Origin of the sequence: Mesorhizobium sp. CC13, assembly GCF_039907765.1 — a bacterium.
Classification (GTDB): domain Bacteria; phylum Pseudomonadota; class Alphaproteobacteria; order Rhizobiales; family Rhizobiaceae; genus Aminobacter.
Map to the genome: position 1 here is coordinate 55,038 of NZ_JARDJI010000019.1, position 46,548 is coordinate 101,585.

Below are 46,548 nucleotides of genomic sequence, written 5' to 3' on the forward strand. Positions count from 1 at the left end.
GCGACCGTCACCTTCGGCGGCGCCTATGCGGTGCTTGCCTATGTCGCCCAGCAGGCGGTCGAGGTGCATGGCTGGCTGAAGCCGGACGAGATGCTGACCGGCCTCGGCCTCGCCGAGACCACGCCGGGGCCGCTGATCCTGGTGCTGGTCTTCGTCGGTTTCCTCGGCGGCGCGCGGCTCTCGGCTCTCGCGCCGCTCGCCGGCGGCGTCGGCGGCGCCGTGGTGACGCTGTGGTTCACCTTCGTGCCCTGCTTCCTGTGGATCTTCGTCGGCGCGCCCTATGTCGAGACGGTGCGCAACGTGCGCTGGCTGGCGAGCGCGCTATCGGCGGTGACCGCTGCGGTCGTCGGCATCATCGCCAACCTCGCCGTCTGGTTCGGGCTGCACGTGCTGTTCGCAACCGTCGGCGAGACGGCGTGGGGGCCGTTCGCGCTGCCGGTGCTCGATTTCGCGGGCTTCGACTGGGCGGCGGCGGTCATCGCGCTGGGCGCCGGCGTGGCCCTGATCCGCTACCACGCCAACATGATCGTCGTGCTGGCGGTGTCCGCGCTCGCCGGCATGGCCTGGCAGTTCTGGTAGCCGCGCTGGTCCGGCAGCAAAAGCCCCATCCCGGCTGTCCGGAATGGGGCTCCAATTCGGATGAGGGCCCGGGGCCGGATCAGTCGAACAGGCTCGACACCGATTCTTCGGTCGCCGTGCGCGAGATCGCCTCGCCGATCAGGTCGCCGATCGAGACGACGCGGATATTGTGCGCGTCCATCACCGCCTGGGTCGGCTGGATCGAGTCGGTGATGACCAGTTCCTGCAGCTGCGAGCCGCTGATGCGGGCGGCGGCACCGCCCGAGAGCACGCCGTGGGTGATGTAGGCCGTGACGCTGGTGGCGCCCTTGGCAAGCAGCGCGTCGGCCGCGTTGCAGAGCGTGCCGCCGGAATCGACGATGTCGTCGATCAGCAGGCAGTCCTTGCCCTTGACGTCGCCGATGACGTTCATGACCTCGGATTCACCGGGGCGCTCGCGGCGCTTGTCGACGATGGCGAGCTGGGCGTCGAGGCGCTTGGCGAGCGCACGGGCGCGTACCACGCCGCCGACGTCGGGCGAAACGACCATGACGTTGTCGAGCTGCTTGTACTTGGCCTTGACGTCGCGGGCCATCACCGGGACCGAGAACAGGTTGTCCGTCGGGATGTCGAAGAAGCCCTGGATCTGGCCGGCATGCAGGTCGAGCGTCAGCACGCGGCTGGCGCCGGCGCGGGTGATCATGTTGGCGACGAGCTTGGCCGAGATCGGCGTGCGGCCCGAGGCGCGGCGATCCTGCCGCGCGTAGCCGAAATAAGGGATGACCGCGGTGATACGCCTTGCCGACGAGCGCATGAAGGCGTCGATCATGATGAGCAGTTCCATCAGGTGATCGTTGGTCGGGAAGGAGGTCGACTGCAGGATGAAGACGTCCTCGCCGCGGACGTTCTCCTGGATTTCCACGAAGATTTCCTGGTCGGCGAAACGCTTCACGCTCGCTTTGCCCAGGGGAATGTTGAGATAGCGTGCGACAGACTCTGCCAGCACCCGGTTGGAATTGCCCGCGAAGAGTTTCATACGCCGATCCTGGAAGTGAATATGAGCGGGCTTTTAGCGGCCCTGAGCCGTATTGCAAGCCGAGTCCGCGCGAAATGTTAAAAAACCGACGTGCCCGAGCGGAAGTGCGGTTCAGCCCGACCGCGTCGCCAGCCAGCTGGCGAGGTCGTCGATGGTGCTGTCGGCGATGGCCTGCATGGTCGAGGCGGCGACCGCCGACCAGCCATCGCCGCCGGCCGCCGAGGGGGCCTTGTGCTGGCCGTTGATGCGGTGGAGGCGGGTGCCGGCCGGGTCGTAGACGTCCCAGACATAGACCACGGTGGTGTCGCTGCCTTCCGTCATTGCCGAGAAGTAGCCGCGCATGATGATGCCCGGAGGCGAGGTGTCGGTGCTGCCGGCGAGCGTGATGCCGCGGGCGCGGGCCTGGACGCCGAGCCGCTCGGTCAGCGGCGTGGCCGCCTCTACCGGGGTCCCGACGATCGGGGCGAACTGCACGCGCGTCCTGGCGACGACCGCCGACACCTGCGCGGCATTCTGGGGCGCTCCGGCTTCCGCGGCCGTCGCGGGTGGGGGCGGCGTGTCGGTGCCTTCCGTCCTGGCGAGCGCGTTCGATTGTTCCGTCGGCGCGATGGCGGATGGCTCGAGCACGTCCTTGGAGCTGTTGCATGCGGAAAGGGCGGCGAGCGCGGACAGGCATGCCGCGGCTCCGAACCATCGTCTCATCTGCCGTGATCTCCCTGGCAAACGCCCCTCAGCGCCCATCGCCAATCACCGCACGATCAAGTCGAGATCATGGCGGGAAAGTGGCCGGGGCGCAGATTCGGTGGTCAGGTAGGTACGACCCAGCGTCATCGCGGTCTCGCTTTCGGAATCGGCGATGATCATGTGCGCGAACAGCGTCATGTTCGGCGCGATCGGCTCGGGATTGCCCTGGTAGAACATCGGCATGTCCATCCAGGACGGGGTGAAGCGCGCGCCGACAGAATAGCCGCAGGCGTTGAGCCGGTGCTTGGTCAGGCCGTGCGCCTCGAGCGTGCGCGCATGCGCGTCGAACACGTCGCCGAAGCTGTTGCCCGGGGTCATCGCCTTCTCCACCGCGACCATCGCCGCAAGCGAGGCGTCGTAGAGCTCCTGATGGCGCTTGGACACCTTGCCGGTCAGGATCGTGCGCATCATCGGCGCGTGGTAGTGGTTGTAGACCCCCGACCATTCCAGCGTCAGCTGGTCGTTCTTGTTGAGCTTGCGGCGCCCGGACTTGTAGCGGCACAGGAGCGCATCGGGGCCGGAGCCGATGATGAATTCGTTGGCCGGGTAGTCGCCGCCGCCGGAAAAGATCGCGGAGTGCATCGCAGCCAGGATCTTGGCCTCGTCGCCGCCCTGCTTGATGAGCGGAAGTGCTGCGTCGAGCGCATCGTCGGAAAGCGCGGCGGCCTTCTCGGCCTTCTCGATCTCCGCCGGACTCTTGAACAGGCGCAGCCGGCCGACGATGCCCGAGGCGTCGACGATCTGGCCGAAGGTCTGGAGCTGCTCGTCGAGGCGGCGGCCGTTGAAGGCGGTCAGCCCGTGCGTGTCGTATTCGACGCCGATGCGCATGCCGAGCAGGTCGAGATCGTTGAGCAGGTTGCGCAGGTCGAGCGTCGGGTTGGCGTTGTCGCGGTCGGTCCACACGACGATGTTGTCGATGATCGAGGTGTGGCGCGCCTGGCGCAGGTCGGCCGAGCGGGTGAGCAGCGTCATCGCACCGTCGGCCTTCACCACCAGCGCCTGGAAGAAGCAGAAGCCGAACGTGTCGTAACCGGTCAGCCAGTACATGCTTTCCTGGGCGAAGAGCACGATGGCGTCGAGCTTCTTCTCGGCCATCTCGATCATCAGCCGGTCGCGGCGGGCGTCGAATTCGGATCGTTCGAAATGCAGCGCCATACGGTCATCCCTCCAATGCGATTGCCGAAACCTGCCGCCCGTAGTCCGCTTCCCTGCGGTGCGTGGTGCGCCGGAAGGAGTAGAAGAGGTCTTCCTCCGCGTAGGTGCAGCGGCCGAGCATGTCGGCCACGACGCCGGCGCGGCGGAGTCGATCCACCGTATACCGGTTGAGGTCGAACATGGCGTGGCCGGCATTGGCGGAGGCGGTGAAGTAGCGCGCGTTGTCGGCGTCCTCGCCGGTGAAGCGGGCGACGAACTCCGGCCCGACCTCGTAGTTGGCGGCGCTGATCGAGGGGCCGAGCACGGCAAGGATGCGCTCGCGCCTGGCGCCAAGGCCTTCCATGGCGGTGATGGTGTTCTCGAGGACGCCGCTGAAGGCTCCCTTCCAGCCGGCATGGGCGGCACCGATGACGCGCGCCTCGGGGTCGGCGAAGAGCACGGGCCCACAGTCGGCGGTCGAGGCGCCCACGGCGATGCCGGGACGATCGGTCACGATGGCGTCGGCCTTGGGGCGTTCGCCGGCGAACGGGCCGGTGGCGACGATCACGTCGGGCGAATGGATCTGGTAGGCGGTGAGCAGGCGGTCGGGCGCGACGCCCATCCAGCTTGCCACGCGGCGGCGGTTCTCGGCCACCAGCGCCTGGTCGTCGGCGGAACCGGTGCCGATGTTGAGGCCCTCGTAGATGCCTTGCGAGACCCCGCCGGCCCGGGTGAAGTAACCGTGGCGGATGCCCTGGGCGTCCGCGCTGGCGAGCAGGTTGGACCGGACCGGATCCGGCTTCGAGTCGTTCAGCATTGCCGCCTTGTCGTCCCCCAGGGCAGTTTCGTCAAGGCGGGGCCGGTTAGTCACGGTCCCGCGTCGTTTGTGAGCGCGGACAGTGGAGCCGCGGCAAGCAAGCTGTCAACCGGCGCCGGGGAAGGGCACCCTGGTCCCCGCCGTTGCGACCGCCAGAACCTTGAACAGTGTGCCCATGGCGCTGGGCCCGGCCAGCCGCTCGACCTCCGCGCGGATCTTGTCGCGCGCATCCTCGTCCCCCCTGGCACCCAGCTTGCCGGCCCGTTCGAGCAGCCCCATGCCGAGAAGGAATTCACCCTGGGTGGCGAGATACGCGTCGAGGCCGTGCGCTCCCGCCGCGCCGGCAAGGGCAGCGAAGTCGACATGCGAGGTCAGGTCGGCCTCGCCGGGGCTCTTGAGCACGTCCTCGTGGCGATGTCGGCGCAGCGCCTGCAGCGTGTCGCCGATGCCTGGGGCAAGGTGGCCATAGTCGAAGAACAGGCCGGCGCCGCTCGAGGCCGCGATATGTTCGGCGATGGCCTCCATCACGGCGGTGCGGGCGGGCGCGAATTCGAAGACCGCGCCCGGCGCGGCAGCGGCGGCCTCGGGCGGCAGCAAGCCGGGCTCCAGCGATGCGACACCGGTGACGAAGGCGAGGTAGCCGCTCTCGTCCAGCCCTATGGCGCGCTCGCGCCAGTCCGCGCCGACCCTGACGAACTGGCGGGTCGGGATCGCGTCGAACAGCTCGTTGCCGACGATCAGCAGCGGCGCTTCCGGCAGGGTGGCTACGCTTTCGTGCCAGGCGATGTCGATGCTGCTTGCGGTGAGCGTGGCCTTCTGTACTTCGCGCAGCCTTGGGCTGGTTTCGATCAAGGCGACCGAGGCATCCGCGACGAAGGCGGGGTCGAGCTTGCCGAGCACCCGAAGCATGTCCCGCATCAGCGTGCCGCGGCCGGGGCCGATCTCGGCCAGGGTGGGGCGCACCGGGCGCCCCAGTGCCTGCCAGGCCGCATAGAGCCAGACGGCGGCGAGTTCGCCGAACATCTGGCTGATCTCCGGGGCGGTGGTGAAGTCGCCGGCGGCGCCGAACGGCTCGCGCGTGGTGTAGTAGCCGTCTTCGGGGTCGAACAGGCACGTCGCCATGTAGTCGGCGACGCTGATCGGACCGGAAGCGGCGATCAGTCTGGCTATGCGCTTCTTGAGCGCCGTCATGCCGGGCTGGCGGCGTGAGCCGCCGGCTTCGCCGACATCATCGCCCAGATGCCGATCAGCACCATCGGGGTCGACAGCACCATGCCCATCGTCAGCCAGCCGCCGAACAGGAAGCCGATCTGCTGGTCGGGCTCGCGGAAGAACTCGACGAAGATGCGCGACAGGCCGTAGCCGCAGATGAAGGCGCCGGCGACGAAGCGCGGCGTCTTCAGCTTGAGGCGGGAATGGGTGAGGATGCGCAGGACCAGGAACAGCACCAGGCCTTCGAGCAGGGCTTCGTAGAGCTGGCTCGGATGGCGCGGGAAGGGGCCGCCCGTGGGGAATTCGAAGGCCCACGGCACATTCGTCACCCGGCCCCAGAGTTCCGAATTGATGAAGTTGGCGATGCGGACGAGGCCGAGCCCGACCGGCACGCCGGCGGCGATGACGTCGATCAGCGACCAGACGTGGATGCGGTGCTTGCGGGCGAACAGCACCATGGCGATCGTCACGCCCAGCAGGCCGCCGTGGAACGACATGCCGCCTTCCCACACGGCGATCATATCCATCGGGTTGGCGAGATAGCGCGCGAGATCGTAGAACAGGATGTAGCCGATGCGGCCGCCCGCCACGATGCCGATCGCCGCCCACAGCACGAAGTCGTCGAGGGCTTCGGGTTTCATCGGCGCCTGGCCGTTGGACCAGAGCCTCGGGCTGGTCAGGAGCCGCTTGCCGTACCACCAGGCGAACAGGATGCCGACGATATAGCCCAGTCCGTACCAGCGTATGGCCAGCGGGCCTATCTGGAAGATGACCGGATCGATGTTCGGGAAGGTCAGGGCAGCCATCTGCAGGGCCAGGTATTCGCTCAATTCAATCTCCGGACATAAGCGGTCGCGCGCGGACCATGGGGCAGGGTTTTGGCACGGTCAAGGCGGGCCGATGTCGCTCACCAAGATGTCATTGGTCGGCTTCGAACAGACGCTCGTAGTCCATGGCGCCATGGAGGATGCGCAGAATCTCGATCCGCTCGGCGTTGACGCGGTAGAAGATCAAGTAGTCGCGATGCACCCGGCGGCGGATGTCGTTGCCGGCAAGCCTGCGCGATGCGCGCGACCGCGTAGCCGAATGGCAGTTCGGCAAGACCGGCACAACGTTCGCGCAGTTCCAGGATGAAGCTCAGCGCCCTCGCCGGATTGTCGGCGGCGATGTGGTCGGCAATGGAGTCGAGGTCGCTTTCCGCCGCGTGGGTGAAAACGACCTGCATGGTGTCATCTGTCTTTCGCGCGGTACTTGGTCTCGAGGCGGGCGAAGACGTCCTCGGCGGGCACCAGACGGCCGGCCTCCGCGTCGCTCAGCCCCCGGGTCAGCTCAGCATCGAGCGCTGCAAGGCGCTTTTCCCGCTCCTCGACGAGGCGAACCCCTTCGCGCAAGACCTCGCTCTTGGAGTTGTAGCGTCCGGTATTGACGAGCTGGTTCACGACCTCTTCGAGATGTGCCCCGAGATCGGCACTGATGGCCATGTCGCATTCCTCTTCGGCTCGACGATTGAAATAATAGTTATTGGTCAAGGCAAGGATCCAGCTTTTTGCTGGCGGCAACGCCCTTGCATTCCCAGCTTTGCCCCACTACGTCGAAACCACAACGCGAGGTTTTGCCATGACGACCGGACCGAACCGTATCCTGGATGAGTTCGCCAAGCTGATGACCGATGCCGCGGGTGCTGCGCAGGGCGTCAAGCGCGAGGTCGAGACCGCCTTCCGCTCGCAGGCCGAGCGCGTGATGAACTCGCTCGAGGTGGTGCAGCGCGAGGAATTCGAGGCCGTGCGCGAGATGGCGATCAAGGCGCGCGCCGAAAACAAGGCGCTCGCGGCTCGCATCGAGGCCCTGGAGGCCAAGCTCGCTTCGCTGGCCGGACAGACCGGCGAGGCGGCTACACCGGCAGCGTCGCCGAAGCCCCGGGCGAAGAAATAATTCATTAACTTTTCCACAAAGCGCAAATCGAAAAAGTGCTTTGTCGTGAATCGCTTACCGGCGCTTGATGAGCTTGCGCCGCAGCCTGTTTCCACACCCGAATGCGGCAGTGCGAAAAATTGGGCTGTTCACGAGACTCCCGATCAATACACTGAATTTACTGCACGATTCGAAACGGAATCGTGCACCGGATGGCGCGGTCCGGCTGGGGGGTATTGAGTCCGGCAGCGCTGGTCGTCCGAGTTCAAGAATAATGTTCGTCGTGTGTGTCCCCCGCGCGGAGCGCGAAGGCGTGCCCGAAACGACAGGAAGAATTGATGGAACTTCTCGAACTCGAGTTCTCCCGCGAAATCCACCCGGTGGACGTCATCGAACAGGTGGCGCACAACAATGATTGGTCGTTCGAGCGGGCGGGCGACGACGAGATTTCCATTTCGGTCGTCGGCAACTGGACCGACTACCAGATCTCCTTCTCGTGGATGGAGGATTTCGAGGCGCTGCATCTCGCCTGCGCCTTCGACATCAAGGTGCCGGAGAACCGGACGCTCGAGGTGCTGCGCCTCTTGTCGATGATCAACGAGCAGATGCTGTTCGGCCACTTCGACCTGTGGGAGAGCGAGGGCGCGATCATGTTCCGCCAGTCGCTGCTGCTCGCCGGCGGCGTCGAGCCCACCAGCCAGCAGGTCGAAGTGCTGCTGTCTTCCGCCCTCGAAGCCTGCGAATGCTATTTCCAGGCGTTCCAGTTCGTCGTCTGGTCGGGCACCTCGGCCAAGGACGCGCTCGCCAGCGTGCTGTTCGAGACGCAAGGCAACGCCTGAGGACTGCCCAGGGAATTCCCATGAGTGCACATGGCGGGCGCAAGCCCGAGATCGCCTTTGCCGACTTCGACAAGGTCGACATCCGCACCGGCACGATCGTCGAGGTCGAGCCGTATCCCGAGGCGCGCAAGCCGGCCTTCAAGCTGAAGATCGACTTCGGCCCGGAGATTGGCGTGAAGCGGTCGTCGGCACAGATCACCAGGCACTACTCGCCCGAGACGCTCGTCGGCCGGCAGGTGTTTGCCGTCGTCAACTTCCCGCCGCGCCAGATCGGCAAGTTCATGTCGGAAGTGCTGACGCTCGGCTTCCCCGATGCCGAAGGCGAGGTCGTGCTCGGCGCCATCGAGCGCAAGGTGCCTGACGGTTCGCGCCTCTTCTAAGGGGCATCACGCCGCGTAGGCCGCCCGCACGTTGTCCAGGAACATCTCGGCGCAGGCCGCCCAGGTGTAGCGCATGGCGCGCTCGCGCGCCTCGGCGCGGTCGATCCTGAGCGCTGCGAGCGCTGCTTCCCGCAGATCCTCCGATACCACGCCGCCGACGCCGTCGCCGACGATGTCGATCGGCCCGGTCACCGGATAGGCGGCGACCGGCGTGCCACTCGCCAGGGCTTCGATGATGACGTTGCCGAAGGTGTCGGTGCGGCTCGGGAAGACGAAGACGTCGGCCGAGGCGTAGATCCGGGCGAGTTCGTCGCTCGGCCGCCGGCCGAGGAAATGGGCTTCGGGGTATTTGGCCTTGAGGCGCTCGATCTCAGGTCCATCGCCGACCAGCACCTTGCTGCCGGGCAGGTCGAGGTCGAGGAAGGCGGGCAGGTTCTTCTCCACCGCGATGCGGCCGACGCAGAGGAAGACCGGCCGCGGAAAGTCCAACTCGACCTTCTTGTCGGGGTGAAAGTGGTTGATGTCGACGCCGCGCGTCCACGGCCTCAGCTTCTCGAAGCCGCGCGCGGCGAGGTCGTCGGCGAGCGACTGCGTGGCCACCATGCAGCCCTGGCCGGAATTGTGGAAATTGCGCAAGAGCCCGTAGGTCCAGCTTTCCGGCAGCGGCAGGCGGGCGCTGACATATTCGGGAAAGCGGGTGTGGTAGCTGGTGGTGAAGGGGCGGTCGTTGGCGCGGCAATAGCGCCGCGCCATCATGCCGAGCGGGCCTTCGGTCACCAGGTGGATGTGGTCGGGCCGGCGCTCCTCGATGATGCGGGCGACGTTGCCGGGCGTGGTCAGCGCCAGCCGGATGTCGGGATAGGTCGGCATCGGCAGGGTGCGGAAGATGTTCGGGGTGAGGAAATCGGCTTCCGCGCCGAACGCCTTCAGCGTTTCGGCGAGCCGTTCCAGCGTGTGCACGACGCCGTTGATCTGCGGACGCCAGGCGTCGGTGACCATCAGGATGCGCACGGCTCGTCTTCCCCTCGGGCCGTGTCCTGCCCGGCTTCGGGCCTTGCGGGAATCAGCGGCGGTCGCGTTCGTTGCGAGTGGCCTTTGAGCAGGCTTCGATGACGTGCGGATGACGGTGCGCCGGGACGGTGCTGATCGTGCTCGTCTGCGGCATCCAGTGGATCGGCGACAGGCTGGTGGCGCGGCTCGACCACCGCGCCTGAGGCCTCAGGCCGGCACGCGGATGATCGCCCTCAGCCCGCCCAGCGGGCTGTCGCTCAGCTTGATGTCGCCGCCATGGCTGCGGGCGATGTCGCGCGCCACCGAAAGCCCGAGCCCGGTGCCGGTGGCATCGAGGTTGCGCGCCTCGTCGAGACGGTAGAAAGGCTTGAACACCTCCTCGCGCTTCTCCTCGGGGATGCCGGGGCCGTTGTCGTCGACCATCACCACCAGCATGCCGCGGTCGTGCACGGCCTTGATCTCGACCTCCCTGGCATAGCGGAAGGCGTTGCCCACGACGTTCTGGAGGAGGCGGGTGAAGGCATTGGGGCGCACATGCACCTCCGGCTCGCCGACGAGCGTCACCTTGAGCTTGCGCTTCCTGAGCTTGGCCTCGTCGCCCAGCCGGTCGAGGCAGGACCCCAGGTCGAAGCGGCCGGGGTCCTCGGCGGCCTCGCCGCGGGCGAAGGCGAGATAGGCCTCGAGCATCGACTGCATGTCGTCGACATCCTGGCTCAGCGCCTCGCGGTCGATCTTGTTGCCCGACAGCGCCAGCTGCAGCTTGAAGCGGGTCAGGATGGTGCGCAGATCGTGGCTGACGCCGGTCAGCATGGCCGTGCGCTGGTCGATCTGGCGCTCGATGCGCTCACGCATCTGGATGAAGGCGAAACCGGCGCGGCGCACTTCCTCGGCCCCCCGCGGCCGGAAGTTGGGCGGCATCGGCCGGCCCTTGCCGAAGCTCTCGGCCGCTTCCGCGAGATGCAGGATCGGCCGGATCTGGTTGCGCAGGAAGGGGATGGCGATGGTCAACAGCACCAGCGACGTGCCCACCATCCAGAGCAGGAAGATGTGGGTGTTGGAGGCGTAGGCCTGGCTGCGCCGGACGAAGACGCGCAGCACCTTGTCGTCGAGCTGGACGCGGACCTCGACGATGTTGGAGTTGCCGACGGTGTCCAGCCAGAACGGCCGGTTGATCTGCTTGCGGATCTCCGAGGACAGCGCCTGATCGAGGATCGAGAAGAACGGCTTCGGCCCCGGCGGGGGCAGGGGGTCGGCCGGCAGCAGGTCGATCTTGAGCGACATGCGCTCCTGGGCGATGCGGATGATCTGGGCGTAGTTCTCCGGCGCCGGAAAAGTGTCGAGAAGGTCGATGATGCCGGAAATGTCGCGCGTCACCGCCTGCGACAGGCGGACCGTGACCGTCTGCCAGTGGCGCTCCATGAACACGAAGGCCACCACCGACTGCAGCAGGATCATCGGGGTGATGACGATCAGCAGCGAGCGGGCGTAGAGCCGCTTCGGCATGTAGAGCGAGACGAGCCGCCAGAAGCGGTTCCAGCTCCGTGGCACTGCCGCCAGCGCGCGCCACACGCGTCCGCCGAGACCGCTTCCGCCCGGACGTTGCATTTCCGTGGTCGCCATCCGCCCTTCCGCCTGGAGTGCTGCGCCTCCATCCGGACGCGCAAAGGCACTCCAACACTTCGCTCTACGCCGCCCGGCCTTGCAAGGCCGGCCCGCGGCACTCCTATTCCACGCTCAGCCGATACCCAATCCCGCGCACGGTCTGCAGCCAGACGGGATTGGCCGGATCGCGCTCGATCTTGCGCCTGAGCCGGTTGATCTGGACGTCGATGGTGCGCTCGCCGACTTCCGCATCGCCGGTCACCAGTTCGTGGCGCGGGATCGTCTCGCCGGCCCTGGCTGCGAAGATGGCGAGGATTTCCTGCTCGCGGTCGGTGAGCTTGAGCGCCTCGCCGCCACGCTTCAGCTCGCGCCGCGCGATCTGGAAGGTGTAGGGACCGAACACCAGCTGTTCCACCTTGGGGGTGGTCACCGGGCCGCCGCGTCTCAGGATGTTGTTGATGCGCAGGATCAGCTCGCGCGGGTCGAAGGGCTTGGGCAGATAATCGTCCGCGCCCGCCTCGAGGCCGGCGATGCGGCTGTCGGTCTCGGACAGCGCCGTCAGCATGAGGATCGGCACGTCCTTCTCGTCGCGCAGCGACTTGGTCAGGTCGACGCCGTTCTCGCCGGGCATCATGACGTCGAGGACGAGCAGGTCGAAGTCGAGGCCGGCCAGCTTGCGCCGTGCCTCGTCGGCGTTGCCGGCGACCGTGACACGGAAGCCGTTTTCCGTCAGATACTGCTTGAGCAGGTTGCGGATGCGCGTGTCGTCGTCGACCACGAGCAGATGCGGTGCGTCGTCGTTCATCGCTGCGGCGGCTCCCGTCCCGTCTCTATTTTCCATCGTCTCTCCCAGGCTTGTTTCCGGGCAGATGATCGATCTGGGCCCGGAGCTCGGGGTTGACCATCGCCTTGAGGAATCGCTCGATCGAGGCGCGTTCGGCCTCACCTGCGCCTTCCAATGCAGCATGGATGCGGCGCGACTGTGGCCGTGCGAGTTCGAGCGTCAGCGTGCGCCCTTTCGCCGTCGGGTACAGTTCCCGCTGCCGCCGGTCGCGCGGCCCCTGGACCTGGATGATGTAGCCCGCGTCGATCAGCTGCTTGAGCACCCTCGCAAGGCTCTGCTTGGTTATCTTGAGCACGTCGAGCAGTTCGGCGACGGTCAGCCCGGGCATGCGGTTGACGAAGTGCAGCACGCGGTGGTGGGCGCGGCCGAAACCGTATTCGGAAAGGATCTGGTCGGGGTCGGACGTGAAGTCGCGATAGGCGAAGTACAAGAGCTCGATGATGGTGAAATCGACGCCGTCGTCGGCCGTCACTGCGGTGCGGATCGGTTGGGCGGCTGCGCCGCTGCGTGGTGCCATAGGATTCCTGCTCGTCAATTTATGTCAGCACTGTTGACATAAATTAGGTGCGATGGTAATTTTTGCCAAGCTTTTCGGCGGATTGCGAACGAAAAGGCAAGGTACGGTGGTTTTTTCCGAAACATCGTGAGTTTGCTTTGGTATTGTTGGCCGTCGACGCTTTACCCTTTCGGCCCTCTGGGCCGGCAAGCCCGATACGAAAACGATTGGCAGGCTCCGGCCTGCGGGAAGGTTTACCATGGCATCCGTTCCTTTCGACCAGCTCGATGGACACATCTGGATGAACGGCGAGTTCATCAAATGGGCAGACGCCAAGATTCACGTCCTAACCCATGGCCTGCACTATGCAAGCGCCGTATTCGAAGGCGAGCGCGCCTATGGCGGCGAGATCTTCAAGCTGACCGAGCACACCGAGCGTCTGCATGAATCGGCTCGGCTCCTCGGCTTCAGCGTTCCCTATTCCGTCGCCCAGATCGACGATGCCTGCCGGGAACTGCTGAAGAAGCAGGGCTTCAAGGATGCCTATGTGCGTCCGATCGCCTGGCGCGGCAGCGAGCAGATGGGCGTTTCGGCCCAGAACAACCGCATCAACGTCGCCATCGCCATCTGGCAGTGGCCGAGCTATTTCGACCCGGCGCAGAAGCTCAAGGGCATCCGTCTCGACCTCGCCGAATGGCGCCGCCCGGATCCGCGCACGGCTCCGTGCAAGTCGAAGGCGGCGGGCCTCTACATGATCTGCACGCTGTCCAAGCATGCGGCCGAGGCCAAGGGCTACGCCGACGCGATGATGCTCGACTGGCGCGGCCAGGTGGCGGAAGCCACCGGCGCCAACATCTTCTTCGTCAAGGACGGCAAGATCCACACGCCGAAGCCGGACTGTTTCCTCGACGGCATCACCCGGCGCACCGTGATCGGGCTTGCCAAGGATCGTGGCCTCGAGGTCATCGAGCGGGCGATCATGCCGGAGGAGTTGGAAGGCTTCGAACAGTGCTTCCTGACCGGCACGGCAGCCGAAGTGACGCCCGTTTCCGAGATCGGGCAGTACCGATTCGAGGTCGGCGAAATCGCCAAGACGCTGATGAACGACTATTCGGCGGCGGTTCAGCCCAAGCACGCGATCGCAGCAGAATAACCAGAAAGATCAATAACTTGATCTGAGGAGAGGGCGGTCCTGCGACCGCCCTTTCTGTTTGAATTGAGGCGAATTTGACTTTCGCGGAATTCGGGGTCTCATGTGGTCGTCGGCCGGCGGAGGTCGGCCAGCAATTTTGGAGGGAATTGTAAATGGAAACTCTTCTTCCGATCATTGTGCAAATCGTGACCGGCGTAATCGGTGGACAGGCAGTTGGGGCGGCCGTCAAACAGGCCGCGATGGGGCAGATGGGCAAGCTGCTCGCCGGTGGTATCGGCGGTCTCGCGGGCGGCCAGATTCTCGGCAGCCTGATGGGCGGCGCGGCAGATCCGGCCACGGCGGGCGCACTGAGCGGCATTCTCGGCGACGTCGTCGGCGGTGCTGGCGGCGGTGCGATCCTCACGGCGATCGTCGGCGCCGTCATGGGCGCGATGAAGAAGGCCTGACAATATCCCCACGTTCTCTCGACTGGGCGGCTTCGGCCGCCCTTTTCATTTGCGCGGACGGCGGCCGGCGCGAATAGGCATGGACGGCGCGCGCCTGCGCCCCTATCTCGGTGCCAGCATCAGCAAAGGGACAGCCATGGGACAGCTCAACGCAGGCATCGTGCCGGTCACGCCATTCCAGCAGAATTGCACGATCCTCTTCGACAACGACGACAAGACCGGCGTTGTCGTCGACCCGGGCGGGGACGTCGAGACCATCCTGGCGATACTCGGCGACAGCGGCATCAAGATCACCGCGATCTGGCTCACCCATGGCCATATCGACCATGCCGGCGGCGCGATGGAGCTGAAGGAGGCGCTCGGCGTCGAGATCGTCGGCCCGCACGAGGCGGACAAGCCCTTGCTCGACAATCTCGCGGTGCAGGCCGAGAAATTCGGCTTGGCCGGCAGCGTGCGCAACTGCACGCCCGACAGGTTCCTGACCGAAGGCGAGACGGTGTCGTTCGGCGGTCACGTCTTCGAGGTGCTGCATTGCCCCGGCCACGCGCCCGGACATGTCGTCTACTACAACCGCGCCGCCAGGTTCGCCCATGTCGGCGACGTGCTGTTCCAGGGCTCGATCGGCCGCACCGACCTCTATGGCGGCGACCACGAAACGCTGATCCGCTCGATCAAGGAAAAGCTCCTGCCGCTGGGCGACGACGTCGGCTTCATCTGCGGTCACGGTCCCGGCGGCCGCTTCGGCGACGAGCGGCGCGGCAATCCCTACCTGGTCTGACACAGCCTGGTCTGACGACAGCCTGACAAATCGGAAAACGAAAGCGGCGCCATCGAAGGATGGCGCCGCTTTTTAGTCGGGGCAGGGAACCCTGATCGCAAGCGTCAGTTGGCGACGCAGAAGTGCTCCTGGCCGTCATAGCCGGTGAACGTGCCGGTGCGCGGCTTGAAGCTGCGGTAGCGGTCCGAGCAATACTCGTACCATTCCGGGGTCCACGGCTCGACCGACGAGTAGCCGCGGCCGTAGTTCTCGGAATAGATCACGCGCTGCTGCGGCGCCGGGCGGTAGTATTCCTGGCGATAGACGCGGCGCGGCTGGTAATCATAGTCGTAATAGTCGTCGTAGACCGGCCGCGAGCGGTTGGCGTTGCCGGCAATGACCGCACCGGCGATCAGCCCGAGCGCACCGGCAGCGACGATCGCGCCAGTGTTGTCGCGGCGGTGCTTGTAGTGCCTCCAGCCGTCGCTGGCCTGGGCCGCGGGCAGGGCGGCAAGGGTGGTGGCGGCAACAGCTGCCGACAGGACAATGGTCTTGATGATGCGGTTCATGTTCGGTCTCCTTCGCCGTCCAGCCCGTATCGAAGGGCCGGAGATCGGCGTCGACTAGCTGTCTAGGGGACCCAGCCTGAACGCAAGCTGAACGGATTTACCGACGTTAACGCCGCTCGCCGAAGGCCAAGCGACACCTGTCCGGCATACCGGTTTCGGACGCTTTACGGACGATCGGCCGTCGCCATGGGCTCCGGCCGCCCCCTGGGTTCAGCCAACCGTCAGATTGACGGCCTTGGGTCCCTTGCCGCGCTTGTCCGGCTCGGTATCGAACGTGACTTTCTGCCCATCCTCAAGACCGGGAAGACCCGACGCCTGCACGGCCGAGATGTGGACGAAGACATCCTTCGCTCCGTCGTCCGGCGTGATGAAGCCGAAGCCTTTGGCATGATTGAAGAACTTGACGGTGCCGGTCTGCGGCATGGGAAACTCCTCTGATCCCATAAATTCCAGTCTCCGGGCCGGCAAATGCCCGAAGGTGAAATTTGTCGTTCATTTTTGAGTGATCGGCAAGCGAAACTTTTGCTGGCCGGCGCCGCCTCAAAGCGGCGCCGTTGCCGGGATTTGCAGGCTTCGCGCCCTTTCAAAACCGGGTCACCGGCTCAGTATTCGCAGTAGCGGATCGGGCCGATCTGGATGCACGTGCCGGGCCGCGGCCGGTACGGATCGTAGCGGTCGTAGACCCTGATCCGGCAACTGGAGCCGACGTGGCGATGGGTGACGCGCGCACCATATTGCGGCAGGTAGTGCCGCTCGACGCTGCGATGGCAGTCCCTCACCACCGGCTGGCGCACGATGACCGGCCGGCAGTCGGGGCGGCGGTGGCGGTGCCATGCGGTCCGCCCAATTTCGGGGACGTAGTGGCGCACGACCTCCGGGTGACAGCCGCGCACCTGCACGACCAGGCCGCTGTCCGACTGCGGCTCGCCTGCCGGCATGGCGGACGCCGGCCCGCCATAGCCAAGTGCGGCGGCCAGCAGTGCGGCGCCGAGGGAATTCAGGAATTTCATAGTCGGCCTCCTCCTGTGCGGGGCGCGGTCTGTGCCCCTGGCAAACTATGCCATCAAATGGAAGGTTCAGCCAGCGTCGTCAGCCTATGGTTGTGGCGGCCGCAGGAGAGGCGATGCAAAGACAAAGGGCGCGGCGGTTTCCCGCCGCGCCCTTCGTTCAAGCGAACAGGCGAAACTCAGGCCGCGCGGAGGTTGACCGCCTTGGGGCCCTTGCCCATGCGATCAGGCTCGACGTCGAAGGTGACCTTCTGGCCATCGACGAGCGTGCGCAGGCCCGAAGCCTCGATGGCGGAGATGTGCACGAACACGTCCTTCGCGCCGCCATCCGGCGTGATGAAGCCGAAGCCTTTGGTTGCGTTGAAGAACTTTACGGTACCGGTCTGGGCCATTGGGAGAACTCCTTCACCCTATCAGTGGTCTGGACCTGCCGACCGCCTGGCGTCGGCGGCAGATCGGTGGTTTTGCTAGGCGGTCATGCATTCGCGCACGGTAAAACCCCCCGCCGAGTAACGGGGTCGTCAGAGATTCACAGTATCGGGGAAAGGGTCGTGCCAAACGTTCCAGTCTCCGGGACAGCAAATGCCCGAGTAATGCTTGTATTGCATGGAAACGTGTAGGTTGCAAGATGTCGCAGCAGCCGGCGCCGCCGCGCCGCAAGTCGCGATTTCCGGCCTTCCGGCAAACCGCGGTCGGCCAGAGGGCGCCAACGATGGGGACAAGCTGCGCGTGGGGGTTACAATCGCTGGAAGTCTTGTAAGGATCGTGCCGGCGGCGATCTTTCGCCGGGGACGGGGGAGCGAGGAGAGCGACATGAGATTTTCGGCAAGCAGAATTGCCCGCAGGGCCGGGTTCCTGCCGTTGCTGGCGGTCGTGGCGGTGGCCTGTACGGTGGTCGTCGACGAAGGCCCGGGACCGCGGCCGCCGCGTCCCGGCCCGGGACCGCAGTTCTGTACCCGCGAGTACGATCCGGTCTGCGCGCGGCGCGGGGGCGAGCGCCAGACCTTTGCCAATGCCTGCATGGCCGAAGCCGCCGGCTACCGCATCATCCGCGGCGGCGCCTGCCGGGCGGAAGGCGGCTGGGACGACGAGGGCGGGCAGCAGTTCTGCACCAGGGAGTACCGGCCGGTCTGCGGCCAGCGCGGCGGCCAGCTGCGCACCTTCCCCAATGCCTGCGAGGCGGATTCCGCCGGCTTCCGCGTCGTCGACCGGGGCCCCTGCTAGGCAAAAGTGATCCGGTCGCCTCCCGGCCCGAAGCTCCGGGAGGCGACCGGCCGAAACGTCAGTTGGCCGGGAACTCGGTGGCGCGCCTGACCTCGCGCACCCGGCAGTCGTCGCCGACGTGGCGGTGGCGCAGCATCAGGCCCTGGATGCGGTGGATGCGGACGTCGCGGTGGCAATCCACCAGCTGGCGGCGCGGCAGGCGGTCGACCTCGACGAGCACCGGCCGGCAGGTCTCCGGACGATGGTAGTGCGCGGCGCGGCGCCCGATCTCCTCGACATAGCCGTCGCGCACGTCGCGATGGCAGCCGCCGACCTTCATGACGAGGCCCGGTGCTGCGTGCGACGGCGGCATCGGCGCGGCCGTCGCGGGAAGGGCGCCCGCGACGAGGGCGACCATCAACGGCAAGGACGAGAACGTCATCTGGGCCTCCTGGCTGCGGCCCCGAGCTATGCACCGGGATCGACGCGCCGCAAGGGCGGCCCGCGCCAGCGGGGCAATTCTGCGGAGTCAGGGTTAGCGCACGGTTGCCGGGGCAAGGGCCGTGCCGCACGCCTTCGTGAGAAGGCCGCGCCTGCATTTCGACGCGCCTGCGGCTAAGGTGCGGCCTCGGAACCGGGGACGACTCATGGGCGACAACCTCCACTCGATATGGCTGAAGGACGCGCTGGTCTTCCTGTTCGCGGCCGGCGTGCTGGTGCCGCTGCTGCGCATGGCGCGGGTTCCCTCGGTGCTGGGCTTCCTCCTGGCCGGGCTGGCGCTCGGCCCGTTCGGGATGGGCGCGCTGGCCGAGAGCTGGCCATGGCTCGGCCACCTGGCGTTTTCCGACCCCGAAGCCGCCAAGCCTTTTGCCGAGCTCGGCGTGCTGTTCCTGCTGTTCCTGCTCGGGCTGGAGCTGTCGTTCGAGAAGCTGTGGATGCTGCGGCGCCTGGTGTTCGGCGCCGGCACCTTCCAGGCGGTGGCGAGCGTCGCGGCGATCGCGATCGTGCTGGTGTTCGCCGGGCTCGACGGCCATGCCGCCGTGGCGGTGGGCCTGGCGCTTGCGCTGTCGTCGACGGCGATCGTCATGCAGACGCTGACCGAGGAGAAGCGCGCCACCGGGCCGGTCGGGCGTTCGGCGCTCGCGGTGCTGCTGTTCCAGGACATGCTGGTGGCGCCGATCCTGATCCTGATCGGCTTCCTCGCGCCCGGCAGGGACGAAGGACTGTTCAGTGCGCTGCTCGAGGCGCTGATCCAGGGCGGCATCGCGGTGGCGGTGATCCTGCTGTTCGGCCGCTTCGTGCTGAGGGACGCCTTCGGGCTCGCTGCGAGGGCCGGCGGCCGCGACTTCCTGATGGGGCTGACGCTGCTCACCATCGTCGGCGGCGCTGTGCTGACCGCGTCCGCCGGCCTGTCGCTGGCGCTCGGCGCCTTCCTTGCCGGGCTGCTGCTCGGCGAAACCGAATTCAAGCACCAGGCCGAGGTCGATCTCGAGCCGTTCAAGGGGCTGCTGCTCGGCCTGTTCTTCATGACGGTGGGAATCGGGCTCGACCTCGCCACCATGCTGGCCGGACTGCCTGTGGTGCTCGCGGGGCTTGCGGCGCTGCTGGCGCTCAAGGCGCTGGTGGCCGTCGCCGCCTGCCGCGCCTTCGGCGTCCGCCCCGCGCATGCGTTGGAGACCGCCTTCCTGCTGGCGCCGGCCGGCGAATTCGCCTTCGTCGTGGTCGCCACGGCGGCGAGCGGCGGCATCCTCGACGCCGCCACCGCCACCACCGTCACCGGGGTCGCCGGCCTGTCGATGCTTGCCAGCCCGCTGATGGCGCGGCTCGGCCGCAAGCTCGCCGATCGCTTCGAGGAGGCAGCCGGCGCGGATGTCGATCCTGCAACCTTTCCCGACCTCACCGGCCATGTGGTGATCGCCGGCTTCGGGCGGGTCGGCCGCACCATCGCGCACATGCTCGACGCCGAGGCCGCCGACATCGTGGCGCTGGAGCGCGATGCGGCCGTGGTGTCGCGCGAGCGCGCCGCCGGACGCAAGGTCTATCTCGGCGATGCCGCTCGGCCCGAGATCCTGAGCCATGCGGGCGCGGCCGGCGCCAGCATGTTCATCGTCACCGTCGACAATGCCCATGACGCCGCCGCGATGGTGCGGGCGGTGCGGCAGATGCGCCCCGACGCCCCGGTGCTGGCGCGAGCCCGCGACGCCGAGCACGCGCGCGAGCTGCATGCCGCGGGCGCCGACTTCGTCATTCCCGACGCGGTCGAGGCCGGGCTGCAACTCGCCGCCCGCGCGCTCTCCGAGTTCGGCTATGCCAGCGAAGTGCTGGGCGACCGCATCGCCGCCGAGCGGAACGCCGCCTACGGGCGCGCCGACGCGGCGTAGAGTGTTTCCGCCTTTCTTCGAATGCGGAAACGCTCTATCTCTTTGTTTTTGCTCAATTCCGGACAGAAAACCGCTGCGCAGCTTTGCTGGAATCGCTCCGGCCTCACCGTCTGCGCCGCTCGCGCGGCCGGCGCTTGACCGGCTCCACGGCGGCGGCCGAGGCTGCGTCGCGCAGTGCCGCCTGGCGGCGCTCGGCCATCATCCAGCCGAGGGCCAGCGCTTCGAAGCCGCCCTCCAGCCGGGCGAGAGCCTCGCCCGACCAGGAGGCGGCGCATGGCGGGCCGCCCTCGGCGATGGTTTCGGCGCGGCAGAGCCGGCCGCGCCTGCACATCGGGTCGGTGCAAAGCTCGGGCACGCCGGTTTCGGTGGCGATGTGGCGCGCCAGCGCCAGCATCTCGGCGCGCGGCCAAGGCGGGGTGGGGAACAGGCCGCCGAGCTGTCCCCGCAGGGTTCTCGCGGTTTCCTCGAGTTCGAGCGAGAGGAGGAATTGGTCGCGGTCGGTCATGGGTTGCATGGGGACTCCTTGGTGAAAAGGCCGGGACCGCGGGGCGTGCCGGTGCGGCACCGCGCCTCCCGCGAGGCCGGATCATGGGGTGGGAAGACGGGCGGTCGGCAGATCGCTCGTCAGTAGTGGAATATGCGGTCCACCGACCGTCCGTCCGGTGTCTGTCCCTCGGTCGGCCGGTCACAGGTCCGTCCCACGGTCTTTTCGTGGCCTGAACCCGCGGCTTCTCCGCACCCTCCGGCACCCGCCATCTGCGGCGCGCGACGGACGACGCCGGCCTGTCGTCGGGCCCTCGGAGCCACGGCTACCGCAGCCGTGGCGGGAGGTCACCGCCGTCCTCCCTGATATCCGGTGCGCACCAGGTTCCCGCGAGGACAGTGCAGGAAGTATAGGCCGGGCGCTCCAGGCGGTGGAAAAGCCGGCCGAAGATTTTTTTGAAAGCCCAATCAGATCAGGCGCTTGGCGGAGATGGGCGCGGGAATTTATCCCTCAGCGGCTGGGCGGGGAGCTGCGTCTGCGGGGGAAGCCGGGGGCGACCGCCGCCGTCAACTTTTCCGGCTTGTCGGCACCGCCGCCATCTCAGTCCCGCCCTGCGCCGGTCCGCCAGGGTGGCGTCGGCGAGAAGCGGTCCACAAGAAAGTCGATAAACGACCTCGTCTTCATCGGCACAAAGTCAGCGTCGGGCCTTACGGCGTAGATCGCCGATTCCGAGGGGAGCCGAGCATCATTCAAAAGCGAGATCAAACGGCCTTCCGCGAGGTCCGAGCCGACCATGAATTCCGGCAGCCGAGCGATGCCGACACCAGCCAGGCACGCTGCGTGCAGCGCCTCGACACTGTTGCAAGTGAACCTGCCATCCATGCGAACTTTCCGACCGCCGCGGAATTCCCAGTCGTTGAATCGGCTTTGAAAGTTAAGTCCCAGACAGAGATGCGCCGCCAGGTCGGACGGTTTCGTCGGTACGCCCCTGGTTTCAAGGTACGCGGGCGCGACGCAGATAATTCGGTCGTTCGAGGCCAGCTTGCGTGCAATCAGGCTCGAATCCTTGAGAATGGCGCTGCGAATGGCGACATCCACGCGTTCGTATCCGATGTCTATGACGGCATCCGTCAGTGACAGGTCAATGTGCAGATCGGGGTAAATCCGCATGAAGTCGACAATGGCTGGCACGACCTGTAGCCGACCGAACGCATTCGACGCCGATATCTTCAGGGTGCCACGCGGCACGTCGGCACCGAGAGCCATCCCGGCTTCCAGGGCTTCAATGCCGTGAAGGATGGAGCGGGCCTCGCGGAGGTATTTCTGCCCTGCCTCGGTAAGCGACATCGAGCGCGTCGTTCGCAACAGCAGCTGTATCCTCAGCCGATCCTCCAGTCGCCGAACTCTCTTGCTGACCGCCGAATGGGTCATCCCAAGCCGTCGTGCCGCCGGTGAAAAGCCACCGGAATCGATGACCGCGACGAAGATCGCCATGTCGGAATGCGCTTCCATTGGAACGTCCTCAATTTGTTCTCATGAGGCACAGATCATTGTCCAAATCAATCAATTCTATTCCTAGCGAAGTTAGCGCAACTTACCCTTCGCAGGGCACTCTGAGTTCTCCTCGTGGATCAAGGGAACGGTCTGCCCAATGTGAAAGCCTGAACACCAAGGAGAATAGGACACATGCCGTATCTTCACATGGCTCTGACAAGGGGCAATTCCGCTGCGCGGAAGCGCTCGCTCATTCGTGAAATGACGGACTGCACGGTCGAGGTCATGGAGGTGCCTCCGTCCGAGGTGCACGTCTTCCTGTGGGAGTTCGACACCGAGAATCTTGGGTACGGTGGGGACGAGCCGCACAAGGCCAGAATGAACAACGTGACGATGACCTTCCGGGAGGGGCGTCGACGCGAGGTGCTGACCGCGTTGATCGAAAGATTGACCGATGTGATCGAGCGGCGGCTGGAGGTTGCGCGAGAAGACGTTCACATCACGCTGATCGAGGTTCCGGCCGCAAACATCGGTGAGGGCGGAATTCCGATGAGCCCGCCGGAACAGCCAAGTTGGCTTGACCGCGACATCCCGTGATCAACGACAACGAGGTAAGTTGTCGGGAACCGCGCGGGTCGTGCGTCCTTTGGATGCAAAAGTACCACGCGAACGCCGGGAGGCTTCCCATGACCCCCACCATCACGGCCTTCGAACGCTCGCCCGACCGCGGCAGGGGACAGGCGCGCGACATGCGCGTTCGCTGGGCGCTCGAGGAAGTCGGCCAGCGCTATGACGTCCGTCTCGTCTCGTTCAGCGAGATGAAGCAGCCGGCGCATCGTGCGCTGCATCCTTTCGGGCAGATCCCGACCTATGAGGAAGGCGATCTCGCCTTGTTCGAGTCGGGCGCGATCGTCCTGCACATAGCCGAGCGCCATGCGGGCCTGCTGCCGGACGACAAAAAAGCCCGGGCGCGCGCGATCACGTGGATGTTTGCCGCGGTCAGCACGCTGGAGCCGCCGATCGTCGACAGGGAAATCGCCAAGCTCGTGGAGCGCGACGAGAGCTGGCATGAAAAGCGCCTGCCGATGGTCGAGGACCGCATCCGCGGCCGGCTCGGCGAACTGTCGGTTCGCCTTGGCGATGCCGACTGGCTCGACGGCGCGTTCAGCGCCGGCGACCTGCTGATGGTGATGGTGCTGCGCCGGTTGAACGGATCGGGGCTGCTGGACGAGTACCCGAACATTGCCGCCTATGTCGCGCGTGGCGAGGCCAGGCCGGCCTTCAAGCGCGCTTTCGACGCCCAATTGGCGGTTTTCACCGCCGCGTCGAATGGCGGATGAGGGCGCTCCGGGTTCAGGATGGGTGCGCGCCGCGTCGAGGCTGGGGGGCATTTTTTCGGCGACACTGCCCCGCCGTGCATTGACTACCCATACCCGATTGGCTATGTGTCATCGCATAGCCAACCGGGTATGGATCATGCCGCAGCTTCAGGATGCAATGTTCCGCGCGCTTGCCGATCCGACGCGGCGCGGGCTGTTCGAGCGGCTCTGCCGCGAGGGGGATACGACGGTGGTGGGGCTGCTCAGCGGGGCCGGCGTGTCGCAGCCGGTGGTTTCCAAGCATCTCAAGGTCCTGAAGGCCGCAGGCCTGGTGCGCGACCGGCACGAGGGCCGCTACACCTATTACAGCGCCGAGCGCGACGGGCTCAGGGCGCTGATCGACTGGACGAGCCGGATGACCGGATTCTGGAACGACCGCTTCGACGATCTCGACAATCTGCTCAGGAGGATGGACCAATGACCGAAACGATGGACACGACGCGCGCGGTCGTGGTCGAGCGCGATTTTCCCTATCCGCCGGAGAAGCTGTGGCGGGCGCTGACTGAGCCGCATCTGATCGCCGAATGGCTGATGCGCAACGACTTCAGCCCCGAGGCCGGCCGCCGCTTCACGCTTTCCGCCGACTGGGGCGAGGTCGACTGCGAGGTCGAGACGGTCGAGCCGAACCGCTCGCTGTCCTATCGCTGGGACACCAAGGATCTGCGCAGCATCGTCACCTGGACGCTCGCCCCCACCGCGACGGGAACGAGCCTGCGCATGGAGCAGCGCGGCTTCACGCCAGAGCAGAAGGCCTATTTCCAGGGTGCGACCGTCGGCTGGCCGCGCTTCATCGCCCAGCTGGGCGAAGTCGTCTCGAGGCTGGACTGACCCCAATCGAATATCGGGAGCATTGACATGAACTCATTGATCAGGGCGATCCATCGCTGGACGTCGCTCGTCTTCAGCCTGGCCGTCGCCTCGATTTTCGCCGGCATGGCCGTCACCCAGCTGCCCGAATGGTTCTACTACCTGCCGCTGCCGCCGCTGGCCGTGCTGATCCCGACCGGCATCCATATGTTCTTCCTGCCCTATCTGAGCGGCCAGCCGAAGGGAGTGGCGGCCGCGAAGGGCCATGCCTGATGGCGGGGACCGGCGGTCCAAGACTCCTGTCCGGCGGCAATCCGCAGATCGCCAAGGGCTACGGCGACGCCGTCGTGCAGGCCTATATCGAGGCCATGCCCGGCTGGAAGTCCGGCGTCGGCCGCCGCCTCGACGCGCTGATCACCGAAGTGGTCCCGGGCGTGGCCAAGGCGGTGAAGTGGAACTCGCCCTTCTACGGCGTGGAGGAGGGGAGCTGGTTCCTCGGCTTCCACTGCATGACCCGATACGTCAAGGTCGCGTTCTTCAAGGGTGCGCATCTGTCGCCGCTGCCGCCCGGCACCTCGAAGCAGGCGGAGGTGCGCTATCTCGACATCTTCGAGGACCGCCCGTTCGACGAGCGGCAGTTCTCTGACTGGGTGAGACAGGCAAGCGCCCTGCCGGGCGAGAGGACGTGAGGCGGACGGCGGCGTCGCGGGCAACGAGGAGACATGATGGGCAAGGCAAGGATAAGTGTGGGCGGTACCTGCCTCAAGGAGCACTCCTGACGCCTAAGAGAAGTCATGCCCGCAAGCTTCAACGGGCGTCGAACTTGGGAGGCACGATCGGGTATGCAGGCTCAGATGGTGGAGCGGGTGCGCGAACTACTGGGTCAGGATGAAGCTCCTGCCACACCGCGGTGCCCATCTGAGCCGCCGCCAGGACTGCCAGAACGACTGTTATGACGGCGATCTTGCGCTGAATACCAACATTGTCTTGGTGTCGTTCCTGCTGCGTCTCGTGAGCGTCCAACGTCGCCACCGCCTTCGGACTGAGCGCGTAGCCCTGCCCAACAGTTCGTAGGTCGCCGCTCTCAAGAAGGGAATCTAAGACAATCTGGTAGTAAGACAGATGGGAATCGTGATCGTCACGCCCCCAGAAGCGCATGCCATAGATGTTGCCGGGCAGGTCGAGGCTGGATGTGCGATAGTTCGAATTCTCAACAGTCCGATCGAAGATGTATCTAAGGACTGTAATTCGATCTTGGCGGGCCAACCTCCTACGGTTGAACAGGAATTGTGCAACCCTGTGCTTCCATGCCGTAAGAAAGGGGTAGCCTAGGAAGCGCTGCAAGATGAATAGCGCAGGAGACTCGGTGGTGAGCTTGAATTCCCTGTAGTGATGGATAATCTCGAACGGCAGATTTGCGAACTGGGCATTCGGTAGAGACGCGTCTGCCCGTGGCTTGTCGTCGACGAAGCACCACCCTTCCAGGCCATCAGGCAAGACTGCCTTTGGGATAAACCGAAGATTTTCGTCATGGTCGCCTAGGCGGATTTGGTAGTTGTTGTTGCGCTTGTCGCCATATGTAAGGCGTTCAGGCATAGGACGGCGAACCGCAATGCGGATTGCGCCGCGTCGCAATCGTACTTTCCACCAGTCAAGAAGGCTCATGACAAAACCCCGCGGGCAAATTCTACGGGGGATTGCTGTGGTGTTACATGCTACTGCGGCTAAACAGGCAGCTCATCCACCGGAAATTTCTACGAGGGTGCGGTTCAGCTTCCTCAAGAGCTTGTTGTGCCGTTCAAGTGCCGCGTTGGGGTCACATCAGACCACCGTAATGCTTGTGGCTAGCTTCCGCAAAATGGGCGACAGCGGAAGCCTGGCCGACCGACCGTGCCCGTTTCCGGTTGATGTCCTCCCCCAGCGTGGCACTCCCCGCTGAACGGCTAGCCACCAGCCCCACTTGCCAGGGAGCGCCGCCGCGCTGGCGGGGCGCTCCGTCCGGCGTCAGTCGTTGTCGTCGCGGCCGGCCGACTGGTCGCGCTTGCCGAGCAGGATCTCGCGCTTGCCGACGTGGTTGGGCGTGCCCACGATGCCATCCTTCTCCATGCGCTCGACCAGCGAAGCGGCACGGTTGTAGCCGATGCCGAGGCGGCGCTGGATGTAGGAGGTGGAGCACTTCTTGTCGCGCAGCACGACCTTGACGGCCTCGTCGTAGATGTTGTCGCCGTCCTCGGCCGCGACCGATCCCTTGTCGAAGACCGGGCCCTGGTCGGCTTCCTCCTCCTCGTCGTCCTCGTCGGCGGTGACGGTCTCGAGATATTCGGGCCGCCCTTGCGCCTTGAGGTGGGTGACGACGTGCTCGACCTCGGCGTCCGAGACGAACGGGCCGTGGACGCGGGCGATGCGGCCGCCGCCGGCCATGTGCAGCATGTCGCCCTGGCCGAGCAGCTGCTCGGCGCCCTGTTCGCCGAGGATGGTGCGGCTGTCGATCTTGGAGGTGACCTGGAAGGAGATGCGGGTGGGGAAGTTGGCCTTGATGGTGCCGGTGATGACGTCGACCGAGGGGCGCTGGGTCGCCATGATGAGGTGGATGCCGGCGGCGCGCGCCATCTGGGCGAGGCGCTGGATGGCGCCTTCGATCTCCTTGCCGGCGACCATCATCAGGTCGGCCATCTCATCGACGATGACGACGATGTAGGGCATCGGCGCGAGGTCGATCTCCTGCTCCTCGAACAGCGGCTCGCCGGTGCCCTTCTCGAAGCCGGTCTGCACCTGCATGACGACGGTCTCGCCGTTGTCGCGGGCGGCGGCGGCGCGCTGGTTGTAGCCGTCGATGTTGCGCACGCCGAGGCGCGCCATCTTGCGGTAGCGGTCCTCCATCTCGCGCACCGCCCATTTCAGCGCGGTGACCGCCTTCTTGGGATCGGTGACGACGGGGGTGAGAAGGTGGGGGATGCCGTCGTAGATCGACAGCTCCAGCATCTTGGGGTCGACCATGATGAGGCGGCATTCCTCCGGCCTCAGCCGGTAGAGCAGCGACAGAATCATGGTGTTGATGGCGACCGACTTGCCCGAGCCGGTGGTGCCGGCGACGAGCAGGTGCGGCATCTTGGCGAGCTCGGCGATGACCGGCTCGCCGCCGATGGTCTTGCCGAGGCAGAGCGCCAGCTTGCACGAGGTGTTGCGGAAGCCGTCGGACTCGATCAGTTCGCGGAAATAGACGGTCTCGCGCGTCTCGTTGGGCAGCTCGATGCCGATGACGTTGCGGCCGGGGATGACGGCGACGCGCGCCGAGATCGCCGACATGGAGCGGGCGATGTCGTCGGCGAGGCCGATGACGCGGGAGGACTTGACGCCCGGCGCCGGCTCGAACTCGTAGAGGGTGACGACGGGGCCGGGGCGGACATGGATGATCTCGCCCTTGACGCCAAAGTCCTCGAGCACGCTTTCGAGCAGGTCGGCATTCTGCTCGAGCCGCTCCTGCGACATGTAGAAGCCCTGGCCCTCGGGCGGCAGCTGCAGCAGTTCCTGCGAGGGCAGTTCGTAGTCCTCGCCGGAGGCGACGGCCGCGAGCTTGCCGGCGATCGGCAGCGCCGGGGCCTGGCGCTGCGCCGGCATGGTGATCTCGACGCTCCTGGCGGCGGGAACGGCGTCGTTGGCGGCGACGCGCGGTGCCGGCGCCTTGGCCTCGGCGGGCATCGCCTCGACAGGCTCGGCCGCGGCGGCCACCGGCTCGGGGGCAGGGGCGGCCGGGGCTGGCTCGACTGCGGCGGGCGCGATGACGGGCGCGGCGACCGGGGCAAGGCTTGCGGCGCGTGCGCCTTGCGCCGGCGACGGCCTTTCGATGACGCGGTAGAGCGCGGTGATCTCGGGGCCCGCAACCGGGCGCGGCTCGGGGCGGCGGGCCGCTGGCGGCGTCGCCGGGGCGGGTACGCGCCGCGCCTCGGCCGGCCGGACCTCGACGACATAGGGGGCGCCGAACTCGAAGTAGGCGTGATCGGACAGAAAGGACCAGCGGGTGTCGGTCACCGCGGGCCTGGCCGCGACCGGGGCCGGCTGGCGTGCGGTGGCTGGCCGGGGCGCGGCGGCTGCGGCGCGGGCCGTGGCCATGGCATGGGCTGTCGGCGCGGGCCGCGGTTCGGTGGCGAGCACCTGGGCGCTTTCGACGACGCGGTCGAGCGACGGACGGGCGGGCGAAGCGTCCAGCATCGGAGCGATGGCTGCCGGGGCAGCCATGGACGAATCGGGCAGGGCGGGCGCCTCGGCCGGCTGGGCGCCTTCCTCGACGGCGTGCTCGGCATCCTCGGGGCGGATCTTCTTGACTTCGCGGTCGGGGGTGCGGGTGAAGCGCACGTTGGGCGCCAGGAAGAAATAGTCCTGCCAGCCCGGACGAGCGAACTCACCCTCGCTGCCGCCGAAATTCGGGAAGACATCGCCTTCCCTGGGCTTCATGTAGCTGTGTTCGTTGCCGCGCAGGCTGACGATGCGGCCGGCGAAATCGACCGCGTGGGCCTGGTCGCGCGCGGCCTCGCGGCGGCGCTGCTCGCCCTCCCCGGCTTCCGTGCCCGATAGATTTGACCGAGGAAAACGCATGGATGCCATACTCAAGACTCGCCGGTTTGAACGCCTCCGGAGCAATAGGAACCGATGGTTAACAGTTTCTTCCGAAAACGCCCCTGGACGACCCGAACAGACCCGTTTTGATACAGCCGGACGGGCACACCCAAGCATTCCCAAGGGCTTGGCGGGCGAACAATTTTCTTGGGCCGTCGGGCCGGCCGCTAGAGTTCCTCGAGCGCGTCGCCGAAGGCCTCGATGCCCCTGAGCCGGGTGCGGCCGGCCGCCCCGGCGCGCTCGATGGCGCGGGTGGCGAGCAGGTGGCAGACAGCCATCACCGCGACATGGTTGAACAGGGGGCCGGGCGCGAGGGTCTGGCAGCGGAAATGCCAGGCGGCCGACTGGCGGTGCGGCACGCCCTCGTCGGTGATGTAGAGCAGCTGCGCGCCGCTCTTTTCGATCGCCGCGAGAATCATGTCCATGCGTGCGATGCGCCGGCGCATGCCGAAGACGACGGCGACGTCACCCTTGGCGACGCTGACGAGATGCTCGCCGAGCGTCTGGCCGCCGCCGGGGATGGCGACGATGTTCTCGACCACCTGGGTCATCTGCCACTGCAGGTAATCGGCGAAGGGATGGCTCGAGCGGAAGCCGAGCACCCAGACCTTGCGGGTCGACAGCATCGCGTCGACGACGGCGTCGATCTGGGCGTCGGTGATGTTGGCGAAGGTGCCCTCGATGTTGGCGATGCCCTGGGCGACGTGGGCGCCGAGCGACTGGGCGGCGGCGGCGTCGGTGGAAGTCGTCAGGAACAGGCGCGAGCCGGTCTGCTTCTCCTCGCGCGCATGCCGCCGCGCCTCCTCGTAGTTGTCGTAGCCGAGGCGCTTGACGAAGCGCGACACGGTGGCGTTGGAAACATGGGCGAGGGTGGCGAGCTCCGAGGCCGAGTAGCTGGCGAGCTCGCCGGGGAAGTCGCAGACGAAGTCGCCCAGCCGGCGCTCGGCAGGATGGAGGTCGTCCAGGGCTTCCCTGACGCGGAAGAGGAATGACCGTTCCTTGGATGCCATCATGCTGCCTTCGATTCCTTCGCTGCCGCGCAGATTTGCGCGTCTCGGGGCCGCTTCGCAAGTGCAGGCCGGGCGGGGCCGCAAAGCGGATCGTTCCAAGCGGGCGCCCATTCGCCCAAGAATCACAAGAACATAGGGCTCCCGGCCCGAATTCCGGGGACGCCGGACGCGTGGACCCAAGTTTATGCTGTAAAACTTCATTTTCATATGATAGGTTTGTGAAAATCAGTTTTCACGTCTGGTTCAGCCAAGGGAGGAGAAACCATGGCAGCTGAAGGTATGGTGCAATCCGGCAAGTCATCGCCGGTCATAAGACAATTGGAAACGTCGCTGAGCCGGATCGGCGTCACCGGCGCCCACAAGCAGATCATCGCGCTGGTGCTGATCGGCGTCCTGTTCGACGCCTTCGAGCAGAACACGATCGGCGTTTCGGGGCCGATGCTGAAGGCAAGCTGGGGGCTGACCGGCGCGGACATCGGCCTGCTCAACACGATCACATTCGGCAGCGCGGCGATCGGCCGCCTGCTGTCGGGCATCCTCGGCGACCGCTACGGCCGCAGGGTGATGCTGACCTTCAATCTCCTGCTTTTCACCATCGGCTCGCTGGCCTGCGCGCTGGCGCCGAACTTCGCGGCACTCGCCATCGCGCGCGGCATAGTCGGCTTCGGCATCGGCGGCGAGATCTCGACCGCGGTGACCATGCTGTCCGAGTTCTGCTCGCCGAAGTTCCGCGGCACGGCCGCGGGGCTGGTCAATGTCGGCGCCGGCGGCTTCGGCAACTTCCTGGCCCCTGCCTTCGGCCTGCTGATCTTCACCATCTTCCCCGGCGAAGACGGCTGGCGCTGGCTGTTCGCGGCACTCGCGGTGCCGGCGCTGCTGGTGGTGTTCTACCGCCGCTTCGTGCCGGAGACGCCGCGCTTCCTCGCCTCGCAGGGCAGGATAGCGGAGGCCAACAAGGTGCTGTCGATCCTGGAATCGGGCACGCTACGGCCGAAGAACCTCGTGGTGCGCGAACATCTCAAGGACGACACCGCGCAGGAAGCCCCGGCCAAGGGCGCTTGGAAGGAGCTGTTCCGCGCGCCCTTCATCGGCCGCACCATTCCCGTCGCCATCGCCATCCTGATGAGCTACGGCGCCCAGCTGTCGGTGCTCACCCTGATGCCGATCATCTTCGTGTCGATGGGCTATACGCTGCAGGGCAGCCTGCTCTACTCGATGATCATCCAGAGCGGCAGCGTGCTGGGCGCCATCGCCGCCTCGATGTTCGGCTACTACTTCCCGCGCAAGCGGGTGCTGACGGTGGGTGCCGTGTTCGCCTGCCTGGCGGCCATTTCGATCGCCTATCTCGGCACCAACATCTACCTGGTGCTGATGTTCGGCGCGATCTTCCAGTTCTTCGTGCTGCTGCTCAACACCTCGATCTGGATCTATGCGCCGGAACTGTTCCCGACCCGCATCCGCGCCTTCGGCGTCGCCTTCATCCTGGCGACGGGCTCGGCGGCCGGCTCGTTCGTGCCCACCATCTCGGGCGCCCTGTTCGACGCCTACGGCATGATCGGCGTGTTCGGCCTGGCGGCGGCGATGTACGCGGTCTTCGCCGTCTGCATCCAGATGGGCCCGGAGACCTACGGAATGTCCATGGAAGACCTGACGCAGCCGGCAGAGGTGGAAACGCCCGAGCCGTCGGTACGTCGGGCCGAAGCAAGAGCGTAAATGATGAATGAGACGTCCCACATCCTGCTGATCAACCCCAACAGCTCGCATGCAACGAGCGACATGATGCATGCGATCGCTCGCAAGGCGGCGACAGGACGGATGGCCGTGGCAATCGCCACGGCTACCCGCAACCCGCCGATGATCGTCAACGGCCAGCAGCTCGAAGCCTCGGCGGAGCAGGTGATCGAGATCGGCTGCGAGCACGACGACGCGTGCATGGGCATCGTGGTCAGCGCCTTCGGCGATCCGGGGCTGGCCGCGCTCCGGCAGCGCGTCGGCGTGCCGGTGGTGGGCATCTGCGAGGCCTCGATGATCGAGGCCTCGCGCGGCGGCCGCAGGTTCGGCGTGGCGACCTCGACGCCGGACCTCACCGACGCCATCGCCGGGCGCGCCCGCGACCTGGGTCTCGCGCATCTCTACACCGGCATACGCTGCACGCCGGGCGACCCGATCGCGGTGGCCGGCGACGAAAAGCTGCTCAGGCAGTCGCTGGGCGAGGCGGTGCGCGAATGCATCGAGCTCGACGGGGCCGAGGCGGTGATCATCGGCGGCGGCCCGCTCGGACAGGCGGCGGAGCAATTGCAGCCGCTGTTCGAAACACCCGTCATCGCGCCGATCCCCTGCGCGATCGAGCGGCTCATCGGCTTGCTGCCGCAGCGCGCCGAAGTGGCCTGACGAAACCGCAGCACGGTTTTCGAAGCGTGTCGTGGAGAAATCCGCGGCGCGCTTTTTCGCATTGGGACGCGGATCGTGCCGCCGGTCGAATGGACGGCCGCGACGGCTGCCGGCTGCATGCAGGGCTCCATTCTTCCGATGCAAGGGCCATTCCAGCCAGACTGTCGTCACAAATCGTGATCGCGGGCCAGGGACATATTGGGGGACCGGCGACGTTGGCAGACTGGGTAACTCTGGTGGCAACTCGTCCAGGACACAACCAGAGGAGTAGCATGATGAGACGTTTGTTGATTGCCTGTGCCGCCCTGCTTGCGCTGGGAGGCGTCGCCAAGGCCGACGACCATCTGTTCGATGCATTGCAGCACGGCCTCAGCCCCGACGGCCAGCCATTCCAGCTAAACCCGGCAGGCCACAGCGGCGATACCGCGGCGGGCCAGGGCAGCCCCTTTACCGGCGCTGACATGCAGACCCCGGCCACGGAGAACGAAACGGCGACCGACCACGCCAACGTGAAGGTGCGGGAAGCGAAATAGCGGCAAGCATTGCCCCGCCGGCGGCGGCCGGCGGGGCTCATCCTGGATGGAGAGGTCCTACATAGGCGCCATGGTGACGCCGGTGACCTTGGTCGCGTCGTCATCGTCGAGCGTGATCGAAACCTTCATGCCGGCTGCGATCTCGGCAGGGACGGCGACGTCCGGCGGAACGGTATAGCTGTTGCCGTCCTCCAGCGTGATGACCTTGGTTTCCTTGATGTACTCCCTCACGACCCCGTCGACGGTCGCGGCCAGCGCGGCGCCGCTCATCAGGGCCAGGGTGCCGAGTGCGATGATGAGTTTCCTCATGACGTTCTCCTTGGTTTCAGCCCCTCGGACCTCTAACAACGTCGAACACCATGCATGGTTGCGAAAATGACCTGCGGCTTCTTTGCGCCGCGGATGAGCCGGATGGCTGGCGCGACCCATGGCCATGGGGGCCCGAAACGCTGAAATCATGCGCCAGCCGGTGAGCGAGGGAAGGCCGCGCCGGCCTCGCCGGCGGATTGTAGGCCGGGGCCGGTGCTCGCCTGGGTGGCGCTAGACCCTATGTCCTAGGACGCAAGAGCTACGTCTTTGCGTGCATCAATCGGAGCCCGCGCGTGATAGTCTGCGCGCGGGAGAAACGGCGGCAACGCCTGATGCGCCCGCACGCCTCCGCAATCCAGGGAGGTCGAAATGGCATATTACGTTTACCTGGTGAACTTTACCGACCAAGGGGTACGTACCGTAAAGGACACGACCAAGCGGGCCGACGCCTTCAGGGCCCTGGCCGAGAAGCTCGGCGGCAAGGTGCATACGCTGCTGTGGACCCTCGGCAAGCATGACGTGGTGACCGTCGTCGAGGCGCCCGACGATGCCGTCGCGACGGCGCTCAGCCTGTCGATATCGGAACGCGGCAACGTCAAGACCCAGACGCTGCGGGCCTTCGATGCCGCGGAAATGGACAAGATCCTGGCCAAGATGGCCTGAGCCGATTGCGGGCGGAAGCCGGCTTTTTCCCAGGCTTCCGCCGTCTCATTGCTGCAATGCCGATCTTCCGGCGCGACTTGAACGCCGAATGCGCGCAAGCGGGCGCTTGCGTTCGCCATGGGTTCGGACGATGGTCCGGCGTCCCCAGGCGCAAGCGGCATCGACTTGAACCATCACAGCTCCAGGCACAGGCCCGATCCGGCAGCCTTCATCGCGGCGAACATGCGGATCGCCTCGGTTCCGGCGCTGCCCGGCCTCCGGCTCTATGCGGCGCATCCGGGAAGCGGGCTGCGGCGGCTGGCGGCCGGCCAGGGGGACGACGCGCCGCCGCCCTACTGGGCCTATCAATGGGCCGGCGGGCTGGCGCTTGCCCGGCATTTCCATGCGCGGCCCGAGACGGTCGCCGGTCGCCGGGTGCTCGACCTCGGGGCCGGGTCCGGGCTCGTCGGCATCGCCGCGATGGCGGCCGGGGCGCGCAGCGTCATCGCCGCCGAGATCGATGCCAACGCGGTCGCCGCGATCGGCCTCAACGCGGCGCTGAACGGCGTCGCGCTCACGGTGCTGGCCGACGACCTGCTCGGCGGGCCGCCGCCCGCCGTCGACCTCGTCGCGGCCGGAGACGTGTTCTACGACGCCGGCCTCGCGGTGCGGGTGACCGGCTTCCTCGACCGCTGCCTGGCCGCGGGCATCGAGGTGCTGGTCGGCGATCCCGGCCGGCCCTGCCTGCCGCAGGCGCGGCTGCAGCCGGTCGCGGAATACGACGTGGCCGACGTCGGCCTGGCCAGCGGGACGGCAACCGTGCCGGGCGCGGTCCTTGCTTTCGTGGCCTGACGACGTGGCTTGAACTGGAACTGAGGGCAGCCGCGGCGGGACGCAGCCTGCAACCTTGGATTTCGAGTTTGCCGCGCCCATATCTTCGGTATGGAGCTTTGAGCGTGGAACGCGCGCGTATGGCCCTTTTCGCCGCGGCCCTTGCCGTCGCCGCGATCCTGGGCCTCTCTCCCCCGAACGCGGAGGAGGGCGGCCAGCCCCGGCTCGTGTTGACCGTCGAGATCGACGGCGCCATCGGACCGGCCAGCGCCAGGCTGCTGGAAGAGGGGCTGGCCGAGGCGAAGGAGCGCAAGGCCGAAGCCGTCATCCTGCAGATGAACACGCCGGGCGGGCTGGTCACCTCGATGCGCGAGATGATCGCCGGCATACTGGCGTCGCCGGTGCCGGTGATCGGCTATGTCGCGCCGTCCGGCGGGCATGCGGCGAGTGCGGGCACCTACATCCTCTATGCGACCCATGTGGCGGCGATGGCGCCGGGCACCAATATCGGGGCGGCGACACCGGTCGAGCTCGGCGGACTGACGCCGTCGCTGCCCGGCGAGGACGGCAAGGACGCGGGCAAGGACCAGAAGGGGCAGCAGCCCGCGCCGGCTTCGGGCGACGCCATGACGGCCAAGATCACCAACGATGCGGTGGCGCTGATCCGCAGCCTGGCGGAGCTGCGCGGCCGCAACGCCGAATGGGCCGAGAAGGCGGTGCGCGAGGCCGCCAGCCTGTCGGCGAACGCGGCGCTCGAGCAGCGCGTCATCGAGTTCGTCGCCCGCGATACCGCCGAACTGCTGCAGGTGAGCAACGGCAGGATCGTCGAGGCGGGCGGGGCGAAGCGGCCGCTGGCGACCAGCGACGCCGTGGTCGAGAAGGTCGAGCCGGGCTGGCTGATCGAGCTCTTGTCGGTCATCACCGACCCCAACGTGGCGGTGATCCTGATGCTGATCGGCATCTACGGCCTCGTCTTCGAGTTCTCGACCCCCGGCGCGGTGGCGCCGGGCGTGATCGGCACGATCAGCCTTTTGCTCGGGCTCTATGCGCTCAACCTCCTGCCCATCAACTATGCCGGGCTGGGGCTGATGCTGCTGGGCCTGATCTTCCTGGTGATCGAGGCGTTCAACCCCACCGTGGTCCTGGGCCTTGGCGGCGTGACGGCGTTCCTGCTGGGGGCGGCGATGCTGCTCAAGGTCGACAGCCCCGGCTTCGAGCTGTCCTGGGTGGTGACGGGCAGCGCCGCGGCGCTGTCGCTCGGACTTGCGCTGCTGACGGGGAGCTACCTCTGGGCGGCGCGCCGGCGGCCGTCGCGCGTCGGCGCCAGGGCGATGCACGGGCTGCCGGCAGAAATCCTCGACTGGTCCGGCGGCGAGGGCCATGTGCTCGCGCAGGGCGAGCGCTGGCGGGCGCGCGCCGCAGAGAGCTTTGCACCGGGAGACACGGTCGAGGTCAAGGGCGTCGAGGACCTCGTGCTTCAGGTCGAGCGGCGCAAGCCAGGCGACGGAGAACGGCCATGATCATCGGATATGTGAGCTACCTTGCACTCGCGCTCATCATCGTCACCTTCCTGTCCGCCGCGATCCGCATCCTCAGGGAGTACGAGCGCGGCGTCATCTTCACCCTCGGCCGCTTCACCGGCGTCAAGGGCCCCGGGCTCATCCTGCTGATCCCTTTCGTCCAGCAGATGGTGCGGGTCGACCTGCGCGTCATCGTGCAGGACGTGCCGCCGCAGGACGTGATCTCGCGCGACAACGTCTCGGTGAAGGTCAATGCGGTGCTCTATTTCCGCATCGTCGACGCCGAGCGGGCGATCATCCGCGTCGAGGACTTTTTGGCGGCGACCAGCCAGCTGGCGCAGACGACGCTGCGCTCGGTGCTGGGCAAGCACGAACTCGACGAGATGCTGGCCGAACGCGACCGGCTCAACGCCGACATCCAGGAGATCCTCGACCAGCAGACCGATGCCTGGGGCATCAAGGTGACCAATGTCGAGATCAAGCATGTCGACCTCAACGAGAGCATGGTGCGCGCCATCGCCAAGCAGGCCGAGGCCGAGCGGCTGCGGCGGGCCAAGGTGATCAACGCCGAGGGCGAGCAGCAGGCGGCCGAAAAGCTGGTCGAGGCGGGCCGGATGCTGGCGCAGGAGCCGCAGGCGATGCAGCTGCGCTATTTCGCGGCGCTGCACGACGTGGCCGGCGAGCGCTCGTCGACGGTGGTGTTCCCGGTGCCGATGGACCTGCTGGGGCATCTGAATTCGCGGCCGGCGGCGGAGGCACCTAAGCCGAAATGAGAGCCGTTCCGCCGCTGTCGCTGCTGGAGCAGGGAGGCGACTTGCGGTAGAATCGCGGGGCAAAGTTCACGGAGGTGGTGTCATGAATACCGTCCCTGAATGGCATCTCGTCGGCGACTGGTTCGACATCTGCAGTTGCGACATTCCCTGTCCATGCGAATTCGCCCAGGCTCCCACCAACAATGCCTGCCAGGGCATGCTCGCCTGGCATATCCGCGAGGGGCATTTCGGCGACGTCATGCTCGACGGGTTCAGCCTGGTGGCGCTCGGCGCGTTCGAGGGCAATCTGTGGGCCGGCGAGGGCAAGGCGCGCATGGGCCTGTTCATCGACGAGCGGGCGGACGCGCGCCAGCGCGAGGCGATCCAGATGATCTTCGGCGGCCAGGCCGGCGGCTGGCCGGCGGCGTTCGCATCGAACATCGGCGAGATGCGCGGCGTCGAGTTCGTGCCGATCACGTTCGAAGTCGCCGACGACCTCGCCTACTGGCACGCCGAGGTGCCCGGCCGCGTCATCGGGCGGGCAGAGGCCCTTTCGGGTCCGACCACGCCGCCCGGCATGCGCGTGCAGACGCTGAACCCGCCGGGATCGGAGGTCGGTCCCGGCCAGGTCGCGACCTGGGGCCATTCGACCAAGGCCAGGACCGACGGCTTCGGCTTCGACTGGACGGGCGAGCACCGCTCCAGCAAGCACATCCCGTTCGACTGGACCGGACCCGACACGGCGTAGCGTCATGCCGTCACAGGCAGGCTGGCTCGACCGGCTGAGGCAGCTCAACCGGCGCGGCCGGGTGCCGCTCGGCGTGCTGATGTCGCTGCTGGTGCTGACCGTCGCGGCCTGGTGGCTGACCCTCTACCAGGCCGTCAGCATGGACATGCCGATGGGGCTCGCCGTCCGTGGCGGCAGCGAAGGGATGGCTTCCGGCGGGATGGCGGACATGGCGATGTCGGGCATTGCCGCAAGCGGCTGGTCGCCGAAGGGGGCCGCGGTGTTCGTGGCGCTGTGGACGGTGATGATGGCGGCGATGATGCTGCCGGCGGCGGCGCCGATGATCTTCATGTTCGCCCAGGCGCAGGCGCGGCGCAATCCGTCCGTAGCGGTGCCGACCTGGATCTTCGCGGCCGGCTACATGCTGGTCTGGGCGGCGGCCGGGCTCGGCGTCTATGTGGCGGTGCAGATCGGCAGCGACGTCGCCACCGCTCTCGCCCCGGACGCCAGGGCAAGATGGGCACCGCTGGCGCTCGGGGCGACCGTCGCTGCGGCCGGGCTCTACCAGTTCCTGCCGGCGAAGCGGGTGTGCCTCAGCCATTGCCGCTCGCCGCTCGCCTTCGTGGCGCTGCATTGGCGCGACGGCAGGCTGGGCGCGCTGCGCATGGGGCTGAGACATGGCTCATATTGCTTTGGCTGCTGCTGGGCGCTGTTTGCCGTGCTGGTGGCGGCGGGCACGATGAGCCTGGCCTGGATGCTGCTGCTGACGCTGGTTGTCTTCGCCGAGAAGCTGTTTGCGCACGGCCCGCGCGTCGCCTCGGCCGTCGGCGCGGTTCTCATTGGACTGGGCCTCGCCATCGGCAGCGGCGCGACCGCGATGCCGTGGGTTTCGTAGAAGCGGGGGTTCTCAGTTCTCGGCCGGTAGCGCCCATCGTCATGGTTGGTTTCACAGATGCGGCTACAACCATGTGTTCAAGAATATCGTCTATTTCGGGTTCGGCGAGGCGGACGCCCGGTCGATCATCCCGTGGCCGACCTACGAGACGCCCAACGGCCGCGCGGATTTGCGCTTGACCGGGGACCGGTAAAGGATTACGACTGACGAAATTAGAAATTCGTCATTCGTCAACTGGACGCCTGGAATGAACGAGGTCGCCGAAAATACCGTGGATCTGGCGCGTCAGGAGACCGTGACGCGCATCCTCGATTCAGCCGAGCGGCTGTTCCGGCACTATGGCTACGCCAAGACCAACGTGGCCGACATCGCCCGCGACCTCGGCATGTCGCCGGCCAACATCTACCGCTTCTTCGCCTCGAAGGTGGAGATCCACCAGGCGATCTGCGGCCGCATGCTCGGCGCGGTCTACCAGATGGCGTGCGACGTCATGCGCGGGCCAGGCAGCGCCGAGGAGCGGCTGCGCCGCTACGTGCACCAGCAGCACCAGCTGACGGTCGACACCTTGCTCGACCAGCAGAAGGTGCACGAGATGGTGATCGTCGCCATGGAGCGCGACTGGCACGTCATTGAAAAGCACATCGACCGCATCCACGATCTCATGGCGGAAGTCATCGCCGAGGGGATCGCCGCGGGCGAATTCGCCGAACAGGACCCGGCCGTGGCGGCGCGCTGTTTCGGCGCCGCGACCGTGACGCTGTGCCACCCGCAGATGGTGGCGCAGTGCCTTTCCAAGGAAAATCGGGCGTCCACGGAGGAACTCGTCGAGTTCCTGATCGCGGCGCTCAAGAGGAACTAGAAGCGGCCCACGGGCCAACCACAATCGGACATCATCGGGAGTGCGAACGATGCTTTCGTTCAGGAGCTTCAATACCAGCTTGCGTCCTCTTTTCAGCCTCGCGCTCGTTTCGCTGATCGGCGCCGGGCTCGCGGCCTGTTCGGAGGCGAAGACCGAGACGGTCGAGGCGATCCGCCCGGTCAAGGTCGTGGAGATCGCCAAGACCGACACGACGCGCGAACTCAACTATTCGGGTGCGGTGAAGGCCCGTACCGAGATGAATCTCGGCTTCCGCGTCGGTGGCAAGATCACCGAGCGCGTCGCCAATATCGGCGACCGGGTGAAGCCGGGCGACCTGCTCGCACGCATCGATCCGACCGACTACCAGCTTGCGGTCGCCAGTGCCGAGGCCAACCTTGCCGCCGCCGAAAAGCAGGTCGAGACGGCCCGCCTTACCGACCAGCGCGCCGAACAGCTCTATTCGCGCAAGTTCGCCTCCGAAGCCCAGCGCGAGCAGGCCGCCCTTGCCTACAAGCAGGCGGCATCGCTGCGCGACGCAGCACTGTCGTCGCTCCGGCAGGCGGAGAACCAGGTCGGCTATGCCGAGCTGCGCTCCGACCAGAGCGGCATCGTCACCGCGATCAACGCCGATACCGGCCAGGTGGTCGGCGCCGGCACCCCGGTGGTGGCGGTCGCCGTCGACGGCGAGAAGGAAGTGCAGATCGCAGTGCCCGAGCTCGATATCGGCAAGTTTTCGCCCGGCAAGGCGGTCAAGGTCAGCTTCTGGTCGGACGACAAGCTCGTCCTCGACGGCAAGGTGCGCGAGGTGGCCGGCAGCGCCGACCCGCAGTCGCGGACGTTCCCGGTGCGCGTCAGCCTGCCCGACGACGCCCGCGTGCTGCTCGGCATGACGGCGACCATCGCGGCCACGGTCGACAGCGGCGAGAACCTGGTGTCGATCCCGCTCAGCGCGCTCGCCAAGCAGGAGGGCAAGGAGATCGTCTGGGTGGTCGACGCGGCCGCCGAGACGGTGCGCGCGCGGCCCATCAAGGTCGCAAACTTCGTCGACGACGGCGTCCAGGTGGCCGACGGGCTGAAGCCGGGCGACCTGGTGGTGGCCGCGGGAACGCAGTTCATGGCCGAGAACCTGAAGGTGAAGGTGCCGGCCGCCGAACAGCGCGCGGCGTCGAACGAAACGAACCACGCGGTTCGCTGAGACCGGAAATTCGCGGAGCGGCGCGCCGACAGGCGTGCCGCAACCCTTGAACCTGCGCACTTGTGCCGGTCGACGGCGTCGTGCGCCAGATCGGAACCAAGGCCATGGCCAATTCCACCGAGGAAAAGAAGCCCTTCAACCTGTCGCGCTGGGCGATAGGCCATCCGAGCATCGCGCGCTTCCTGTTCGGGCTGATCATCATCGCCGGCGCCCTCGGGCTCATGCGCATGGGCCAGAGCGAGGACCCGGAATTCACCTTCCGCGTCATGGTCGTGCAGGCGATCTGGCCCGGCGCCTCGATCGAGGAGATGCAGGACCAGGTGGTCAACAAGATCGAGCGCAAGCTGCAGGAGACGCCGCATCTCGACTGGGTGAAGTCCTACACCCGCGCCGGCAGCGCCATCATCACCGTGCAGGTGAAGGGCGACACCGACGCCGCCGAGGTCAAGGACGCCTTCTACCAGGTGCGCAAGAAGGTCGGCGACATCTCGGCCGAGTTGCCGCAGGGCCTGATCGGACCGTTCTTCAACGACGAGTTCGGCGACACCTTCATCACGCTGCATTCGATCAGCGGCGACGGCTACAGCTATCCGGAACTGAAGAAGTTCGCCATCCAGGCGCGCGACGTGCTGCTGACCACGCCGGGCGTCGAGAAGGCGGTCATCCTCGGCGACCAGCCGCAGCGCATCTACATCGAGGTGTCGTCCAAGGCGCTGGCCGAGCGCGGCCTGACGCTGAACGACCTGCGCAACACCATCGCCGGCCAGAACAACATCGACGCGGCGGGCACCGTCGACACCGGCACGCGCTCGGTGCGCATCTCGGTCGAGGGCGATCTCAGCAAGGCTTCCGACATCCGCGAACTCAGGCTGCGCGCCGGCAACCAGGTGACCAGGCTCGGCGACATCGCCACAGTGACTGCGGGCCTCGAAGACCCGTATTCGCGCAAGTTCCGTTACAACGGCAAGGACAGCGTCCAGGTCGGCGTGGTGATGGCCAAGGGCTTCAACGTCACCGACGTGGGCAAGGCGGTGGAGGCGACCTACGAACGCTTCGAATCGACGCTGCCCTACGGCGTTTCGGTCGACCAGATCTCCAACCAGCCCGAGGTGGTGACCGAGGCGGTCGGCGAGTTCATGAAGGCGCTGGTCGAGGCGCTGCTGATCGTGCTCGTCGTGTCGTTCCTGTCGATCGGCTGGCGCTCGGGCCTGGTGATCGCGATCACCATCCCGCTGGTGCTCGCCGCCACCTTCGCCATCATGTACGAGCTCGGCATCGACCTGCAGCGCATCTCGCTGGGCGCGCTCATCATCGCGCTCGGCCTGCTGGTCGACGACGCGATGATCGTCATCGAGATGATGGAGCGGAAGCTCGAGGAGGGGCTGGTCAAGATCGAGGCGGCGAGCTTCGCCTATTCGTCGACGGCCTTCCCGATGCTGACCGGCACGCTGATCACCACGGCCGGCTTCATTCCCGTCGGCTTCGCCGAATCGACGGCGGGCGAATATGTGCGCTCGCTGTTCTACGTCGTGGGCATTGCGCTGGTGACGTCGTGGTTCGTGGCGGTGTACTTCACGCCGTGGCTGGGCAACATGATCCTCAAGCAGCGCAAGCACGCCGGCAGCCACCACGACGTGTTCGACACCCGCTTCTACCGCCGCCTGCGTTCGACGGTCGGCTGGGCGGTGCGCCACCGCATCATCGTGCTGGCGCTGACGCTGGTCGCCTTCTTCGGCTCTCTCTTCGCCTTCCAGTTCATCCCGCAGAACTTCTTCCCGCAGTCGTCGCGTCCGGAAATCCTGGTCGACCTCTGGCTGCCGGAAGGCACCAGCATCACGGAAGTGGAGAAGCAGGCCGAGGCGCTGGAAGCCAGGATGATGGACGATCCGGACAAGAAGTTCATCGCCACCTTCATCGGCGAGGGCGCGCCGCGCTTCTTCCTGCCGCTCGACCAGCAGCTGCGCAACCCGAACTACGCCCAGCTGCTCGTGATGGCCAATGACGAGCCGGCGCGCGAACGGCTGATCGCCAAGATGCGCACGATCCTGGCCGAGGACTTCCCCTCGGTGCGCGGCAAGGTCGACCGCCTGTTCCTCGGGCCGCCCACGGGCTGGCCGGTGCAGCTGCGCGTCATGGGCCCGGACCGGGCCGAGGTGCGCCGCATCGCCGACCAGGTGAAGGCGAAGTTCGCCGAGACCCCCGAGCTCGGCGCCATCCACGACGACTGGCTGGAGCCGGTGCCGGCGATGAAGCTGGTGGTCGACCAGGACCGGGCGCGGGCGCTGGGCGTGACCTCGCAGCGCATCCGCCAGATGCTGCAGGCGACCATGTCGGGCGCGCCGCTCGACGACTTCCGCGACGGCGAGGAGACGGTGTCGATCGTCGCCCGCGAGCCGGAGGCCAACCGGCACCTGCTGTCGGCGGTCGATTCGGTCTACATCCCGACCGACTTCGGCGGTTTCGTGCCGCTGTCGCAGGTCGCCAAGGTGGTGCCGGTTATGGAGCAGGGCATCGAATGGCGCCGCGACCGCCTGCCGACGATCACCGTCAGGGCGACCCTGCCGGACGACATCCAGCCGAACGACGTGACGATGAAGCTGTTCAACGATCTGAAGCCGCTGCGCGACAGCCTCGCCTCCGGCTACAAGGTCGAGATCCAGGGCGGCGCCGAGGATGCCGCCGAGAGCCAGGCCTCGATCGCCGCCAAGGCGCCGATCATGCTGCTCGTCATCGTGCTGCTGCTGATGGTGCAGCTGCAGCACTTCGGCAAGTCGATGCTGGTGCTGGCGACGGGTCCGCTGGGCATCATCGGCGCGGCGGCGGCACTGCTGATCTCGGGCGCGCCCTTCGGCTTCGTCGCCATCCTGGGCGTGATCGCGCTGCTCGGCATCATCATCCGCAACTCGATCATCCTGGTCGACCAGATCGACCAGGACATCGCCGCCGGCATAGAGCGCTCCGAGGCGATCGTGGGGGCGGCGGTGCGCCGCTTCCGGCCGATCATGCTGACGGCGATGACGGCGGTGCTGGCGCTGATCCCGATCTCGCGCGGCGTGTTCTGGGGGCCGCTCGCCTATGCGATGATGGGCGGCATCCTGGTGGCGACGGTACTGACCATCCTGGTGCTGCCCGCGGGCTACGCCCTGTTCTTCGGCCGCGAGCCGAAGAAGGCCGGGAGCGAGCCCGCAGAGGGCGCGGGCGGCAACGTCGCCGAGATCCCGCACCGGCCGGCGCTGGCGGCCGAGTAGGCCGGCCCGCTGCCGACAGATCCGAAAGGCCGCCCCCGGGGCGGCCTTTTCATTTGCCGATCCCGGGTGCCCGCAGGTGGCGGCCGTCCCGGTGCGGCGTCAGTGCCTGCATCGACATGATGGAGAGGCAGCCGGCGTTCGACGGCGCATTTCCCCGGCCAGACGCGCGCCTATTTCGCCGCGACCACGGCAAGGTTGGCCGCGAGGTCGGCCGGGCCGATGCCGACCAGCTCGCGGTAGCGGTCCGGGTCGGTGGCGCCTTCGGTGACGATGAGCAGAACACGGGAGTTGCGGTCGAGGCCGATGGCCTGGCGCATTTGCGGATCGCGGGCGGCGCGGAACACCCCGGCCATGCCGGCCGCGCCGCTCTCGCCGGCGACGACGACGGGATCATGGCCGAGCGGGCGGGCGAGCCGGTTCATGACCTCGACGGCGTCCTCGTCCTCGACGGTCATGAAGGCGTCCGCCGTGCGCGCCAGGATGCGCCAGGCCAGCAGCGACGGCTCGTAGCATTCGAGCATCGCCATGACTGTCGGCTCGCCGTGCTGGAGCTTGACCGGGCGGCCGGCGCGCGCGGTCTCGAAGATGCAGGCGGCGCGGGCCGGGTCGACGACGACGAAGGTCGGGCGTTGATCGCCGAAGCGGCAGGCGAGATAGGCGGCAGTGGCCGCGGCGACGCCGCCGACGCCGGCCTGGACGAAGACATGGGTCGGCGGTGCGGGCAGCCTGTCCAGCGCCTCGCGCATGATCGCGGTGTAGCCCTGCATGACCAGTCCGGGGATGCGCTCGTAGCCCGGCCACGACGTGTCGGAGACGACGCTCCAGCCGTTCGCCGCGCAGACGCGGGCGGATTCTGTGACGGAATCGTCATAGGTGCCGGCGACGCGTACCATTTCGGCGCCGTAGCGGGCGATGGCCTCGACGCGGGCGTCGCTGACGCCGCCATGGACGAAGATCACCGAGCGGGCGCCGACCAGCTGCGCCCCTTGCGCGACCGAGCGGCCGTGGTTGCCGTCGGTGGCACAGCCGAATGTCATGGCCGCCGAGATTTTTGCCACTTCGGGGCTGTGCAACTCGCCGATGCCGACCGGGCGGCCGAGTTCCCTTTTCGCCTCTTCCAGCACCAGGCGGATGACCGCATGGGCGCCGCCGAGCGCCTTGAAGCTGCCGAGGCCGAGGCGGTAGCCCTCGTCCTTGAGATGGATGGCGCCGATGCCGAGCTCGGCGGCGAGCGCGGGCAAGGCGCGCAGCGGCGTGGCGCGGTTGTTCGGCCGGTGCGACAGGAAGCGCGCCACCGTCTCGGCGGCCTCGACGCCGAGGGTATCGGCGTCTTCCGGCATGAGCGGCTGGCGATGATCGGGGTGCTGGTTGCGGATGAGCATGGTTTCGGCCTCCTGTGTCGGCGCATTGATATTGCAAGCGAGGCGAGAAAGGCGCTCTATTCCGATGGCTGTCGTGCAAGTTTGTTTCGTGGGGTGGCGGTGGCGACGGAACTCGATGCGTTCGACCTGAAGATTCTTTCGATCCTGCAGCAGGACAACACGACGCCGCAGCGCGAGATCGGCGCGGCGGTGAACCTGTCGGCGCCGGCGGTGCAGCGGCGCATCAAGCGTATGGAGGAGGTGGGCGCGATCGCCGCCAACGTCGCTGTCGTCGATCCCGACAAGGCGGGGCGGCCGATCACGATCATCGTCGAGATCGCGGTGGAGAGCGAGCGTGTCGACCTGCTCGACGCGGTCAAGGCGAGCTTCGCCGCCGCGCCCGAGGTGCAGCAATGCTACTACGTCACCGGCGAGGCCGATTTCGTGCTGGTGGTGACGGTTACGTCGATGGCCGAATACGAGGCGCTGACCCGGCGGCTGTTCTTCGCCAATCCCAACATCAGGCGCTTCCGCACGCTGGTGGCCATGGACCGGGTCAAGGTCGGGCTGAGCGTGCCGCTGGGATGAGAACCCGCCCGCCACGGGGCGGACGGGTTCTTGCCGCGTTCGCGACGATCGCTATTTCTTGACCGGCGCGTTCATCGCCCAGGCGACGCCGAACGGGTCGCGCAGCTGGCCCCAGCGGTCGCCCCAGAACATGACGTCGAGCGGCACGACCACCTCGCAGCCGGCCTCGACGGCGCGCTTCCACCAGGCGTCGATGTCGTCGCCGAGGATGAGCTGCATGGTGTAGCCCTGCGCCTTTTCGTGCGGGTGGCCATGCTCGGGATAGGCATCGCACAGCATCAGAGACGAGCCGTTGACGTAGAGGTGGACGTGCATCGAGCGGCCGTTCTCGTCCGGCGGGTAGGCGAAGACCTGCTCGGCACCGAAGGCGCGCTTGTAGAATTCGGCCGCCTTGAATGCGCCGTCGACCTGGAGATAGGCGATCAGGCCGCCAAGGACCTTGGGGGAGGGATATTCGACTTTCTGAGCTTCCGACATTTCTTTCTCCATTCCTCGCATGAAGCCGATCGCCGCGATGTGCGGCGCATGTTCCGGGCATCGTCGGCCACCATCGCCGATGCCTCGCCTTGAAGACGAACGACTCCAGCCGAAGCCGACATGGCCGGCGAAGATTTTTCGGCGTCGGTCGAAAGCAGGCTGGAGGCGTGCCGCGATGGCATTACCCCCACCCCTAACCCCTCCCCACAAGGGGGAGGGGGACCTTGCTGCGTTCCCGCCTCGCGAATACATGGTGGTTGTGTGCGTCAAGTTCTGCAAATTGGGGCGGCCTTGAAGCTGGTCATGCGGCTTGTCGCAGAGCGAGCTTCTTG

53 protein-coding genes and 2 pseudogenes (1 of these 55 cut by a window edge) are annotated in these 46,548 nt (G+C 66.7%); 29 read left to right on the top strand and 26 right to left on the bottom strand.

What is annotated here, in order from left to right; genetic code table 11:
* Nucleotides 1-579: the 3' end of a chromate efflux transporter gene (gene chrA / locus PV773_RS20760; RefSeq protein WP_347968184.1), read on the top strand. The gene continues 759 nt to the left of window position 1, outside the view; only the last 579 of its 1,338 coding nucleotides appear in the window; its start codon lies beyond the left edge, outside the window; its stop codon occupies nucleotides 577-579.
* Between the two features lie 79 nt (nucleotides 580-658).
* On the opposite strand, the gene PV773_RS20765 is transcribed toward chrA, so the two are convergent.
* The 9 genes and pseudogenes from PV773_RS20765 to PV773_RS20805 all read right to left on the bottom strand — a co-directional run bounded on the left by PV773_RS20765 (nucleotide 659) and on the right by PV773_RS20805 (nucleotide 6,982).
* Nucleotides 659-1,594, bottom strand: coding sequence for a ribose-phosphate pyrophosphokinase (locus tag PV773_RS20765; protein WP_347968185.1), 936 nt, complete (start codon nucleotides 1,592-1,594; stop codon nucleotides 659-661).
* A gap of 111 nt (nucleotides 1,595-1,705) precedes the next feature.
* Nucleotides 1,706-2,296 carry a hypothetical protein gene (locus PV773_RS20770; protein WP_347968186.1) on the bottom strand — a complete coding sequence of 197 codons (591 nt, stop codon included), beginning with the start codon at nucleotides 2,294-2,296 and terminating at the stop codon, nucleotides 1,706-1,708.
* Nucleotides 2,297-2,341: 45 nt separating this feature from the next.
* On the bottom strand, nucleotides 2,342-3,493 hold the full coding sequence (locus PV773_RS20775) for a Xaa-Pro peptidase family protein (RefSeq protein WP_347968187.1): 1,152 nt from the start codon (nucleotides 3,491-3,493) through the stop codon (nucleotides 2,342-2,344).
* A 4-nt stretch (nucleotides 3,494-3,497) separates the two neighbouring features.
* Complete coding sequence (gene pgeF, locus PV773_RS20780; RefSeq protein WP_347968188.1) at nucleotides 3,498-4,289, bottom strand: peptidoglycan editing factor PgeF; 792 nt, start codon at nucleotides 4,287-4,289, stop codon at nucleotides 3,498-3,500.
* Between the two features lie 105 nt (nucleotides 4,290-4,394).
* A complete protein-coding gene (locus PV773_RS20785) occupies nucleotides 4,395-5,480 on the bottom strand; it encodes a class I SAM-dependent methyltransferase (protein WP_347968189.1) in 1,086 nt (361 codons plus the stop codon).
* Nucleotides 5,477-6,331, bottom strand: a complete 855-nt coding sequence (gene lgt, locus PV773_RS20790; protein WP_347968190.1) for a prolipoprotein diacylglyceryl transferase — start codon at nucleotides 6,329-6,331, stop codon at nucleotides 5,477-5,479. Before lgt ends, PV773_RS20785 begins: the two co-directional genes overlap by 4 nt.
* A gap of 88 nt (nucleotides 6,332-6,419) precedes the next feature.
* On the bottom strand, nucleotides 6,420-6,611 hold the full coding sequence (locus tag PV773_RS20795; RefSeq protein WP_347968191.1) for a type II toxin-antitoxin system RelE/ParE family toxin: 192 nt from the start codon (nucleotides 6,609-6,611) through the stop codon (nucleotides 6,420-6,422).
* Between the two features lie 34 nt (nucleotides 6,612-6,645).
* Nucleotides 6,646-6,726, bottom strand: a pseudogene (locus PV773_RS20800) (type II toxin-antitoxin system RelE/ParE family toxin); the annotation flags it as partial.
* A 4-nt stretch (nucleotides 6,727-6,730) separates the two neighbouring features.
* A complete protein-coding gene (locus tag PV773_RS20805; RefSeq protein WP_347968192.1) occupies nucleotides 6,731-6,982 on the bottom strand; it encodes a type II toxin-antitoxin system ParD family antitoxin in 252 nt (83 codons plus the stop codon).
* 136 nt (nucleotides 6,983-7,118) lie between these two features.
* Here PV773_RS20805 and PV773_RS20810 point away from each other — a divergent pair, with 136 nt between their 5' ends.
* The 3 genes from PV773_RS20810 (at nucleotide 7,119) to PV773_RS20820 (ending at nucleotide 8,631) form a co-directional block, all read left to right on the top strand.
* Nucleotides 7,119-7,433 (top strand): accessory factor UbiK family protein, encoded by a 315-nt coding sequence (locus tag PV773_RS20810; protein WP_347968193.1) that lies wholly within the window; start codon nucleotides 7,119-7,121, stop codon nucleotides 7,431-7,433.
* 317 nt (nucleotides 7,434-7,750) lie between these two features.
* Nucleotides 7,751-8,251, top strand: a complete 501-nt coding sequence (locus PV773_RS20815; protein ID WP_340038310.1) for a YbjN domain-containing protein — start codon at nucleotides 7,751-7,753, stop codon at nucleotides 8,249-8,251.
* A gap of 20 nt (nucleotides 8,252-8,271) precedes the next feature.
* Complete coding sequence (locus PV773_RS20820; protein ID WP_347968194.1) at nucleotides 8,272-8,631, top strand: tRNA-binding protein; 360 nt, start codon at nucleotides 8,272-8,274, stop codon at nucleotides 8,629-8,631.
* Nucleotides 8,632-8,637: 6 nt separating this feature from the next.
* Here PV773_RS20820 and PV773_RS20825 read toward each other — a convergent pair whose 3' ends face one another.
* Entirely contained in the window at nucleotides 8,638-9,642 is a 1,005-nt protein-coding gene (locus PV773_RS20825; protein WP_347968195.1) for a glycosyltransferase family 1 protein, read from the bottom strand.
* Between the two features lie 128 nt (nucleotides 9,643-9,770).
* On the opposite strand from PV773_RS20825, the pseudogene PV773_RS20830 reads away from it, so the two are divergent.
* Nucleotides 9,771-9,845: pseudogene (locus tag PV773_RS20830) on the top strand (ABC transporter permease); the annotation flags it as partial.
* A 4-nt stretch (nucleotides 9,846-9,849) separates the two neighbouring features.
* Here PV773_RS20830 and PV773_RS20835 read toward each other — a convergent pair.
* From PV773_RS20835 to PV773_RS20845, 3 genes are all read right to left on the bottom strand, one after another.
* Nucleotides 9,850-11,262 (bottom strand): ATP-binding protein, encoded by a 1,413-nt coding sequence (locus tag PV773_RS20835; RefSeq protein WP_347968196.1) that lies wholly within the window; start codon nucleotides 11,260-11,262, stop codon nucleotides 9,850-9,852.
* A 103-nt stretch (nucleotides 11,263-11,365) separates the two neighbouring features.
* Complete coding sequence (locus PV773_RS20840) at nucleotides 11,366-12,085, bottom strand: response regulator transcription factor (protein WP_347968197.1); 720 nt, start codon at nucleotides 12,083-12,085, stop codon at nucleotides 11,366-11,368.
* Nucleotides 12,075-12,605, bottom strand: coding sequence for a MarR family transcriptional regulator (locus PV773_RS20845; protein ID WP_340038305.1), 531 nt, complete (start codon nucleotides 12,603-12,605; stop codon nucleotides 12,075-12,077). The genes PV773_RS20840 and PV773_RS20845 overlap by 11 nt, the downstream gene beginning before the upstream one ends.
* A 238-nt stretch (nucleotides 12,606-12,843) precedes the next feature.
* Here PV773_RS20845 and PV773_RS20850 point away from each other — a divergent pair, with 238 nt between their 5' ends.
* The 3 genes from PV773_RS20850 (at nucleotide 12,844) to PV773_RS20860 (ending at nucleotide 14,961) form a co-directional block, all read left to right on the top strand.
* Entirely contained in the window at nucleotides 12,844-13,737 is an 894-nt protein-coding gene (locus PV773_RS20850; RefSeq protein ID WP_347968198.1) for a branched-chain amino acid aminotransferase, read from the top strand.
* 152 nt (nucleotides 13,738-13,889) lie between these two features.
* Nucleotides 13,890-14,183: a hypothetical protein gene (locus tag PV773_RS20855; protein ID WP_347968199.1), complete on the top strand. Its 294-nt coding sequence runs from the start codon at nucleotides 13,890-13,892 to the stop codon at nucleotides 14,181-14,183.
* A 136-nt stretch (nucleotides 14,184-14,319) separates the two neighbouring features.
* Nucleotides 14,320-14,961, top strand: a complete 642-nt coding sequence (locus PV773_RS20860) for an MBL fold metallo-hydrolase (RefSeq protein ID WP_347968200.1) — start codon at nucleotides 14,320-14,322, stop codon at nucleotides 14,959-14,961.
* 104 nt (nucleotides 14,962-15,065) lie between these two features.
* Here PV773_RS20860 and PV773_RS20865 read toward each other — a convergent pair whose 3' ends face one another.
* The 4 genes from PV773_RS20865 to PV773_RS20880 all read right to left on the bottom strand — a co-directional run bounded on the left by PV773_RS20865 (nucleotide 15,066) and on the right by PV773_RS20880 (nucleotide 16,908).
* Nucleotides 15,066-15,509, bottom strand: coding sequence for a BA14K family protein (locus PV773_RS20865; protein ID WP_347968201.1), 444 nt, complete (start codon nucleotides 15,507-15,509; stop codon nucleotides 15,066-15,068).
* Between the two features lie 210 nt (nucleotides 15,510-15,719).
* A complete protein-coding gene (locus PV773_RS20870; RefSeq protein WP_024925394.1) occupies nucleotides 15,720-15,932 on the bottom strand; it encodes a cold-shock protein in 213 nt (70 codons plus the stop codon).
* A gap of 179 nt (nucleotides 15,933-16,111) precedes the next feature.
* Nucleotides 16,112-16,519, bottom strand: a complete 408-nt coding sequence (locus tag PV773_RS20875; protein WP_347968202.1) for a hypothetical protein — start codon at nucleotides 16,517-16,519, stop codon at nucleotides 16,112-16,114.
* Nucleotides 16,520-16,695: 176 nt separating this feature from the next.
* On the bottom strand, nucleotides 16,696-16,908 hold the full coding sequence (locus PV773_RS20880) for a cold-shock protein (protein WP_006202520.1): 213 nt from the start codon (nucleotides 16,906-16,908) through the stop codon (nucleotides 16,696-16,698).
* Between the two features lie 421 nt (nucleotides 16,909-17,329).
* On the opposite strand from PV773_RS20880, the gene PV773_RS20885 reads away from it, so the two are divergent.
* Entirely contained in the window at nucleotides 17,330-17,740 is a 411-nt protein-coding gene (locus PV773_RS20885; RefSeq protein ID WP_347968203.1) for a Kazal-type serine protease inhibitor, read from the top strand.
* Between the two features lie 58 nt (nucleotides 17,741-17,798).
* Here the strand turns inward: PV773_RS20885 and PV773_RS20890 are convergent, their stop codons facing one another.
* The gene (locus PV773_RS20890; protein WP_347968204.1) at nucleotides 17,799-18,161 is read right to left on the bottom strand and encodes a hypothetical protein; all 363 of its coding nucleotides are present in this window, start codon (nucleotides 18,159-18,161) and stop codon (nucleotides 17,799-17,801) included.
* 205 nt (nucleotides 18,162-18,366) lie between these two features.
* Between PV773_RS20890 and PV773_RS20895 the strand changes: the two genes are divergently transcribed.
* Nucleotides 18,367-20,100, top strand: coding sequence for a cation:proton antiporter (locus tag PV773_RS20895; RefSeq protein ID WP_347968205.1), 1,734 nt, complete (start codon nucleotides 18,367-18,369; stop codon nucleotides 20,098-20,100).
* Between the two features lie 103 nt (nucleotides 20,101-20,203).
* Here the strand turns inward: PV773_RS20895 and PV773_RS20900 are convergent, their stop codons facing one another.
* Complete coding sequence (locus tag PV773_RS20900) at nucleotides 20,204-20,614, bottom strand: hypothetical protein (RefSeq protein WP_347968206.1); 411 nt, start codon at nucleotides 20,612-20,614, stop codon at nucleotides 20,204-20,206.
* Between the two features lie 570 nt (nucleotides 20,615-21,184).
* Entirely contained in the window at nucleotides 21,185-22,096 is a 912-nt protein-coding gene (locus PV773_RS20905; RefSeq protein ID WP_347968207.1) for a LysR family transcriptional regulator, read from the bottom strand.
* 174 nt (nucleotides 22,097-22,270) lie between these two features.
* Between PV773_RS20905 and PV773_RS20910 the strand changes: the two genes are divergently transcribed.
* The 6 genes from PV773_RS20910 (at nucleotide 22,271) to PV773_RS20935 (ending at nucleotide 24,953) form a co-directional block, all read left to right on the top strand.
* Nucleotides 22,271-22,675 carry a tautomerase family protein gene (locus PV773_RS20910; protein WP_347968208.1) on the top strand — a complete coding sequence of 135 codons (405 nt, stop codon included), beginning with the start codon at nucleotides 22,271-22,273 and terminating at the stop codon, nucleotides 22,673-22,675.
* 89 nt (nucleotides 22,676-22,764) lie between these two features.
* A complete protein-coding gene (locus PV773_RS20915; protein WP_347968209.1) occupies nucleotides 22,765-23,418 on the top strand; it encodes a glutathione S-transferase family protein in 654 nt (217 codons plus the stop codon).
* A gap of 136 nt (nucleotides 23,419-23,554) precedes the next feature.
* Nucleotides 23,555-23,878, top strand: a complete 324-nt coding sequence (locus PV773_RS20920) for a metalloregulator ArsR/SmtB family transcription factor (protein WP_347968210.1) — start codon at nucleotides 23,555-23,557, stop codon at nucleotides 23,876-23,878.
* On the top strand, nucleotides 23,875-24,285 hold the full coding sequence (locus PV773_RS20925) for an SRPBCC domain-containing protein (RefSeq protein ID WP_347968211.1): 411 nt from the start codon (nucleotides 23,875-23,877) through the stop codon (nucleotides 24,283-24,285). Before PV773_RS20920 ends, PV773_RS20925 begins: the two co-directional genes overlap by 4 nt.
* 27 nt (nucleotides 24,286-24,312) lie before the next feature.
* On the top strand, nucleotides 24,313-24,537 hold the full coding sequence (locus PV773_RS20930; RefSeq protein WP_347968212.1) for a hypothetical protein: 225 nt from the start codon (nucleotides 24,313-24,315) through the stop codon (nucleotides 24,535-24,537).
* Nucleotides 24,537-24,953, top strand: a complete 417-nt coding sequence (locus PV773_RS20935) for a DUF1801 domain-containing protein (RefSeq protein WP_347968213.1) — start codon at nucleotides 24,537-24,539, stop codon at nucleotides 24,951-24,953. The genes PV773_RS20930 and PV773_RS20935 overlap by 1 nt, the downstream gene beginning before the upstream one ends.
* A gap of 118 nt (nucleotides 24,954-25,071) precedes the next feature.
* Here PV773_RS20935 and PV773_RS20940 read toward each other — a convergent pair whose 3' ends face one another.
* From PV773_RS20940 to PV773_RS20950, 3 genes are all read right to left on the bottom strand, one after another.
* A complete protein-coding gene (locus tag PV773_RS20940) occupies nucleotides 25,072-25,929 on the bottom strand; it encodes a hypothetical protein (RefSeq protein WP_347968214.1) in 858 nt (285 codons plus the stop codon).
* Between the two features lie 339 nt (nucleotides 25,930-26,268).
* Nucleotides 26,269-28,866, bottom strand: coding sequence for a DNA translocase FtsK (locus PV773_RS20945; RefSeq protein ID WP_347968215.1), 2,598 nt, complete (start codon nucleotides 28,864-28,866; stop codon nucleotides 26,269-26,271).
* Nucleotides 28,867-29,045: 179 nt separating this feature from the next.
* Nucleotides 29,046-29,888 carry a MurR/RpiR family transcriptional regulator gene (locus PV773_RS20950; protein WP_347968236.1) on the bottom strand — a complete coding sequence of 281 codons (843 nt, stop codon included), beginning with the start codon at nucleotides 29,886-29,888 and terminating at the stop codon, nucleotides 29,046-29,048.
* Between the two features lie 264 nt (nucleotides 29,889-30,152).
* Here PV773_RS20950 and PV773_RS20955 point away from each other — a divergent pair, with 264 nt between their 5' ends.
* The 3 genes from PV773_RS20955 to PV773_RS20965 all read left to right on the top strand — a co-directional run bounded on the left by PV773_RS20955 (nucleotide 30,153) and on the right by PV773_RS20965 (nucleotide 32,812).
* Entirely contained in the window at nucleotides 30,153-31,601 is a 1,449-nt protein-coding gene (locus PV773_RS20955) for an MFS transporter (protein ID WP_347968216.1), read from the top strand.
* A 3-nt stretch (nucleotides 31,602-31,604) separates the two neighbouring features.
* The gene (locus PV773_RS20960) at nucleotides 31,605-32,279 is read left to right on the top strand and encodes an aspartate/glutamate racemase family protein (protein WP_347968237.1); all 675 of its coding nucleotides are present in this window, start codon (nucleotides 31,605-31,607) and stop codon (nucleotides 32,277-32,279) included.
* Between the two features lie 272 nt (nucleotides 32,280-32,551).
* The gene (locus PV773_RS20965) at nucleotides 32,552-32,812 is read left to right on the top strand and encodes a hypothetical protein (RefSeq protein ID WP_347968217.1); all 261 of its coding nucleotides are present in this window, start codon (nucleotides 32,552-32,554) and stop codon (nucleotides 32,810-32,812) included.
* Between the two features lie 57 nt (nucleotides 32,813-32,869).
* Here the strand turns inward: PV773_RS20965 and PV773_RS20970 are convergent, their stop codons facing one another.
* A complete protein-coding gene (locus tag PV773_RS20970) occupies nucleotides 32,870-33,121 on the bottom strand; it encodes a DUF1344 domain-containing protein (RefSeq protein ID WP_347968218.1) in 252 nt (83 codons plus the stop codon).
* Between the two features lie 369 nt (nucleotides 33,122-33,490).
* On the opposite strand from PV773_RS20970, the gene PV773_RS20975 reads away from it, so the two are divergent.
* From PV773_RS20975 to PV773_RS21015, 9 genes are all read left to right on the top strand, one after another.
* Nucleotides 33,491-33,784, top strand: coding sequence for a GYD domain-containing protein (locus PV773_RS20975; protein WP_347968219.1), 294 nt, complete (start codon nucleotides 33,491-33,493; stop codon nucleotides 33,782-33,784).
* Nucleotides 33,785-34,006: 222 nt separating this feature from the next.
* Nucleotides 34,007-34,615 (top strand): 50S ribosomal protein L11 methyltransferase, encoded by a 609-nt coding sequence (locus tag PV773_RS20980; RefSeq protein WP_347968238.1) that lies wholly within the window; start codon nucleotides 34,007-34,009, stop codon nucleotides 34,613-34,615.
* Nucleotides 34,616-34,719: 104 nt separating this feature from the next.
* Nucleotides 34,720-36,114, top strand: a complete 1,395-nt coding sequence (locus PV773_RS20985) for a nodulation protein NfeD (RefSeq protein WP_347968220.1) — start codon at nucleotides 34,720-34,722, stop codon at nucleotides 36,112-36,114.
* A complete protein-coding gene (locus tag PV773_RS20990; RefSeq protein WP_347968221.1) occupies nucleotides 36,111-36,887 on the top strand; it encodes a slipin family protein in 777 nt (258 codons plus the stop codon). Before PV773_RS20985 ends, PV773_RS20990 begins: the two co-directional genes overlap by 4 nt.
* Nucleotides 36,888-36,969: 82 nt before the next feature.
* Nucleotides 36,970-37,614: a DUF1326 domain-containing protein gene (locus tag PV773_RS20995; RefSeq protein WP_347968222.1), complete on the top strand. Its 645-nt coding sequence runs from the start codon at nucleotides 36,970-36,972 to the stop codon at nucleotides 37,612-37,614.
* A gap of 4 nt (nucleotides 37,615-37,618) precedes the next feature.
* On the top strand, nucleotides 37,619-38,488 hold the full coding sequence (locus tag PV773_RS21000; protein ID WP_347968223.1) for a DUF2182 domain-containing protein: 870 nt from the start codon (nucleotides 37,619-37,621) through the stop codon (nucleotides 38,486-38,488).
* 247 nt (nucleotides 38,489-38,735) lie between these two features.
* Complete coding sequence (locus PV773_RS21005; protein WP_347968224.1) at nucleotides 38,736-39,347, top strand: TetR family transcriptional regulator; 612 nt, start codon at nucleotides 38,736-38,738, stop codon at nucleotides 39,345-39,347.
* 49 nt (nucleotides 39,348-39,396) lie between these two features.
* Nucleotides 39,397-40,542, top strand: coding sequence for an efflux RND transporter periplasmic adaptor subunit (locus PV773_RS21010; RefSeq protein ID WP_347968225.1), 1,146 nt, complete (start codon nucleotides 39,397-39,399; stop codon nucleotides 40,540-40,542).
* Between the two features lie 104 nt (nucleotides 40,543-40,646).
* Complete coding sequence (locus PV773_RS21015; RefSeq protein WP_347968226.1) at nucleotides 40,647-43,790, top strand: efflux RND transporter permease subunit; 3,144 nt, start codon at nucleotides 40,647-40,649, stop codon at nucleotides 43,788-43,790.
* Between the two features lie 170 nt (nucleotides 43,791-43,960).
* Here PV773_RS21015 and PV773_RS21020 read toward each other — a convergent pair whose 3' ends face one another.
* The gene (locus PV773_RS21020; protein WP_347968227.1) at nucleotides 43,961-45,172 is read right to left on the bottom strand and encodes a diaminopropionate ammonia-lyase; all 1,212 of its coding nucleotides are present in this window, start codon (nucleotides 45,170-45,172) and stop codon (nucleotides 43,961-43,963) included.
* A 99-nt stretch (nucleotides 45,173-45,271) separates the two neighbouring features.
* On the opposite strand from PV773_RS21020, the gene PV773_RS21025 reads away from it, so the two are divergent.
* Nucleotides 45,272-45,739, top strand: coding sequence for an Lrp/AsnC family transcriptional regulator (locus PV773_RS21025; RefSeq protein ID WP_347968228.1), 468 nt, complete (start codon nucleotides 45,272-45,274; stop codon nucleotides 45,737-45,739).
* Between the two features lie 51 nt (nucleotides 45,740-45,790).
* On the opposite strand, the gene PV773_RS21030 is transcribed toward PV773_RS21025, so the two are convergent.
* Nucleotides 45,791-46,216, bottom strand: coding sequence for a glyoxalase/bleomycin resistance/extradiol dioxygenase family protein (locus PV773_RS21030; protein WP_347968229.1), 426 nt, complete (start codon nucleotides 46,214-46,216; stop codon nucleotides 45,791-45,793).
* Nucleotides 46,217-46,548 lie beyond the last annotated feature (332 nt).

Coding starts and splice junctions, on each gene's coding strand:
- PV773_RS20765 (WP_347968185.1), bottom strand. CDS start 1,594: ATGAAACTCTTCGCGGGCAATTCCAACCGGGTGCTGGCAGAGTCTGTC.
- PV773_RS20770 (WP_347968186.1), bottom strand. CDS start 2,296: ATGAGACGATGGTTCGGAGCCGCGGCATGCCTGTCCGCGCTCGCCGCC.
- PV773_RS20775 (WP_347968187.1), bottom strand. CDS start 3,493: ATGGCGCTGCATTTCGAACGATCCGAATTCGACGCCCGCCGCGACCGG.
- pgeF (WP_347968188.1), bottom strand. CDS start 4,289: ATGCTGAACGACTCGAAGCCGGATCCGGTCCGGTCCAACCTGCTCGCC.
- PV773_RS20785 (WP_347968189.1), bottom strand. CDS start 5,480: ATGACGGCGCTCAAGAAGCGCATAGCCAGACTGATCGCCGCTTCCGGT.
- PV773_RS20805 (WP_347968192.1), bottom strand. CDS start 6,982: ATGGCCATCAGTGCCGATCTCGGGGCACATCTCGAAGAGGTCGTGAAC.
- PV773_RS20810 (WP_347968193.1), top strand. CDS start 7,119: ATGACGACCGGACCGAACCGTATCCTGGATGAGTTCGCCAAGCTGATG.
- PV773_RS20815 (WP_340038310.1), top strand. CDS start 7,751: ATGGAACTTCTCGAACTCGAGTTCTCCCGCGAAATCCACCCGGTGGAC.
- PV773_RS20820 (WP_347968194.1), top strand. CDS start 8,272: ATGAGTGCACATGGCGGGCGCAAGCCCGAGATCGCCTTTGCCGACTTC.
- PV773_RS20835 (WP_347968196.1), bottom strand. CDS start 11,262: ATGGCGACCACGGAAATGCAACGTCCGGGCGGAAGCGGTCTCGGCGGA.
- PV773_RS20840 (WP_347968197.1), bottom strand. CDS start 12,085: ATGGAAAATAGAGACGGGACGGGAGCCGCCGCAGCGATGAACGACGAC.
- PV773_RS20845 (WP_340038305.1), bottom strand. CDS start 12,605: ATGGCACCACGCAGCGGCGCAGCCGCCCAACCGATCCGCACCGCAGTG.
- PV773_RS20850 (WP_347968198.1), top strand. CDS start 12,844: ATGGCATCCGTTCCTTTCGACCAGCTCGATGGACACATCTGGATGAAC.
- PV773_RS20855 (WP_347968199.1), top strand. CDS start 13,890: ATGGAAACTCTTCTTCCGATCATTGTGCAAATCGTGACCGGCGTAATC.
- PV773_RS20860 (WP_347968200.1), top strand. CDS start 14,320: ATGGGACAGCTCAACGCAGGCATCGTGCCGGTCACGCCATTCCAGCAG.
- PV773_RS20865 (WP_347968201.1), bottom strand. CDS start 15,509: ATGAACCGCATCATCAAGACCATTGTCCTGTCGGCAGCTGTTGCCGCC.
- PV773_RS20870 (WP_024925394.1), bottom strand. CDS start 15,932: ATGCCGCAGACCGGCACCGTCAAGTTCTTCAATCATGCCAAAGGCTTC.
- PV773_RS20875 (WP_347968202.1), bottom strand. CDS start 16,519: ATGAAATTCCTGAATTCCCTCGGCGCCGCACTGCTGGCCGCCGCACTT.
- PV773_RS20880 (WP_006202520.1), bottom strand. CDS start 16,908: ATGGCCCAGACCGGTACCGTAAAGTTCTTCAACGCAACCAAAGGCTTC.
- PV773_RS20885 (WP_347968203.1), top strand. CDS start 17,330: ATGAGATTTTCGGCAAGCAGAATTGCCCGCAGGGCCGGGTTCCTGCCG.
- PV773_RS20890 (WP_347968204.1), bottom strand. CDS start 18,161: ATGACGTTCTCGTCCTTGCCGTTGATGGTCGCCCTCGTCGCGGGCGCC.
- PV773_RS20895 (WP_347968205.1), top strand. CDS start 18,367: ATGGGCGACAACCTCCACTCGATATGGCTGAAGGACGCGCTGGTCTTC.
- PV773_RS20900 (WP_347968206.1), bottom strand. CDS start 20,614: ATGCAACCCATGACCGACCGCGACCAATTCCTCCTCTCGCTCGAACTC.
- PV773_RS20905 (WP_347968207.1), bottom strand. CDS start 22,096: ATGGAAGCGCATTCCGACATGGCGATCTTCGTCGCGGTCATCGATTCC.
- PV773_RS20910 (WP_347968208.1), top strand. CDS start 22,271: ATGCCGTATCTTCACATGGCTCTGACAAGGGGCAATTCCGCTGCGCGG.
- PV773_RS20915 (WP_347968209.1), top strand. CDS start 22,765: ATGACCCCCACCATCACGGCCTTCGAACGCTCGCCCGACCGCGGCAGG.
- PV773_RS20920 (WP_347968210.1), top strand. CDS start 23,555: ATGCCGCAGCTTCAGGATGCAATGTTCCGCGCGCTTGCCGATCCGACG.
- PV773_RS20925 (WP_347968211.1), top strand. CDS start 23,875: ATGACCGAAACGATGGACACGACGCGCGCGGTCGTGGTCGAGCGCGAT.
- PV773_RS20930 (WP_347968212.1), top strand. CDS start 24,313: ATGAACTCATTGATCAGGGCGATCCATCGCTGGACGTCGCTCGTCTTC.
- PV773_RS20935 (WP_347968213.1), top strand. CDS start 24,537: ATGGCGGGGACCGGCGGTCCAAGACTCCTGTCCGGCGGCAATCCGCAG.
- PV773_RS20940 (WP_347968214.1), bottom strand. CDS start 25,929: ATGAGCCTTCTTGACTGGTGGAAAGTACGATTGCGACGCGGCGCAATC.
- PV773_RS20945 (WP_347968215.1), bottom strand. CDS start 28,866: ATGGCATCCATGCGTTTTCCTCGGTCAAATCTATCGGGCACGGAAGCC.
- PV773_RS20950 (WP_347968236.1), bottom strand. CDS start 29,888: ATGGCATCCAAGGAACGGTCATTCCTCTTCCGCGTCAGGGAAGCCCTG.
- PV773_RS20955 (WP_347968216.1), top strand. CDS start 30,153: ATGGCAGCTGAAGGTATGGTGCAATCCGGCAAGTCATCGCCGGTCATA.
- PV773_RS20960 (WP_347968237.1), top strand. CDS start 31,605: ATGAATGAGACGTCCCACATCCTGCTGATCAACCCCAACAGCTCGCAT.
- PV773_RS20965 (WP_347968217.1), top strand. CDS start 32,552: ATGATGAGACGTTTGTTGATTGCCTGTGCCGCCCTGCTTGCGCTGGGA.
- PV773_RS20970 (WP_347968218.1), bottom strand. CDS start 33,121: ATGAGGAAACTCATCATCGCACTCGGCACCCTGGCCCTGATGAGCGGC.
- PV773_RS20975 (WP_347968219.1), top strand. CDS start 33,491: ATGGCATATTACGTTTACCTGGTGAACTTTACCGACCAAGGGGTACGT.
- PV773_RS20980 (WP_347968238.1), top strand. CDS start 34,007: ATGCGGATCGCCTCGGTTCCGGCGCTGCCCGGCCTCCGGCTCTATGCG.
- PV773_RS20990 (WP_347968221.1), top strand. CDS start 36,111: ATGATCATCGGATATGTGAGCTACCTTGCACTCGCGCTCATCATCGTC.
- PV773_RS20995 (WP_347968222.1), top strand. CDS start 36,970: ATGAATACCGTCCCTGAATGGCATCTCGTCGGCGACTGGTTCGACATC.
- PV773_RS21000 (WP_347968223.1), top strand. CDS start 37,619: ATGCCGTCACAGGCAGGCTGGCTCGACCGGCTGAGGCAGCTCAACCGG.
- PV773_RS21005 (WP_347968224.1), top strand. CDS start 38,736: ATGAACGAGGTCGCCGAAAATACCGTGGATCTGGCGCGTCAGGAGACC.
- PV773_RS21010 (WP_347968225.1), top strand. CDS start 39,397: ATGCTTTCGTTCAGGAGCTTCAATACCAGCTTGCGTCCTCTTTTCAGC.
- PV773_RS21015 (WP_347968226.1), top strand. CDS start 40,647: ATGGCCAATTCCACCGAGGAAAAGAAGCCCTTCAACCTGTCGCGCTGG.
- PV773_RS21020 (WP_347968227.1), bottom strand. CDS start 45,172: ATGCTCATCCGCAACCAGCACCCCGATCATCGCCAGCCGCTCATGCCG.
- PV773_RS21030 (WP_347968229.1), bottom strand. CDS start 46,216: ATGTCGGAAGCTCAGAAAGTCGAATATCCCTCCCCCAAGGTCCTTGGC.